This is a genomic window from Streptomyces alboniger, assembly GCF_008704395.1.
Classification (GTDB): Bacteria; Actinomycetota; Actinomycetes; order Streptomycetales; family Streptomycetaceae; genus Streptomyces; species Streptomyces alboniger.
On record NZ_CP023695.1, the window covers coordinates 4,780,058 to 4,836,031 of the forward strand.

Sequence of the window (55,974 nt, forward strand, 5' to 3'; positions counted from 1 at the left end):
CGTCACGCCGAGCTACGTGCCGACGTACGACTCGGTCGCCTCGTACACCCCGTACGGCGTCTGATCGCTGCCCCGTACAGCGCCCGCTCGCTGGAGCAACGGGAGCAAACGGGCGGCCTCTGGTGTGACAGGGGCCGCCCGTCGGCGTTTCGCGGCCGCGATCTGTGACCGTCATCACCGCCCAAATGTGATCTGCGATTTAGGGACCCACGTCCCACGGCGATAACCTGCGAGACGGACATGCCGCGTACTGGACTCCGTCCTACGCCTCCCTTGTGACAGCGCAGTCACGTTGCCCTCCGCGGCACGCCCACGCAGACAGCTGACACCAAAGCAGCGAGATCGCAGCGAGATCACGGATTAGGGACGGACGCGCGTGGACCTGTTCGAGTACCAGGCGAGGGACCTCTTCGCCAAGCACGGTGTACCGGTGCTGGCCGGTGAAGTCATCGACACGCCTGAGGCGGCGCGCGAGGCCACCGAGCGTCTTGGCGGCAAGTCGGTCGTCAAGGCGCAGGTGAAGGTCGGCGGCCGCGGCAAGGCCGGCGGCGTGAAGCTGGCGGCGGACCCGGACGAGGCCGTCGCTCGTGCGACGGACATCCTCGGCATGGACATCAAGGGCCACACGGTCCACAAGGTGATGATCGCCGAGCTGTCCCCGGAGATCGAGGCGGAGTACTACGTCTCGTACCTCCTCGACCGCACCAACCGCACCTTCCTGGCCATGGCCTCGGTGCAGGGCGGCATGGACATCGAGGAGGTCGCGGAGAAGACCCCCGAGGCCCTCGCGAAGGTCCCGGTCAACGCCGTCGAGGGCGTGAACATCGAGAAGGCCCGCGAGATCGTGGCGCAGGCGAAGTTCCCGGCCGAGGTGGCCGAGAAGGTCGCCGAGGCCATGGTGACCCTGTGGGACACCTTCGTCGCCGAGGACGCGCTCCTCGTCGAGGTCAACCCGCTGGTGAAGACCAAGGACGGCCGGATCCTGGCCCTGGACGGCAAGGTGTCCCTGGACGCCAACGCCGACTTCCGCCAGCCGGAGCACGAGGCTCTTGAGGACAAGGACGCAGCCAACCCGCTCGAGGCTGCTGCCAAGGCCAAGGGCCTCAACTACGTCAAGCTCGACGGCGAGGTCGGCATCATCGGCAACGGCGCGGGTCTCGTCATGAGCACCCTCGACGTCGTCGCGTACGCCGGTGAGGCGCACGGCGGCGTGAAGCCCGCCAACTTCCTCGACATCGGTGGCGGCGCCTCCGCCGAGGTCATGGCGAACGGCCTGGAGATCATCCTCGGCGACCCGGACGTCAAGTCCGTCTTCGTCAACGTCTTCGGTGGCATCACCGCGTGCGACGAGGTCGCCAACGGCATCGTGCAGGCCCTGGAACTGCTCGCCTCCAAGGGCGAGAAGGTCGAGAAGCCGCTGGTCGTGCGCCTCGACGGCAACAACGCGGAGCTGGGTCGCAAGATCCTGAGCGACGCCAACCACCCGCTCGTACAGCGCGTGGACACCATGGACGGCGCGGCCGACAAGGCCGCCGAGCTCGCGGCTGCGAAGTAAGGGAAGAGGTTAAGACACCACCATGGCTATCTTCCTCAACAAGGACAGCAAGGTCATCGTCCAGGGCATGACCGGTGCCACGGGCATGAAGCACACCAAGCTCATGCTGGGTGACGGCACCAACATCGTCGGCGGCGTGAACCCGCGCAAGGCGGGCACGAAGGTCGACTTCGACGGCACCGAGGTGCCGGTCTTCGGCACGGTCAAGGAGGCCATGGAGGCGACGGGCGCCAACGTCTCCGTCCTCTTCGTGCCGCCGGCCTTCTCCAAGGCCGCCGTCGTCGAGGCGATCGACGCCGAGATCCCCCTCGCCGTCGTCATCACCGAGGGCATCGCCGTCCACGACTCCGCCGCCTTCTGGGCGTACGCGAAGTCGAAGGGCAACAAGACCCGCATCATCGGCCCGAACTGCCCCGGTCTCATCACCCCGGGCCAATCGAACGCCGGCATCATCCCGGGCGACATCACGAAGCCGGGCCGCATCGGCCTGGTCTCGAAGTCCGGCACGCTGACGTACCAGATGATGTACGAGCTGCGTGACATCGGCTTCTCGTCGGCCGTCGGCATCGGTGGCGACCCGGTCATCGGTACGACGCACATCGACGCCCTGGAGGCGTTCGAGGCCGACCCCGACACCGACCTGATCGTCATGATCGGTGAGATCGGCGGCGACGCCGAGGAGCGTGCGGCGGACTACATCAAGGCCAACGTGACGAAGCCGGTCGTCGGCTACGTCGCCGGCTTCACGGCGCCCGAGGGCAAGACCATGGGCCACGCCGGCGCCATCGTCTCCGGCTCCTCCGGCACCGCGCAGGCCAAGAAGGAGGCCCTTGAGGCCGCCGGCGTCAAGGTCGGCAAGACGCCGACCGAGACGGCGAAGCTGGCGAGGGCCATCCTCGCGGGCTGACCCTCTCCGCCCTGCTCGTCCTGCTGTTCGAAAGCGGGCCCGCACCTCTGTTGAGGCGCGGGCCCGCTTTCTATTGGGTGGGCCGGAGGGAGGCTATTTCGGCTCCGGGAGCAGACGGTGGGGGCCGTTCGGCACGTAGGAGCGGAGCTTCTCGCGGAGTTCCTCGTCCTCGTACGAGAGAGGGCCCGGCCCCATGCGGGGCGGAACTCCGCTGATGGCCCTGCCCGGGGCCTGCGGCGGCTCGTAGTGGGTCGGGGCCGTCCTCAGGGTCAGGGCGGTGGCGCCGATGATCAGGGTCGTGAGGGCGATGGCCGCGCGGGTCCAGACGCGGGCGCGGTGCTCGCCGGTGATCCTGACCCGCTCCGGCGTCGGCGGCCGGAGCTTCTCCGCGCCGCCCAGTTCGGCGAGGCGCCGGTGCAGCGTCCCGGGGTCCGCCAGATCGGGCAGCCGCTCGGCGACCACCTCGCGCGCGTGCAGCAGGCGGTACGCGGCGGCGGGCGTGCTCGCCTCCGTCTCGGCCGCGGTCTCGGGCAGGTCGAGGCCGATGCCGTCGTAGAGCAGCAGCGTGCGGCGCTGGGCGGGCGGCAGGCTCAGCAGTACGTCGAGGAAGGCGCGGTCGGCCGGTTCCGCGGGCGGGGCGTCCGAGTGCCGCAGGGAGGGGCGGAAACGGTGCCAGGGCGACATTGCGTACTCGTGTACGACGGCACGGACCCAGCCCGCCGGGTCGCGGTCCACGGCCACCTCGGGCCAGCGGAACCACGCCTGCTGGAAGGCGCGCTCCACGGCTTCCTGGGCCAGCGTCCGACGCCCCGTGAGCACGTAGGCCTGGCGTACCAGGGTGGGGGCGGTGTGGGCGCAGAGGGCGTCGAAGGCGTGGGCCGGGGTGCGGGGCCGGGAGGGTGCGGGATCGGGGGCGGGCGCGGCGGTGGGATCGGCCGAAGATTCCGGCTCGGGCTCGGGCTTGGGCTCGGGGCCGGAGCCGGGTTCGTGGTCGGGGCCGCACTCGGGCTCAGCCTCGGGTTCGGGGTCGGGCAGGGGCGGCGGCGGTGACGGTGACGGGTGGTGGGCGTGGCCGCTCACCGCGGCCGGGCTCGACGCCACCGCCGTCGGGGTCTGCGGCTTCGCCGCGCGCTTGACCGGGGGCTCGGGTCTCGTCGTAGAGCGGGCGCCGTCCGTGGGCGGCGCCTGCGCGTGCCGCCGCGCGGGCCGCTCCTGGGGGCGCTCCTCGGTCTTGGCGAGGGAGTTCAGGAGCTTCGCGTACGCCTCATGGGAGCGCCCCCGGGGGTGCGTGCGGCCCTTCTCCCACAGACGGACCGTTTCGCGTGTGACGCCCAGCTTCGCGGCGACATCGGCATGGCTCAGCGACTTCGCCTCGCGCAGCCTGCGGCGTTCCTTGGGGGACGGCAGAGACGTGGCAGGGCTCTGGGGCATGTCGGACTCTCCGCAGCGTGGGCCGACGTGCGGCGGGCGGCCGGGCGCAGCCGATCCGCCGTACGAAAAAGTACATAAACGTATATTGAGCGACACATCCGATATTCGCCTGTTACGGGAAGAAAGCGCGTGTCGTTGGCAGCATGGCCGGGTGACCCAGACGACCGATCACAGCGCCTCGCCGCCGCCGTTGCTGTCGCGTGAACGCACCCGTGAACGTTCTCCCGGCCTCGCCACCTGCCTGGCGGGCGGGGCCGTGGCGGCGGGCCTCGGCCTCGGCTCGCTCGCCGTCCTGGTGATCGTCCTGTGGATCAGCTCGCCGTACCCGGACAGCGGTCCCGACGGGGCGCTGCACGTCGCGGCGGCGCTGTGGCTGCTCGCGCACGGCACGGACCTGATCAGGACGGACACGCTCGCGGGGCCGCCCGCGCCGGTCGGGGTGACGCCGCTGCTCCTCACCCTCCTGCCCGGCTGGCTCGTGTACCGCGCGGCGCGGGACGCGACGGCTCCCGAGGAGCGGGGGCTTCCGGCACGGACCGTCTGGTGCGGGGTGGTGAGCGGTTATCTGCTGGTCGGCACCGCGGCGGCGCTGTACGCGACGGGCGGCGAACTGCGCCCCGACCTGCTCGGCGCGGCGATCCACGTGCCGGCGCTGGCGGCCGGGGCGGCGGCGCTCGGGGTGTGGGCGGCGTACGGCCACCCGCGCGGGCCGCTCCCGCACTTCCTGCGGCCCGCGCTCGCCGTGCTGCCCCGAGGGGTACGGGCTCACTGCGTACGAGGAGCATTCGTGCGAGGCAGGACTCTGGCCGTCGCGCGGGCGGGGGTGAGCGGGGCGGCGGTGCTCGTCGTGGGCGGCGCGCTGCTGGTCGCGGTGTCGCTCGTGCTGCACATGGGGCCCGTACGGGAGTCGTTCGCTCAGGTCACCGACGTGTGGTCGGGGCGGTTCGCGGTGCTGCTGCTGACGCTCGCGCTGATGCCGAACGCGGGGGTGTGGGGCGCGGCGTACGGCCTCGGCCCCGGCTTCGTACTCGGCACGGGAAGCGTGGTGAGCCCCCTCGCGGCGGACGCGGTACCGCTGCTTCCGCCGTTCCCGCTGTTCGCGGCGGTGCCATCGGCGGGGCCGGGTTCGCCGCTCACGTGGGCGGCCGGGGCGGTGCCGGTCGCCGCGGGCCTCGCGGTGGCCTGGCGCACGGTCCAACTGGCGGCACCCGCCTTCGGGGAACGGGAGGATGCCTGGTCACCGGGGAGGACCGCCGCGGGCGCGGCGGTGGCGGCGGTGCTGTGCGGGGCGACGACGGCGGCCCTCGCGGCACTGGCGGGCGGCCCGATGGGCGCGGCGGTACTGGCCGACTTCGGCCCCGTGTGGTGGCAGACGGGCGCGGCGGCACTGGCATGGACCGCGGTGGTGGGCGTGCCGGGGGCGTTGGCGATGCGGGGGTGGCGGGTGCGTTCACGGGCGGGGTCGCGGTTCCTGGCGAGGGCGCGGTGCCTGGCAGGGACGCCCCAGGCGGGGGTGCCTGGCCCCGCGTCCGGGCCGCCCGACGCGGGGAACGTCTCCGGACGTGCGGGGGCCGGGGCGCGGGGGGCGTTGGGCCTGCGGGGCTGGCGGTTGCGGGCGGGGACGCCCGGGGTGGTGGACGGTCCTGGGGCCGAGGCGGGGGCGCCTCCCGGGGGTACGGGCCGAGTCCCGGGTGAGCACGGGCCCGTGGACGGGTTGCGTGAGGTGGGGTTGTTCCCCGGGGCTGCTGCCGGCCGAGACGCGGGCCGGGGTGGGGCTGAGGCTGGGTTGCCTGATGTGGGGGCGTCTCTTGGGGGTGTGTACGGAGGTTCGGGTGAGTTCGGGTCTGTGGTCGGGCCGTCTGATGCGGGTGGGTCTTCGCGTGTGGGGCGTCGGGGGTCGGGTGGGTTTGACTCCGAGGCGGGGCTGTTTGGCGTGAGTGAGTCGCCCGGCGGTGGCGGCCGAGCTTTGGGTGGGTCGGGGGCTGAGGCTGGGTTGTCCGAGGTGGGGTTGTTCCCTGGGGCTGCTGCCGGCCTAGTCGCGGGCCGGGGTGGGGCTGAAGCTGAGGCTGAGGTGTCTGATGTGGGGGCGTCTTTTGGGGGTGTGTACGGAGCTTCGGGTGAGGTCGGGTCCGTGGGCGGGCCGTCTGATGCCGATGTGTCCCCTCGCGCCGGGCGTAGGGCCTCGGATGGGGCTGAGACCGAGGCCGGGGTACCCGACGCGGAGGCGGCCGCCGGTGCCGCGTCACTGTCTCCGCGGCGAGGGCTGCTGCCGCGGCCCGGAGCGGCGAGCGGCGAGCGGCCGCGCCGAGGACTGCCCCGCGTCAGGCTCCCCTGGCGAGCCTCGGATCCCGCGGACACTCCGCCGTCCCCGGAGCCCCCCGCGGATACCCCGCCGTCCCCGGAGACCCCCGCGGTGTCACTGCCCCCGGAACCCTCCGCGAAGTCACTGCCCCCGGAACCCTCCGCCGAGTCACCGTCCCTGGAACCCCCCGCCACCTCACCATCCCCAAAACCTCCTGCGGAGCCGACCGCCTCGCCGTTCCCTGAACCGCCCGAACCCCCCCTAGCGCCTGGCGCACGCCTCGCCCCGGAACCCCCCGCGGCCGGAGCGGCATCGCCACCTTCAGACGCCCCGACAGCCCCGACAGCCCCGACCCCCGACCCCACCCCACCCGACTTCGAGCCGTACGCCTTCCTCCCGGAGAAGCCGAAGCCCCCGCGCGCCAAGCGTTCCGACACTCCGTACGACGACGAGACCCCCTGGCACGACGACGCGTTCCGCGAGGCCCGCTGGCGTGCCCTGAAGGAGGCGGGGGAGCGGCCGCCCGAGTCGCCCTGAAGGCCCGGCGGGTTGGCAGACAGGCAGACAGCCAGGCTCGCCCCGCTCAAGCCGAGCGGCCGCCCGCCCGGACGCACCCCACCCCCCCAACGCAAAAGACCCGCCCCCCCCCGCGTCGCGGAGTGGGGCGGGCCCGAGTCGAAGGGGCCGGAGGGCGCGCTAGTCCTCTTCGCCCAGAAGTGGACGCAACTGCTTCGGCAGCAGTTCCTCGCACGACTGCTTCGACGTGCTGGTGAGCGCGTCGTCCACGCACGTGTAGTAATCCCGGTACACCAGCTGCGCCGTGAACGTCCCCGCCACCATCAGCAGCGCCAGCGCCCCCGTGACCAGGCCACTGATCGCGGCCGTCGTCTGCGGCCGAGTGGTCGCGGGCGCCTGCGGCGCGCCGCCCGGGGCGGTGGCGGCCGGGGCGGTGGCGGCCGGGGCGGTGGCGGCCGGGGCGGTGGCGGCCGGTGCCGTCGGGTCCGGCGTACGCGGCTTCGCGCGCAGCGACTGGATGGCCCAGTTCAGCGCGAGCGCGCCGAGCAGCAGTGCGACGTACCGCCAGCCGAACAGCGCGAAGAAGAAGGCCCACATGCCCGAGAGCAGGGCGTAGCGCGCACGGCGCTGGGCCGGGTCCGTCGGGTCCCAGCGCAGGCCACCGCCGGAACCGGAGGGGCCGTCCTGGCCGGGGCCGCCCTGCTGGCGCGGCCGCTCGCCGAAACCGCCCGGGGAACGGCCGGGCTGCCGGTCGCTCCACTGGCTGCCCCAGGGGGAACCGTGGCCCTCACCGGAGCCGTCGGGCGCGGGCGAGGAGCCGTCCGAGGGGCGCGGCTGCCACGGCCGGTCCGGCGTCCCCTCCGGCGGCGGCGCGAAGGGGTTGTCGTCGTCCTTGCCCGTTCCCTGGGAGCCCGCGCCCCGGGACTCCGGTCCCTGGGAGTCGGAGTCCTGCGGTGGAGACGAAGGGCGGCTACGGTCCGGCATCAGGTGTGCGTCTTCCCCTTGGTAGGGCCGTGGAGGAGCCGTCGCGCGGCTCGGCAACTCGGCGTGCTTCGGTATTCAGGGCGCCTTCTCCACCAGACGCTACCTCTAGGCCGCGCCCCCGTCCCGTGAGGGGCGGTTCCGGGTGCCGGTATCGTTGCTGGCGGTCGGCCGCTTCGTAGAGTTCCCCGTATCGCGGGGCACGAAGCCTTCGTACGACCGTACAAAGACGCACCTTCCGAGAAAGGGCCCCAGCCGTGGCCGAAAGCTCTGTGGCCGAGAGCGCTGTGGTCGCGCGCCCCAAGCGACTCGTCGTACTGGTCTCCGGGTCGGGCACGAACCTCCAGGCCCTGATCGACACCATCCGCGCCGAGGGGCCGCGGGCCTACGGGGCCGAGATCGTCGCCGTCGGCGCCGACCGCGACGGCATCGCCGGTCTGGAGCGCGCCGAGCGCGCCGGGATCCCGACCTTTGTCTGCCGGGTGAAGGGCCACGAGACCCGTGACGAGTGGGACGCGGCCCTCGCGGCCGCGACCGTCGCCTACGAGCCCGACCTGGTGGTCTCCGCCGGGTTCATGAAGATCGTGGGGAAGGAGTTCCTCGCGCGCTTCGGCGGGCGGTTCGTGAACACGCACCCCGCGCTGCTGCCCAGTTTTCCGGGGGCCCACGGCGCGCGCGACGCACTCGCGTACGGCGTGAAGGTCACCGGCTGCACCGTCCACTTCGTCGACGACGGCGTCGACACCGGCCCGATCATCGCCCAGGGCGTGGTCGAGGTCCGGGACGAGGACGACGAGAGCGCTCTGCACGAGCGCATCAAGGAAGTCGAGCGCACGCTGCTCGTCGATGTCGTGGGGCGTCTGGCCCGGCACGGCTACCGCATTGAGGGACGAAAGGTTCTTATCCCGTGACCGCCGAAGCTAGGAACGCCGAAGCTATGAACGCTGACCACTCGAACGGCACGCAGCGCCCCGTCAAGCGCGCGCTCGTCAGCGTCTACGACAAGACCGGCCTGGAAGAGCTCGCGCGCGGGCTGCACGAGGCGGGTGTCGAGCTGGTCTCCACCGGCTCGACCGCCGCGCGGATCGCCGCCGCCGGGGTGCCCGTCACCAAGGTCGAGGAGCTGACCGGCTTCCCCGAGTGCCTCGACGGCCGGGTCAAGACCCTGCACCCGAAGGTCCACGCGGGCATCCTCGCCGACCTGCGCCTGGCGGACCACCGCGACCAGCTCGCCGAGCTGGGCGTGGAGCCCTTCCAGCTCGTCGTCGTGAACCTCTACCCCTTCAAGGAGACCGTCGCCTCGGGCGCCACTCCCGACGAGTGCGTCGAGCAGATCGACATCGGCGGCCCCTCCATGGTCCGCGCCGCCGCCAAGAACCACCCCTCCGTCGCGGTCGTCACCGACCCGAAGCGGTACGCCGACGTCCTCACGGCGGTCAAGGCGGGCGGCTTCGACCTGACCGCGCGCAAGCGGCTCGCGGGAGAAGCGTTCCAGCACACGGCCGCGTACGACGTTGCGGTGGCGAGCTGGTTCGCGGATGCCCGCGGCGGAGCCGCTGATGAACACAGCGCCGCCGACGACGACAGCGGCCTCCCCGGCTTCCTCGGCGCGACGTACGAGCGCAAGAACGTCCTCCGTTACGGCGAGAACCCGCACCAGGGTGCCGCCCTGTACGTCGACGGCACGGGCGGCCTGGCGGAGGCCGAGCAGCTGCACGGCAAGGAGATGTCGTACAACAACTTCACGGACACGGACGCCGCGCGCCGTGCCGCGTACGACCACGACGAGCCCTGTGTCGCGATCATCAAGCACGCCAACCCGTGCGGCATCGCGATCGGCGCGACCGTCGCCGAGGCGCACCGCAAGGCGCACGCCTGCGACCCGCTCTCCGCGTTCGGCGGCGTCATCGCGGTGAACCGCCCGGTCAGCAAGGAGATGGCGGAGCAGGTCGCCGACATCTTCACCGAGGTCATCGTGGCGCCGGAGTTCGAGGACGGGGCTCTCGACGTCCTCACCAAGAAGAAGAACATCCGTGTGCTGCGCGCCCACCGGGCGCCGTCGAACCCCGTCGAGGTCAAGCAGATCGACGGCGGCGCCCTGCTCCAGGTCACCGACCGCCTCCAGGCCGACGGCGACAACCCGGCCAACTGGACGCTGGCCACGGGCGACGCGCTCAACCCGGGCGAGCTGGCCGAGCTGGCCTTCGCCTGGAAGGCGTGCCGCGCGGTGAAGTCCAACGCCATCCTGCTCGCCAAGGACGGCGCCTCGGTCGGCGTCGGCATGGGCCAGGTCAACCGCGTCGACTCCGCGAAGCTCGCCGTCGAGCGGGCCGGCGAGGAGCGGGCGCACGGCTCCTACGCCGCTTCCGACGCGTTCTTCCCCTTCCCCGACGGCCTGGAGATCCTGACCGCCGCGGGCGTCAAGGCCGTGGTCCAGCCGGGCGGTTCGGTCCGCGACGAGCTGGTCGTCGAGGCCGCGAAGAAGGCGGGCGTCACGATGTACTTCACGGGGACGCGCCACTTCTTCCACTGAGCGGCCCCGAGGTACGGATGAGCGGTACCTGACGTACGTACGACAGTGGCCGCGTCCTTCCTCCGGGAAGGGCGCGGCCACCGTCAGTGCCCCCGGGCGGGGCCAAGTCGCTCAGTAGCGCGGGCGGTTGAACCACGCGGTGCCGCTGGGGACGACCGGGGCCATCGTGATGATGACGGCGAAGACGACCCAGATCAGCGGGCCGATGACCGCGGTGGCCAGACCGGAGTCCAGGCCGATGAAGAGGTAGATGAGGCCGAAGACGCCGCCGAGCGCGCCGTAGATCACCGTGGTGATGCGCACGCCCTGGCCGCCCCGGCTGAACTTCACGCCGAGCGTGATCGACAGCGTGGCGAGGGCCGCGCAGATGAGCGCGAAGACCACGAAGATGCCGGCGGCCGCGTCACCGAAGTCGCCCGCGCTGTTGAACCCGAACTCGTCGGCGCTGTCCGAGACGTCGTTCGCGACAGCGGCGCCGTAAAGGAAGCCGATCGCGCTCAGGATCTGCACCGCCGAGATCAGGAACAGGAAGACACGCGCGGTGACCAGGAGACCCGGCATCGACTGCTGCATCATGTTGCCGCCCGGGTAGCCGGGGTAGGCCGGCTGCTGCGGGTAGCCGTAGCCCTGCTGCGGCGGGACGCCGGGCGGGGCCTGCTGGGGGTAGCCGTAACCGGGAGCGGGCGGCGGCTGCTGGGGCGGCTGCCCGTAGGGGTTGTTCGGGTCGCCGTAACTCATGGCGGTCTTCCTCCGTCGGATAGTGCGGGGACGACGCGGCACATCACGGAGGAATGTTCTACAGATGCGGTCCGTCCCCCCGACACTGCCCGCGGCACTGTGCGCTTATCGTTCTTTAGCTGTGGCTTATTTGTCCAGCCGCATTCCGTATGTGTTGTGCAAGTGCAACCTCGCTGATCAGCGGGCGGACCGCCGGGGCGCCCTGATTGGTACCGGGCGGGCCTCATCCGGGAAGATGGAGTCATGACCGCCCAGATTCTCGATGGCAAGGCCACCGCAGCCGCGATCAAGTCCGAACTGACCGCCCGCGTGGCGGCCCTGAAGGAGAAGGGCGTCACGCCCGGACTCGGTACCGTCCTGGTCGGCGACGACCCGGGCAGCCAGAAGTACGTCGCGGGCAAGCACCGCGACTGCGCGCAGGTCGGCATCGCCTCCATCCAGCGCGAACTGCCCGCCACCGCCTCGCAGGAGGAGATCGAGGCCGTCGTCCGCGAGCTGAACGACGACCCGTCCTGCACCGGCTACATCGTCCAGCTCCCGCTGCCCAAGGGCATCGACGAGAACCGCGTCCTGGAACTCATGGACCCGGACAAGGACGCCGACGGCCTGCACCCGATGAACCTCGGCCGCCTCGTCCTCAACGAGCCGGCGCCGCTGCCCTGCACCCCCTACGGCATCATCCGGCTGCTGCGGCAGCACGACGTGGAGATCAAGGGTGCCGAGGTCGTGGTCGTGGGCCGCGGCGTGACCATCGGCCGGCCCATGCCGCTCCTGCTCACCCGCAAGTCCGAGAACGCGACCGTCACGCAGTGCCACACCGGCACCCGTGACCTGGCCGCGCACCTGAAGCGGGCCGACATCATCGTGGCCGCCGCGGGCGTCCCGCACCTCATCAAGCCCGAGGACGTGAAGCCCGGCGCCGCCGTCCTGGACGTCGGTGTCTCGCGCGACGAGAGCGGCAAGATCGTCGGAGACGTCCACCCCGGCGTCGCCGAGGTCGCCGGATGGATCTCCCCGAACCCGGGCGGTGTCGGCCCGATGACCCGCGCCCAGCTCCTGGTGAACGTCGTCGAGGCCGCCGAGCGCATCGCCGCCGCGAGCTGACCCGGAGCGGGCCGATGGGAGAGGGGCGAGCAGCTCATGAACGCAGAACCTGAGCCGGGGGCCGAGCCGGTCGCGGAGGGGGCGGGGGTCGCGGGGGCGGTGGGGTCCTCCCCCGGGCCCTCGGGGTCCTCGGGGTCCTCCGGGTCTACGGAGGTCCAGGAGGCCCCGCAGACCCCGGAGACCTTGGAGACCGTGGAGGCCAAGGGCGCGGTCAGCGCGCCGGGCCCGGACGGGCAGCCGCGGAAGGTCTCGCGCCGCTTCCCGCTGTTCACCCGGGACACGGCACGCCCCGAGGGCGGCGGCCGCGCGGCCTCCGGTGACGCGCCCGCGCCCGCCAGGCAGTGGCCGCTGCTGAGCGTCGCCTCCGTGGTCGGGCTCGGCCTGCTGCTCACCGCGCTCGACGTGTTCCGTGTCGGCACGATGCTGGTCGGCATCGCGCTCGTCGGCGGCGCCGTGCTGCGGTGGGCGCTGCCGGACGTGGGCATGCTGGCGGTGCGCTCGCGCTTCACGGACATGGTCACGTATGGAGCGCTCGGCCTCGCCATCGTGCTCCTGGCGATGATGGCGCAGCCGAATCCGTGGCTGGAGATCCCGTTCCTCGACGACACGCTGCACTTCACGATCGACAGCTAGGGCCTGTCCGGCGGGCCGCGGCACGACCCGCCGGGCCGCCGGTGGCAGGTGGCCCGCCCTCCCCCGAAGGGACGGGCCACCGCTGGTCGACGACGCTACGCGGCGCCCCGCCGGGTGGTCGTCCCCCGACCGGATGGCATCCGGCTGCTCCCGCGGTGGTAGTCGCGCGGTTCCTGCAACTTCCGCGGTACTTCGGATGGTTGACGTTCCCTCGCTCGCGCTAGGGCTACGCTGCGGCGATGCGGATCCGCCCCCTCGTCGTCGACGCGCTCATCGCGGTCGCCCTCACCGCGGTGGCCGTGCTCCTCGGCCAGGAATCCGCACAACAGGGCTGGCCCGAACTCGACGCCGCCGGATATGCGCTGGTGGCGCTGGTCAATCTGCCCGCGGTGCTGCGCGGCAAGGCGCCGTTCGCCGTATTCCTCTTCGTCCACAGCGTGTGGATCGTCTACGTCACGGCCGGCTACTGGCCCGTCCTCAACACCTTCGCGCCCATGCTCGCCGTCTACACGGTCGCGTCGCTGCGGCCCACCCGCGTCTCCCTGCCCTGCGCGGCACTGATGGGCGCCGTGTGGATCTACGCGGGTCTGCTCACGGAGGGCGCGGGCATGGCGGCCGTCGTCGCGCAGGCCACCGGCTTCCCGCTGGTGCTGTGGCGTTTCGGGTACGCGGCCCGCCGGACGGCCGAACTGGCCCGCCAGCTCAAGCGGGAGCAGGACGAGCGGGCCCGGCGTGAGGTCGCCGAGGAGCGCGGCAGGATCGCGCGAGAGCTGCACGACGTGGTCGCCCACCACATGTCGGTGATATCCGTGCAGGCGGGCCTCGCCACGTTCGTCTTCGGCTCGGACCCCGCCACCGCGCGCGCCGCGCTCGGCACCATCGCGGGGACCAGCGGCGAGGCCCTCGAAGAACTGCGCCGCATGCTGCGGGTGCTGCGGGCGGAGGAGACCGAAGGGGAGGGGGCGGGCGGGGTAGGAGGGGACGGGCCGGAGGCGCCCATGCCGGGGCTTGCCCGCCTGGAGGAGATGGTCGACCGGGTGCGCGCCGGCGGCGTCCCCGTCGAGCTGCGCGTCACCGGGACCCCGCGTCCGCTCGCCCCCGGTATCGAACTGTGCGCGTACCGCGTGGTGCAGGAGGCCCTGACGAACGTACTGAAACACGCCCACGGCGCCTCGTCGGCCGTCGAACTCGCCTACCGGGAACGGCACATCGAGGTTTCGGTCAGCAACGACGGACAGGGAGCCATTCAGGACAGAGTGCGAACCGGCAGCGGCCACGGCTTGATTGGGATGCGGGAGCGGGCCAAGCTCTACGGCGGGACGATCAGCATCGGCCCGCTGAGCGAGGGGGGATTCGCCGTGCGTCTCACCCTGCCGACCTCGGCGCAGGCCGCGGCTCGGGGGGATGACGGGGCGGAATGACCGGATGACCGGATCCATCAGGGTACTTGTCGTCGACGATCAGTTCCTCATCCGCGCGGGGCTGGTCGGGCTGCTGCGCGCCGCGCCCGGCATCGAGGTCGTCGGCGAGGCGGGAGACGGGGACGAGGCCGTCGAACTCGCCGCCCGCACCCGGCCCGACGTCATCCTCATGGACATCCGGATGCCGGGCATGAACGGCATCGCGGCCACCACGGAGATCCTCGCCCACGCGCCCGAACCGGCGCCGCGCGTTCTGGTGCTGACCACCTTCGACCTCGACGAGTACGTGTACGGGGCGCTGCGCGCGGGCGCCTCCGGGTTCCTGCTCAAGGACTCCGGGCCCGAGCGGCTGCTGGCCGCGGTGGCGGCCGTCGGCTGCGGCGACGCGCTCTTCGCGCCCAGCGTGACGCGCCGCCTCGTCGAGGCGTTCGCGCGACAGACGGCGGGACCCGGCGGGTGCGACGATGAACCGCTGCCCGATCTCGCCGCGCTGACCCTGCGCGAGGTCGAGGTCCTGAAGCTGATCGCCCGCGGTCTGACCAACGCGGACATCGCCGAGCGGCTCTACATCAGCGAGGCCACCGTGAAGACGCACCTCAACCGCACGATGAGCAAGCTCGGCCTGGACAGCAGGGCGCAGGCGGTCGTGGTGGCGTACGAGACGGGTCTCGTCAGGCCGGGGGCCCCGGGCTGATCGTGCCGGGAGGCGTGGGAGGCGTGGGAGACGGCGCCCGTCCTCTCCCCCGTGGGAGGACGGGCGCCGCCGTTCAGGAGGGTGTTTCCTGCTGGAATCTCCCGATGTAAGCGGTCCGTTCCGCTTGGGATCCAGAGTCATGGACGCGCCAATCACGTTCAAGGGATGGCCGGTCCCTGTGGCACGGAGGTGACCATTCCGCAACGGTGTTCGTGCCCTGCAACGAGCCTGGTCCGATGTCTGTGACGGAGCGTGCGCGGCGGTGGGACACTGTTGCCCGGACCGTGTCCCCACTCCGGGAACTGACATCCTGGCTCCGCGCATCCCTGTGGGTGGGCAGGACAGGCACGTACGGCGGAAATAGGGGGAATGATGCCTCGTTGGAAGGCGCTGCCGGACGAGCTCGACCCGGAGGTCAAGGAGTTCGCCGGTCAGTTGCGCAGGCTCGTGGACCACAGTGGTCTGAGCATCGCGGCGGTCTCGGACCGGACCGGCTACAGCAAGACGTCGTGGGAGCGCTATCTGAACGGGCGGCTCCTCGCCCCGAAGGGCGCGGTCGTCGCGCTGGCCGAGGTCACGGGCACGCAGCCGGTGCATCTCATCACCATGTGGGAGCTGGCTGAGCGGGCCTGGAGCCGGTCCGAGATGCGGCACGACATGACCATGCAGGCGATACGGATCTCGCAGGCCCGTGCGGCACTGGGAGAACTGGGCACCTCCCCCTCCTCTCCGCCCCCCGCTTCCGCTTCCGCTTCCTCTTCGTCTTCCCTCGCTTCTTCGCCTCCTTCGGCTTCCCCGGCCGCTCCGCCGTCCTCCGGGCCGAAGTCGAAGTCGAAGGTGAAGGCGAAGGCGCGCAACGGCTCCGGGGGTGTCGGCAGCCTGACGGGCGTGGCGGGGCCCGCAGGCGTCTCGCCCACCGTGCCGCCGCAGGCCCCGCAGGCCCCGCAGGCCCCGCCGTCCTACGGGACGGCGGCTTCCTCTCCGTACGGCGACGCGTCCGGGGCGCCGCCGGCCGGCTCGCCCGACAGGCAGCGGCGACGGCGGAAGCTGACGATGTTCCTCGCGGGTGTGGTCGGGGCGCTCGTCGTCATCGCGGCGGCGGTCTTCCTCACCGACCTGGGCGGCGGTGGCAAGGAGAAGGACGAGACCAAGCCGACCGTGGCGCCGTCCACGAGCGAGACGGACCTGCCCGCCGGGGTGGAGTGCAGCGGCGCGGACTGCGCGGGCAAGGACCCCGAGAACATGGGGTGCGGCGGGGAGCTGGCGAAGACGGCCTCGCGGGCCACGGTCGGCAGGACGCTGATCGAGGTGCGCTACAGCAAGACGTGCGGGGCCGCGTGGGCGCGCATCACCCAGGCGACGCCGGGTGACAAGGTCACGATCACGGGGTCGGGCAAGGGCGCATCGGCCAAGCAGAACGGCACGGTGAACGAGGACTTCGACGCGTATACGCCGATGGTGGCGGTCAAGGCGGGGACCACGGCCAAGGCCTGTGCGGCGCTGGTCTCGGGCGAGACGGGCTGTACGGAGTAGGCGCGGCGCGGCTGAAAAAAGTGGGCGTCGGGAGTGCATGACCCCGTCAGGGCAGGGCAGGCGCACCGTACCCCCACGGGAGTGGTCACACCCCCACGGCGGCCGTCACTCTCCTCTCCCGAGGTGACGGCCGCCCCCCTATGGCAGGTGGGGGAGGGCTGTGGGCCGGGCCACAGCAGACCCGGCGCTCAAGGTCGGCCGGGGCGCGATAGCCTGACGGCGGATCTCTCTTGATGCCAAGAGATCGATCATCGAGAGGCGATCGAGGACTCGAAGAGGCGTCGGCGGGGATCCAGGAAAAAGGGGATCCAGTACACCAGTACGAGGGACAGGGAACCCCACCGCCAGCTGTCTTACGGAGATCGCCATGACCCGCACTCCCGTGAATGTCACCGTCACCGGCGCGGCCGGCCAGATCGGCTACGCGCTGCTCTTCCGCATCGCCTCGGGCCACCTGCTCGGCGCTGACGTGCCGGTCAACCTGCGCCTTCTTGAGATCACGCCGGCGCTGAAGGCCGCCGAGGGCACCGCCATGGAGCTCGACGACTGTGCCTTCCCGCTGCTGAACTCGATCGAGATCAGCGACGACCCGAACGTCGCCTTCGACGGCGCCAACGTCGCCCTCCTCGTCGGCGCCCGCCCCCGCACCAAGGGCATGGAGCGCGGCGACCTCCTGGAGGCCAACGGCGGCATCTTCAAGCCGCAGGGCAAGGCCATCAACGACAACGCCGCGGACGACATCAAGGTCCTCGTCGTCGGCAACCCCGCCAACACCAACGCGCTCATCGCGCAGGCCGCCGCCCCGGACGTACCGGCCGAGCGCTTCACCGCGATGACCCGTCTGGACCACAACCGCGCCCTGTCGCAGCTGGCGAAGAAGACCGGCTCGTCGGTCTCCGACATCAAGCGTCTGACCATCTGGGGCAACCACTCGGCCACCCAGTACCCGGACATCTTCCACGCGGAGATCGCCGGCAAGAACGCCGCCGACGTCGTGAGCGACCAGACCTGGCTCGCCGACGAGTTCATCCCGACCGTCGCCAAGCGCGGCGCCGCGATCATCGAGGCCCGTGGCGCCTCGTCGGCCGCCTCCGCCGCCAACGCCGCCATCGACCACGTCCACACGTGGGTGAACGGCACGGCCGCGGGCGACTGGACCTCCATGGGCATCCCGTCGGACGGTTCGTACGGCGTTCCGGAGGGGCTCATCTCCTCCTTCCCCGTCACCACCAAGGACGGCAAGTACGAGATCGTCCAGGGCCTGGAGATCAACGAGTTCTCGCGTGCGCGCATCGACGCCTCCGTCAAGGAGCTGGCCGAGGAGCGCGAGGCCGTGCGCGGTCTCGGCCTCATCTGAGATCAGGCCTGATCCGAGACCGGGCCTGATCCGAGACCGGTCGTACCCCTCGCGGGGTGTTCCGCCCCCGGCAGCCGCTCACCGCGGCCGCCGGGGGCGGTTCTGTCTTCACCGGCCCTTGCCGTAGCCCGCCGTGACCAGCGCCGCCGCGGCGACCACCACCAGCGCCACCACGCGCAGCGCCGTCGCCATGCCGTCCGTGAAGCCCGCCGAGGTGTGCGAGGCCAGCGTCGTCCCGGTGACGGCCACGCCGAGCGCGGCGCCCACCTCGCGTGCCGAGGTGCTGAGTCCGGAGCCGAGTCCCGCCTGGCGTGCCGGGAGCGAGCCGACGACGCTGAGCGTGAGCACGGGCATGCACAGGCCGGTGCCCGCCGAGATGACCAGCAGCCAGCACGCGTACACCGCGTAGGGCGTCGACGCCCCCGCCGTGGACGCGCCGAGCAGGCCGAGGCCGATCAGGAGCAGCCCGCCGCCCGCCAAGGGCCGGGGCCGGCCCGACCAGCGCGCGGCGAGCCGGGGGACCAGCGCCATGCCGACCGTGAGCGGGATGATGGCGAGGCCCGCGCGGGCGGCGCCGTACCCCTTCACGTACTGGAGGTACTGCGAGTTGACGTAGAAGAGCGAGAAGAGCCCGAAGAAGCTCGCGGCCGTTCCGAGGGTCGCCGCGCGCAGCCGCCGGGAGGCGAAGACCCGCGGGTCGAAGAGCGGGGCGCGCGAGCGCAGCGCGTGGACGACGAAGAGTGCGACGAGTGCGGCGCCCGCGGCGAAGGCGGCCAGGATCCGGGCGGACGTCCAGCCGTACAGCGGGCTCTCGATGATGCCGAAGAGCAGCGCGAAGAGGCCGCCGGTCAGCAGGAGCGTGCCGACGGGGTCCAGGGCGGGGGCCTGGGCGGCCTTGTCCGTCCGCGGAGTCGTGCGGGCCACCGCCAGCGCGAGGAGCGCGGTGAGCGGGACCACCGCCCAGAACAGCGCGTGCCAGGACAGGTACTGGCCGACGAGACCGCCGCCCACGTTGCCCGCGAGCCCGCCGAGGCCCGCGGCGAGCGTCCAGGAGGCGAGCGCGCGCGGCCGGTGTTCCGGTGGTGCGACGCGCATCAGGATGGACAGGGTCGCGGGCATGATCAGCGCGGCTCCCGCACCGGAGACGCCCCGCCCCGCGATCAGCACCGCGGGAGAGGCGGCGAGGGCGCTGAGCGTGGCCCCGGCGGCGAACAGCCCGAGGCCGCAGAGCAGCGCGCCCTTGCGGCCGTACCGGTCGCCGAGCGCGCCGGCCGGGATGAGGAGCCCCGCGAAGACGATGACGTACGCGTCGACCGTCCACAGGATTTCGCTGGCAGAGGGCTGGAGCGAGGACGAAGTCAGCTGTGGGACAAGGAGGTTGATGGCGGCGACCATGCCCTGCGCGACGAGGACGCAGGCGCAGAGGGCCAGCAGGGTCGAACGCCTGAGGGGCGGTGGGGCCGCCGGGGTGGTGGCCGGTCGGGTCGGTGTGCGGGCAGGCGAGAGCAAGGCTCCTCCTGGGGAGCGTCGTGGTTGGGATGTGCTGCCACCGTAGGCTCGGTTCCGACTTGCTTTCCAGTGCAACTTTCGCAAGGGATGAATGCGTGTGACGCAATCGCAAAGGCCGGCAGGGGGAGAGGCGGGGGCCCCGGTGCCCGGCGGGACGGGCCTCGACCTCAATCTGCTGCTCGCCCTCGACGTGCTCCTCGACGAGCAGAGCGTGTCCGGCGCCGCCCGCCGCCTGCACCTCTCGGAGCCCGCGATGAGCCGTACGCTCGGCCGCATCCGCAAGGCCCTGGGTGATCCGATCCTCGTACGGGCCGGGCGGCGGATGGTGCCGACGCCGCACGCGCTTGCGGTGCGGGCGGAGGTCGGCGCGGTCGTGGAGAGGGCCCGCGCGCTCTTCGCCGGGCCCGGCGCCGTCGACCTGCGCACGGTCTCCCGCACCCTGACGATCCTCGGCAACGACGCGCTCGCCGCCGCCTACGGCCCCGCCCTCTTCGCCCGCGCCGCCGAGGAGGCGCCGGGCGTACGGCTCCGCTTCCTCGGCGAGAGCCACCTGGACGCGCCTTTGCTGCGGCAGGGCACCGCCGACCTGGAACTCGGCGTCATCGACACGACCTCGCCCGAGGTGCACGTGGAGCACTTCCGCGACGACCGGATGCTGGGTGTCGTACGGCCCGGACACCCGCTCCTCCAGGGCGAGCTGACGCCGCGTCGGCTGGCCGCGGCCGACCACCTGACCGTCTCGCGCCGGGGGCGGCTCAGTGGTCCGCTGGACGCCGCGCTCGCCGAACTCGGCCTGAGCCGACGGGTGGTGGCCGGCGTCGGGACGTTCGCCGCCTCCCTCTTCATCCTGCTGCGCACGGACCTGGTGGGTCTGGTCACGTCCTGGGCCCGCCCGCCGGCGGACAGGCTCGGCCTGGTCACCTTCGAGATCCCCCTGGACCTGCCGCCGCTGCCGCTGGGCATGGCCTGGCACCCCCGGCACGACGCGGATCCGGCGCACGCGTGGCTGCGGGGGTGTGCGCGGGACCTGCTGGCGGGGGGCGAGCCGGGCGCACCGCCCGCCTGAGCGGCCCCCGGCCCGGCCTCCGGGCACTGTTGCTTACGTACGTATGAATGTAGTACTTCTTATACATGAGCGAGCAAGTGCACAACAGGTTGGCGATGGTGCGCGCCGAGCGGAAGGTGTCGCGTCAGAGCCTGGCCGAGGCAGTGGGGGCCCACTACCAGACCATCGGCTACATCGAGCGGGGGCAGTACAACCCGAGCCTCGACCTCGCGCTGAAGATCGCCAAGTTCTTCGAGCTGCCGGTCGAGGCCGTGTTCTCCCTCGAGCCGTTTCGCCCGCTCACGGATCAGGTTTACGGGAGGAACCAGTGATGACGACCGCCGACCGGCGCCCCATGACAAGCTACGACCGGTGGATGTACCGGCTGATGAACCGCCGCGAGGCCGCGCCGTTCCACGCCACCGCCGCGCGCAGGCGCGCCGTGGTCTGCGCGCACATCGCCCTGACCGCGGCGGGCGTGGCGGTCTGGCTGCTCGCCGTCGTGGGGGACCAGCGCTGGGCGCTGTGGACCATGCTCGGCCTGCTCCTGCCGTGGTGCTTCTCGACCGGTGTCATCAACAGCTCGACGCGCGGCCTGCTCGAACTGCGCGTCCGCGCGCTCGACGAGCGCCAGCGCGCCGAGAAGAACAGGGTGGCCGCCCTCGCCCACCGGGCGATGCTCTGGGTGCTCCTCGCGGCCACTGTCGGCTCGGGTGCCGCCGCTCTCGCCGGGGTGAAGATCGAGGGGCTCGTCTTCTCCGTCCTGTTCACCGTCTTCGTCGTGCACTGGCTGACGCCGCTGTGGGTGGCCGGGCTCACCGTGCGGGACGAGCCGGAGTTCGACGACGACCCCGTCGAGGTCGCGGCGGGCACCGGGGCCGCGTGAGTCGCTCCGGCGACGGCGTCTTGACGGGCACCTGCTCGCCGTAGCGGGAGAAGGCGGTCGTCGTCACCTCGTCGCTGTCGCCGTCGCCGACGCGATCGTCCTCGCCCTTCTCCACCGCCCGGCATCGTCATGGTGCCGGGCGGTTCCCGTCCGCGAGCAGCCCCTCCCGCCCCGTCCTTCTCGTCGCCGTCCGACGAACACGCGGGTACGGTCAGGAGGGCGACGGCACACCAGCACAGCGCGTACGTTTTCACCCCGTGTGCCCGCACGCACAGTGACACAGCGCACTTTCAGCCACCGGATGCGCATGCTTTTCCCGCCTGCGGGCAGGTGCACCCGGCTACCGCGAGTGACAGGCGGGGCATATGACAGGAACGGAAGGCAAACGGGACGTGTCCGCACAACAGACCATCCATGTGGGCGGAGAGTGGCTGAGCGCCGCCTCCGGCGCCACCCGCGAGATCCTCGACCCCGCGGACGCCAAGCCGTTCGCGCTGATCGCCGAGGGCGGGACCGAGGACGCGGACGCGGCCATCGCCGCCGCCCGCAAGGCCTTCGACGAAGGACCGTGGCCGCACACGCCCGTCGCCGAGCGTGCCGCACTGCTGCGCAGGGTCGCCGACCTCCTCGTGCGCGACCGCGAGGAGATCGGCCTGCTGGAGAGCCGCGACGCGGGCAAGACCCTCGAAGAGGGCCGCGTCGACGTGGACTGCGTCGTCGATGCCTTCCGTTACTTCGCCGACCTGGCCATCGGCGAGGGCGCCGGGCGCGTCGTCGACGCCGGCTCCGACGACATCCACAGCGTCGTCGTGCACGAGCCCGTCGGCGTCTGCTCGATGATCACGCCCTGGAACTACCCCCTCCTCCAGGCCAGCTGGAAGATCGCCCCCGCGCTCGCCGCCGGCAACACCTTCGTCATCAAGCCCAGCGAGGTCACCCCGCTGACGACGGTCGCGCTCATCGACCTCCTCGTCGAGGCCGGTCTGCCCGCCGGTGTCGCCAACATCGTCACCGGCCCCGGGCACACCGTCGGCGCCCGCCTCGCCGACCACCCCGACGTCGACCTGGTCTCCTTCACCGGCGGCCTCGTCTCCGGCACCAAGGTCGCCCAGGCCGCCGCGCTCGGCGTGAAGAAGGTCGCCCTGGAGCTGGGAGGCAAGAACCCGAACGTCGTCTTCGCCGACGCCTGCGCCACCGAAGAGGGCTTCGACACCGCCGTCGACCAGGCGCTCAACGCCGCCTTCATCCACAGCGGGCAGGTCTGCTCCGCCGGTGGCCGCCTCATCATCGAGGAGTCCGTGCGGGAACGTTTCGTCGCCGAACTGGCCCGCAGGGCCCAGAAGATCAAGCTCGGTCGCGGCACCGAGGACGGTGTCGAGTGCGGGCCGCTCGTCTCGGCGCAGCAGCGCGAGAAGACCGAGATGTACGTCGCCTCGGCCCTGGAGGAGGGCGCCGTGCTCCGCTGCGGCGGCAAGCGCCCCGAGCCGACCGACGCCAGGCCCGCCACCGGCTACTTCTACGAGCCCACCGTGCTCGACCAGTGCCACCGCGAGATGAAGGTCGTCCGCGAGGAGGTCTTCGGACCCGTCCTGACCGTCGAGACCTTCCGCACCGAGGACGAGGCCGTCGCGCTCGCCAACGACACCGAGTACGGCCTCGCGGGCGGCGTGTGGACCAGCGACGCGGGACGCGGCCGCCGCATGGCCCGCCGCATGCGCCACGGCACCGTCTGGATCAACGACTTCCACCCCTACCTTCCGCAGGCGGAGTGGGGCGGCTTCGGCAAGAGCGGCGTGGGACGCGAGCTGGGCCCCGCGGGCCTCGCCGAGTACCGCGAGTCCAAGCACATCTACCAGAACCTCGCGCCGCAGCCGGTCCGCTGGTTCGCGGGCTGACGCCCGCCGGCCCCTTACGCGCAAGCACCTTGCACGACCTCGCAGGAAGAGGAGTAGCTACCCCATGGCTGAAACCCCCCAGGCCGCAACCGAGTACGACTACGTCATCGTCGGCGGCGGCACGGCGGGCTCGGTGATCGCATCCCGCCTCACCGAGAACCCTGACATCACCGTCGCCGTCATCGAGGGCGGTCCCAGCGACATCGACCGCGAGGACGTCCTCACGCTCCGCCGCTGGCTCGGCCTGCTCGGCGGTGACCTCGACTACGGCTACACCACCACGGAGCAGCCGCGCGGCAACTCCCACATCCTGCACAGCCGTGCCAAGGTGCTCGGCGGCTGCTCGTCGCACAACACCCTGATCTCCTTCAAGCCGCTGCCGTCCGACTGGGACGAGTGGGAGGAGGCCGGGGCCACCGGCTGGAACGCCAAGGCCATGGACCCCTACTTCGGCAAGCTGCGCAACAACATCGTGCGCGTCGCCAAGAAGGACCAGAACCAGATCGCCACCGACTGGGTCGAGGCGACGAAGACCGCCCTCGGCGTCCCGGAGATCGTCGGCTTCAACGACCAGCCCTTCGACGAGGGCGTCGGCTTCTTCGACCTCGCCTACCACCCGGAGAACAACAAGCGCTCCTCCGCGTCGGTCGCCTACCTCCACCCCCACATGGAGGCCGGCGACCGCCCGAACCTCCACCTGTTCCTGGAGACCTGGGCCACCAGGCTGGAGCTGGAAGGCAAGACCGCGCGCGGTGTCCACGTGCGGATGAAGGACAGCGAGGAGTCGCTGCTGACCGCCCGCCGCGAGGTGCTCGTCTGCGCCGGCGCCGTCGACACGCCGCGGCTGCTCATGCACTCGGGCATCGGCCCGAAGAAGGACCTCGAAGCGCTCGGCATCCCCGTCGTGCACGACCTGCCGGGCGTCGGTGAGAACCTCATCGACCACCCGGAGTCGGTCATCGTCTGGGAGACCGACGGGCCGATCCCCGGCAACTCCGCGATGGACTCGGACGCCGGTCTGTTCGTGAAGCGGGACCCGGACCACAAGGGCCCGGACCTGATGTTCCACTTCTACCAGATCCCGTTCACGGACAACCCGGAGCGCCTCGGATACGAACGTCCCGAGCACGGTGTGTCGATGACGCCGAACATCCCCAAGTCCCGTGCGCGCGGTCGCCTCTACCTCACGTCGGCCGACCCCGAGGTCAAGCCGGCGCTGGACTTCAAGTACTTCGAGGATGAGGGCGACTACGACGGGCAGACCCTCGTCGACGGCATCAAGCTGGCCCGCAAGGTCGCGCAGGCCGAGCCGTTCAAGAAGTGGCTCAAGCGCGAGGTCTTCCCCGGCCCCGAGGTCACCGACGACGCCGAGATCAGCGAGCTGGTGCGCAAGGCCGCCCACACCGTGTACCACCCGGCGGGGACCTGCCGAATGGGCGCTTCCCATGATGAACTCGCCGTGGTCGACCCGGAGTTGAAGATCCGGGGCATGGCAGGAATCCGTATCGCGGACGCATCCGTCTTCCCGACGATGCCCGCCGTGAACCCGATGATCGGAGTACTCATGGTCGGGGAGAAATGTGCCGAGATCCTTGGTGGTGACGGCCGATGAGCGAAGCCACCATGACGACCGAGGACCAGGCCGCGGCGCCCGCCGACGGGCCCGTGTTCGCCGTCAAGAACCTCTGGAAGGTCTTCGGCCCCCGGGCCGAGCGAATACCGCACGACACCTCGCTGCACGGCCTGAGCCCCGCCGAACTGCGTGAGCAGACCGGCTGCACGGCCGCCGTGCGGGATGTGTCCTTCGAGGTCAACAAGGGCGAGGTCTTCGTCGTCATGGGCCTGTCGGGGTCCGGCAAGTCCACCCTCGTACGCTGTCTGACCCGGCTCATCGAGCCGACCTCCGGCGCCATCGCCATCGACGGCGAGGACGTCCTCGCCATGGACAGGGCCCGCCTGCGCGAACTGCGCCGCCACCGCGCCTCCATGGTCTTCCAGCACTTCGGCCTGCTGCCGCACCGCTCCGTCCTCGACAACGTCGCGTACGGCCTGGAGATCCAGGGCGTCGGCAAGGCCGAGCGGCGCGCCAAGGCCCTCGAAGTCGTCAAGAAGGTCGGCCTCGAAGGCCTTGAGCAGCGCAAGCCGGGACAGCTCTCCGGTGGTCAGCAGCAGCGCGTGGGCCTGGCCCGCGCCCTCGCCGTCGACCCCGAAGTCCTGTTGTTCGACGAGCCGTTCAGCGCGCTCGACCCGCTGATCCGCCGTGACATGCAGGAGGAGGTCGTCCGCCTGCACCGTGAAGAGGGCCGCACGATGGTCTTCATCACCCACGACCTCAGCGAGGCCCTCAAGCTCGGCGACCGCATCGCCCTGATGCGCGACGGCCGCGTCGTCCAGTGCGGCACCCCCGAGGAGATCGTCGGCTCCCCGGCCGACGAGTACGTCCGCGACTTCGTACGCGATGTCGCGCGCGCCGACGTGATGAGCGTGCGCAGCGCCATGCGCCCCGCCGAGGCCGACGAGGAGAGCCGCGGCGCGGCCCTCGCGCCCGACGCCAAGGTCTCCGAGGCCATCGAGGCCGTCGCCCGCACCGGTTTCCCCGTGCGCGTCATGGACGGCAAGCGGTGCCTCGGCGTGGTCGACCACGCCGGGCTGCTCGGTGTCGTCGCCGGCACCGCCGCAACGCCAACCGTCCCCGGCCAGGGCGGGGTGGTCGCCTGATGGCCACAGCCACCGCATCGAGTCCCGTACGGGACACCGGAATCGGCGCGCTCCTGCGTCACCGCGCCATCGGCAAGCTCCTGCTGCTCGCCGTCGCCGCGGCGGTTCTCGTGCCGATCGTCAACGCCAAGTGGGCCTCCGGCGCCTGGCCGGACGCGCTCACCGTCGACCTGACCGAACCGCTGGGCAGGACCAGCGACTGGATCATCGACAACCGCGACAGCCACCCGCTGTTCATCTACTTCTTCGGGCACGTCAGCAACGCCATCGTGCTCTCCGTGCGCGGCGTCTACCTCGTGCTGCTCGCCGCCGGCTGGGCCGGCGTGACCGTCGCCGCCGGGCTCGTCGCCTGGCGCGTGGCGGGCGTCAAGCTCGCCGTCACCGCGTCCGCCGCGTTCGCCGTGTGCGGGCTCCTCGGCATGTGGGTGCCGACCATGCAGACGCTCGCCCTGATGATCGTCGCGGTTATCGCCTCGGTCGTGCTCGGTCTGCTCCTCGGCCTCGCGGGCGGCCTCAACGACCGCGTCTTCCGCATCCTGCGCCCGGTCCTCGACACCATGCAGGTGCTGCCCGCCTACGCCTACCTGCTGCCGTTCGCGCTCGTCTTCGGCATGGGCGTCCCCGCGGCCATCATCGCCACGGTCGTGTACGCCGCCCCGCCCATGGCCCGCCTCACGGCGCTCGGCCTGCGCGGCGCCGACGGCGGCGTCATGGAGGCCGTGACCTCGCTCGGCGCGACCGGCCGCCAGCGGCTGTTCTCCGCGCGTCTGCCGCTGGCCCGCAAGGAACTCCTGCTCGGCGTCAACCAGACGATCATGATGGCGCTCTCGATGGCCGTCATCGCCTCGGTGATCGGCGCGGGCGGCCTCGGCGACCGCGTCTACCAGGCGCTCTCGTCCGTCGACGTCGGCCAGGCGCTCGCCGCCGGCATCCCGATCGTGCTGCTCGCCGTGGTCCTGGACCGTGTGACGGGCGCCGCGGGCGAACGCATGGGGGCGCCTGCCGCCGGGTCCGCCTCGCCGCTGCGCGGCTGGCGCGGCTGGTCCCTCGTGGCCGCCGTGACGGTCGTGGCCGCGCTCGCCGCCCGCTTCGCGGACCGCGTCGACTGGCCGACCGGCTGGGTCGTCAACATCGCCCCGCCGGTGAACACCGCCAAGGAGTGGATGGTCGACCACATCTACACCGGTGTGCCCGTCGTCGGCGGCACCGCCGACTGGGCGTCGCACTTCACCACGTGGATCCTCAACCCCGCCCGCGACGGCCTCCAGGGCCTTCCCTGGTGGTCGGTCCTGCTGATCGTCGCCGCGCTCGCCTGGCTGATCGGCACCTGGCAGACCGCGCTGACCGCCGTCGCCGCGATGGGCGCGATCGGTGTCCTCGGCGTGTGGAACAAGTCCCTCGACACGCTCGCGCAGGTCATCGCCGGTGTCGCCGTGACGCTCGTCCTCGGCTTCGCGGTCGGCATCGCGGCCTCACGCAGCAAGCGCTTCGAGCGGATGCTCCGCCCGGTGCTCGACGTCTTCCAGACGATGCCGCAGTTCGTCTACCTCATCCCGGTCGTCGCCCTCTTCGGCGTCGGCCGCGCCCCCGCGGTCGCCGCCGCCGTCGTCTACGCGCTGCCCGCCGTCGTCCGCATCACGACGCAGGGCCTGCGCCAGGTCGACGCCGCCGCGATGGAGTCCTCCCGTTCGCTGGGCGCCACCGGCTGGCAGCAGCTGCGCAAGGTCCAGCTGCCACTGGCCCGCCCGGCCCTCATGCTCGCCCTCAACCAGGGCGTCGTCCTGGTGCTCGCCGTCGTCGTCATCGGCGGCCTGGTCGGCGGTGGCGCGCTCGGCTACGACGTCGTGTTCGGCATCGCGCAGGGCGACCTGGCGACGGGTCTGGTGGCCGGTGTGGCAATCGTCTGCCTCGGCCTGATGCTCGACCGGGTCACGCAGCCCACGGAGCGCCGCACGAAGAAGGGTGCGTGACATGCGAGTTCGTACGCGTGTGATCAGCGCCGTCACGGCGGGCGGCGCGCTCCTCGCGCTGTCCGGCTGTGGCGCCGCCGACATGACCAAGCAGTCCTCGCCGTACGCGAACGCCGCGGGGGCCAGGACGGTGACCCTCTCGGTCCAGTCCTGGGTCGGCGCGCAGGCGGACGTCGCCGTCGCCGAGTACCTGCTCAAGAACGAGCTGGGCTACCGCGTCGACAAGGTCCAGATCGACGAGGTGCCCGCCTGGGACGCCCTCAGCCAGGGCCGCGTCGACGCGATCATGGAGGACTGGGGCCACCCCGAGCAGGAGCAGCGGTACGTCAAGGACAAGAAGACGATCGTCTCCGGCGGCGACGTCGGCGTGACCGGGCACATCGGCTGGTACGTCCCCACGTACTTCGCCAAGAAGCACCCGGACGTCACCGACTGGAAGAACCTCAACAAGTACGCCGACCGGTTCCGCACCTCCGAGAGCGGCGGCAAGGGCCAGCTCATGGACGGCTCCCCGTCGTACGTGACGAACGACAAGGCCCTGGTGCAGAACCTGGACCTGGACTACGAGGTCGTCTTCGCGGGGTCCGAGGCGGCGCAGATCACCCAGATCGAGCAGTTCGCCAAGCAGCAGAAGCCCTTCCTCACCTACTGGTACAAGCCGCAGTGGCTGTTCAAGAAGGTGCCGATGACGGAGGTGAAGCTGCCCGAGTACAAGGAGGGCTGCGACGCCGACCCGGCCAAGATCAAGTGCGCGTATCCGCACACGCCGCTCAAGAAGTACCTCAACGCGGACTTCGCCAAGAAGGGCGGCGACGCCGCGAAGTTCCTGAAGAACTTCACGTGGTCGGAGGAGGACCAGAACGAGGTCTCCCTCATGATCGCGGACAAGAAGATGTCCCCCGAGGACGCGGCGAAGGCGTGGGTGGACAAGAACGAATCGAAGTGGAAGGGCTGGCTTCCCAAGTAGCCGCTCCTCCCGTTGTGGGCAGGCGTGCCCCAGGGCGATGGGGGTCTCCCCTGGTCGAGCGGAGCCGAGAGCTTGGGGAAGGGTGGGCACAACGCACCGGTGCCGGGCGCCTTTTGAAGGGGCGCCCGGCACGGTTCAGACCAGCTCGTCGGCGATGTCCCGCAGGGCGCCCAGGCTCCGGTGGAGCAGACCGGGCCCGAAGGTGACCCGGGTCGCACCGAGCTTCCCCAGCTCCTGAGGCGAGGGCCCGCCCGCCCGGACGACCGCGTTGAGCGGCCCGTCGATGCCCGCCCGCAGCGCGGGAAGCTGCTCGGGCGGCGCCAGGATCGGGTAGACGCAGTCCGCGCCCGCCGCCATGTACAGGCGGGCCCGCTCGATCGCCGCCCCCGGCTCCGGGACGCCCGCGAGGAACGTATCCACACGCGCGTTGACGAAGAGGCTCCCACCCGCGGCGCCCCGCACCTCCGCGAGGAAGTCGGCCTGCTCGGCGGGGTCCCTGAGCGTGTGCGGGCCACCCGGCCCCTTGTAGGAGTCCTCCAGGTTGCAGCCGACCGCGCCGGTCTCCAGGAGCCGCTCCACCAGCTCCTTCGGGGCGAGGCCGTAACCGGCCTCGATGTCCGCGCTCACGGGCACCGAGACGGACCGGACGATCCGCGCGACCGCCGCGAACATCTCCGTGGGCGGCACCTGCTCGTCCTCGTACCCGAGGGAGAGCGCGATCCCCGCGCTCGGCGTGGCCAGCGCGGGGCTCCCCGCCTCCTCGAACACCCGCGCGCTCGCCGCGTCCCACGGCCCCGGCAGGATCAGCGGGTCACCGGGCGCGCGGCCGTGGTGCAGGGCGCGCAGGGTGCCGACGGGGCTCACCACGCCTGAGCGCCCGGCTCGACGCGGCGGCTCACCATCAGCCGGTTCCAGCTGTTGATGACGGCGATCAGACCGATGAGATGGGCGAGTTCGGCCTCGTCGAAGTGCGCGGCGGCCGCCTCGTACACGTCGTCCGGTACGAAGTCGTCGGTCAGCACGGTGACGGCCTCGGTCAGGGCGAGCGCGGCACGCTCGCGCTCGCTGAAGAGCGGCCCGGCCTCCTGCCAGGCGTTGAGGAGCGTCACACGCTTCGGGGTCTCCCCGTTCTTGAGGGCGATCTCCACATGCATGTCGAGACAGAACGCGCACGCGTTGATCTGCGAGGCCCGCATCATCACCAGCTCGGCGAGGACCGGATCGCCGAGCCCCTTCTTGGCGGCGGCGCTCAGCGCGGCCATCGCGCCGCCGACGGCCTTGTCCAAGTACTGCGTACGAGCGCTCACTTGAGGTCCCCGGCCTTGTAGTGGCCCGGCACCTGGCGGGTCGTGACGCCGAAGCGGTTCCACGCGTTGATGACGGTGATCGCGGCGATCAGCTGGGTCAGCTCAGCCTCGTCGAAGTGCGCGGCCGCCCGCTCGTACACGTCGTCCGGCACGAAGCCCTCGGTGAGGACGGTGACCGCCTCGGTCAGTTCGATCGCGGCGACCTCCTGGGCCGTGTAGAAGTGCCGCGACTCCTCCCACGCGCTGAGCTGGACGATCCGCTCGACGCTCTCGCCCGCGGCGAGCGCGTCCTTGGTGTGCATGTCCAGGCAGAGGGCGCAGCGGTTGATCTGCGAGGCGCGGATCTTCACCAGCTCGTAGATCACCGGGTCGAGACCCTTACGGGCCGCCGCGTCGAGTCTGATCATGGCCTTGAAGACCTCGGGGGCGTGCGTCGCCCAGGCGAGGCGGGGCGTGTGCTCGTGGACGTACTCCTTGGCGGGGGCGTTTTCGGATGTGTTCTCAGGGGCGGTCTCGTTCGTCGTCATGCCATCGACCCTACGGACGGAGTAGCCCACGGGTATGGTCCATTTCCATGGCGGAATCCTGGGCCACTCTGGGCGTCGACCTTCATCTGGAGACCGGCGGCGAGGCGACCCGCAACGGCGTGCGCAAGGGCCTGACGGACGCCCTGCGCGCGGCGGTGCGCGGCGGCCGTCTCGCCCCCGGCACCCGGCTGCCCTCCTCCCGCTCCCTCGCCGTCGACCTCGGCATCGCGCGGAACACCGTCGCCGACGCGTACGCCGACCTGGTCGCCGAGGGCTGGCTCACCGCCCGGCAGGGCTCGGGCACCCGGGTCGCGGAGCGCGTGATCACGCCCCCGGCGCGGCCCGCGCCGACCCGCAGGCCCGCGGGCGCGCCGGCCTACGACCTCACTCCCGGCACCCCCGACCTGGCGTCCTTCCCGCGCGCGGAGTGGCTCAAGGCGGCCAGGCGGGCCCTGTCGGCGGCGCCCAACGCCGCGCTCGGATACGGCGATCCGCGCGGCCGCGTCGAACTCCGCGAGGCCCTGGCCGGGTACCTCGCGCGGGCCCGCGGCGTGCACGCCGACCCCGACCGCATCGTCATCACCGCCGGGTTCGTGCACGGCCTCTCGATCCTGGGCCGCGTGCTGCGGGCGCGCGGTCTGCGGGAGGTGACCGTGGAGTCGTACGGCCTGGACATCCACTGGAACCTGCTGCACCGCGCGGGCCTGCGCACGACCCCGCTCGACCTCGACGACCTGGGCACCCGCACCGCGGGGCTGGACACGGGCGCCTCGAAGGCGGTGCTGCTGACCCCCGCCCACCAGTTCCCGATGGGCGTACCGCTGCACCCCGACCGGCGCGCGGCGGCCGTCGACTGGGCGCGGCGCGAGGGCGGGCTGATCCTGGAGGACGACTACGACGGCGAGTTCCGCTACGACCGCCAGCCCGTCGGCGCGCTCCAGGGCCTCGACCCCGAGCGCGTGGTCTACCTCGGCACGGCCAGCAAGTCCCTCGCCCCCGGTCTGCGCCTGGGCTGGATGGTGCTCCCGTCGGGGCTGCGCGACGAGGTCCTCGGCGAGAAGGAGGCCGCCGGGTGGTCCTGCGGCACGCCCGACCAGCTGACGCTCGCGGACTTCCTCACGTCGGGTGCGTACGACCGTCATGTGCGCGGCGCCCGCCTGCGCTACCGCCGCCGCCGCGACCAGCTCGTGGCCGCCCTCGCCGAACGGTCCCCCGGGACCCGCGCCACGGGCATCGCGGCCGGCCTCCACGCGGTCCTCGAACTCCCGCCGGACACCGAGCGGTCCGTGGTCCAGGCCGCCAACTGGGAGCGCCTCGCGGTGCAGGGCCTGTCCCGCTTCCGCCATCCTCTCGCGGGGGAGCGGCAGCGGGACGCGCTGGTGGTGGGGTACGGGACGCCGCCGGAGCACGCGTGGGCGGGGGCGCTGGACGCGCTGTGCCGGGTGCTTCCGTGACCGGGCGCGCTCGCCCTCGCGGTCCTCTGGGCCTGCGCCCAAAGCCGTAACCGGCCTCGGTCGACGGACCGATCCGATCGCGCCACACCCCCAACTACCGTCCCAGCCATGACGAAGAAGACACAGACAACTGACGGTGCGGCCGGCCGGGTCACCGTGCTCGGCCTGGGCGACATGGGCTCGGCGATCGCAAGGACCTTCGTAGAGCACGGCTTTGACACCACGGTCTGGAACAGAACCGCATCCAAGAGCGCGCCACTGGTCGACGCGGGGGCGACGGCGGCGGAGACGGCCGCGGAAGCGGTGGCGGCGAGTCCGCTCGTCGTGATCTGCCTGCTCGACGGCACGGCGGTGGACGAGGTTCTGGCGGCCGTGGAGGGAGCGATCGCGGGCAAGGTGCTGGTGAACGTCACGAGCGGCTCGCCCGCTCAGGCGCGGGCCTGCGAACGCTGGGCGAACGAGCGCGGCGCCCAGTACATCGACGGCAAGGTCATGGGGGACCCGCCGGATGTGGGCAAGCCGCACGTCATGTTCCCGTTCAGCGGCTCCCGCGCCGCCTACGAGGCCCACGAGCCGGTACTGAAGGTCCTGGGCGGCATCGCGTACCACGGGGAGGACGCCGGTGCGGCCGCCGTGGAGTTCATGGCCCAGGTCGCGATGGGCTTCGAACTGCTCATCGGCTTCCTGCACACGCTCAAGCTGGTGCGGGCGGAGGGCGTCGACGTCACCGAGTTCACCGACCGCCTCGCGGGTACGTTGACCGCCTACCCGCCGCTGCTGACCTCGATGGCCGAGGCGGTCAAGAGCGGCAAGTACGGCCCCGACCTCGGTTCGCTCGACGTACAGGCCGCACTGATGGACGACCTGATCGGCCACCGGGAGTCCCTCGGTGTGGAGACGGTGCGGATGCGGGAGGTCAAGCGCCTGATGACCCGCCGCATCGCGGACGGCCACGGCGACCAGGGCTTCTCCAGCCTGTTCGAGCTGCTGGGGAAGTAGGGGCTGGTCCCCCGGGCAGCTCAACACGCTTGGGTAGGCTGCCCGTTGAAAACGCGCTGTCGCGTGCCGCCCCCCCCGGCCCCCAGGAGCCCACCGTGCCCGAGACCGAGCCCGAGACCGACATCAGCAGGGTCGACACCGCCCGGCCCCACACGGCCCGGATCTGGAACTACTGGCTCGGCGGCAAGGACAACTACGAGGTGGACCAGGAGGCGGGCGACCGCATCCGCGAACTGCACCCCGGCATCGGCGAGTACGCCCGCGCCGACCGCCTCTTCCTCGGCCGCGCGGTGCGTCACCTGGTGACGAACGAAGGCATCCGGCAGTTCCTCGACGTCGGCACCGGCCTGCCGACCGCCGACAACACCCACGAGGTCGCCCAGCGCCTCGCCCCCGAGTCCCGCGTCGTCTACGTCGACAACGACCCGCTGGTGCTCGCCCACGCCCGCGCCCTGCTCACCAGCTCCCCCGAGGGCCGCACCGACTACCTCGACGCGGACATGCGCGACGTCGACACCATCCTCGAACACGCCGCCCGCACCCTCGACTTCAGCGAGCCCGTCGCCCTGATGCTGCTCGGGGTCGTCATCTTCATCGACGACGACGCCGAGGCGTACGACGTCGTACGGCGGCTCCTCGACGGCCTGCCCACCGGCAGCCACCTAGTGCTCAGCCACACCGTCACCAGCCCGGCGATGCCGGACGTGGACGCGGCCGTGGCGTTCTGGAACGAACACGGCACACCGAAGCTCACCCAGCGCAGCCCGGCCCAAGTGGCCCGGTTCTTCGACGGGTTGGAGCTGCTGGAGCCGGGCGTGGTGTCGTGCAACCGCTGGCGTGCGCAGACGGCCGACCTGCCGGACGAGGTGGCGATGTTCGCCGGGGTGGGCCGCAAGTCCTAGCTCAGCACCGCCCGCAGCTGGTCAAGGCCCCAGTCAAGGTCCTCCTTGCTGATCACCAGCGGGGGAGCGATGCGGATCGTCGCCCCGTGCGTGTCCTTGACCAGCACCCCCCGCTCCATCAGCTTCTCGGAGACCTGCCGGCCCGTGCCGTGCGACGGGGCGATGTCGACGCCCGCCCACAGCCCGCGCCCACGCACCTGCGTCACCTTGCCGGTGCCGGTCAGCAGCCCCAGCTCGGCATGCAGATGCTCACCCAGCTCCGTGGCCCGCTCCTGGAACTCGCCCGTCGACAGCATGGCGATCACCTCAAGACCCACGGCACAGGCGAGGGGGTTGCCGCCGAACGTCGACCCGTGCTCGCCCGGCTGGAACACCCCGAGCACATCGGCGTCCGCGACCACCGCCGACACCGGCACGACCCCGCCGCCGAGCGCCTTGCCCAGCACATACACGTCCGGCACCACACCCTCGTGCTCACACGCGAACGTACGTCCCGTCCGGCCGAGCCCCGACTGGATCTCGTCCGCCATGAAGAGGATCCCGCGCTCCCGGGTCAGCTCCCTGACCCCCGCCAGATACCCGGCGGGCGGCACCAGCACCCCGGCCTCGCCCTGGATCGGTTCGAGCAGCACCGCCACCGTGTCGTCGGTGACCGCGGCCCGCAGCGCCTCCGGATCCCCGTACGGCACGACGTCGAACCCCGGCGTGTACGGCCCGAAGTCCGCCCGCGCCTCGGGGTCCGTGGAGAAGCTGACGATGGTCGTGGTCCGGCCGTGGAAGTTGCCGGCCGCGACCACGATCCTCGCGCGCCCGTCCGGCACGCCCTTGACCTTGTAACCCCACTTCCGCGCGGTCTTCACGGCCGTCTCGACGGCCTCCGCGCCCGTGTTCATCGGCAGCACCATCTCCTTGCCGCACAGCTCGGCCAGGCGCGTGCAGAACTCGGCGAACCGGTCGTGGTGGAAGGCCCGCGAGGTCAGCGTGACGCGGTCCAGCTGCGCCTTGGCCGCGTCGAGCAGACGGCGGTTGCCGTGCCCGAAGTTGAGCGCGGAGTACCCGGCGAGCATGTCGAGGTAGCGACGCCCCTCGACATCGGTCATCCACGCGCCCTCGGCCGAGGTGATCACGAGGGGCAGCGGGTGGTAGTTGTGCGCGCTGTGCGCCCCGGCCGAGGCGATGTACTGCTCGCTGGCCGTGCGGGGAGAAGGCGTACTCGACACGGGGTCTCCGTTCGTCCTGCGGCGTGAAGCGGTGGTGGGCCAGTAGGCCAATTTCTATCGTCGCTCGCATCGCGGACGAAGAAACCTGCCACAACGGCGTGCCAGCTATGGTGGCCCCAACAGCACGGCGACTGGCGCACGGGGAACCGACCCCGAGGAAGCCGTGCGAAGGCAGAACCTTCGAGGTGCCGAACGCCTGGGCACCCCGGGACCACGACCGGACACACACCGCTCGCCCCCGGAGGACGCCATGACCCACCCTTCCTCTCCCTCTCCTTCCGAGCACCACCCCGCCCTCGCCGCCGAGGACCCCGAACTCGCCGCCCTGATCGGCGCCGAGGAGCGGCTCCAGGCCGGCACCCTGCGGCTGATCCCCAGCGAGAACTACGTCTCCGCCGCGGTCCTCGAAGCCTCCGGCACCGTCCTTCAGAACAAGTACAGCGAGGGCTACCCGGGCCGCCGCTACTACGAGGGCCAGCAGAACATCGACCCCGTCGAGCGCCTGGCCGTGGCCCGGGCCAAGGCGGTCTTCGGCGTGGAGCACGCCAACGTCCAGCCCTACTCCGGCTCCCCGGCCAACCTCGCCGTCTACCTCGCCTTCGCCGAGCCCGGCGACACCGTGATGGGCATGGCCCTGCCCATGGGCGGCCACCTCACCCACGGCTGGGGCGTCTCCGCCACCGGCAAGTGGTTCCGCGGCGTGCAGTACGGCGTACGACAGGACACCGGGCTCGTCGACCTCGACGAGGTCCGCGACCTCGCCCTGAAGGAACGCCCCAAGCTGATCTTCTGCGGCGGCACCGCCCTGCCCCGCACCATCGACTTCGCCGCCTTCGCGGAGATCGCCCACGAGGCCGGCGCCGTCCTGGTCGCCGACATCGCGCACATCGCCGGACTGATCGCGGGCGGCGCCCACCCCTCGCCGGTGCCGCACGCCGACGTGATCTCCACCACCACGCACAAGACCCTGCGCGGCCCGCGCGGCGCGATGCTCATGGCCCGCGAGGAGCACGCCAAGGCCATCGACAAGGCGGTCTTCCCCGGCCTCCAGGGCGGCCCCCACAACCAGACCACCGCGGCCATAGCGGTCGCCCTCCACGAGGCGTCCCGGCCCTCCTTCCGCGACTACGCCCACGCGGTCGTCGCCAACGCGAAGGCCCTCGCCGACGCGCTGCTCGCCCGCGGCTTCGACCTGGTCTCCGGCGGCACCGACAACCACCTGATCCTGATGGACCTCACCCCCAAGGACGTACCGGGCAAGGTCGCGGCGAAGGCCCTGGACCGGGCCGGGATCGTCGTGAACTACAACACCGTGCCGTTCGACCCGCGGAAGCCGTTCGACCCCTCGGGCGTACGCATCGGCACCCCCTCCCTCACCTCCCGCGGCCTCGGCGCGGAGCACATGGCGACCGTCGCCGACTGGATCGACCGCGGTGTCGCCGCCGCGCGCGCCGAGGACGAGGACGCCCTGACGAAGATCAGGGCCGAGGTCGCCGACCTGATGTCCGCCCACCCGGCCCCGGGCCTGCCGACGGACTGACGCCCGCCCGGCCGCCCGCGGGTCCGACCCTCCGCCTCAAGCCTGTTTCCGAGCTATGAGAGTCACCTGAGAGAATGGGGCCCATGGCCTCTGAACGACCTCGTGTGCTCTCCGGAATCCAGCCCACCGCCGGCTCGTTCCACCTCGGCAACTACCTCGGCGCGGTCCGCCAGTGGGTGGCCCTCCAGGACTCCCACGACGCCTTCTACATGGTGGTGGACCTGCACGCGATCACGGTCCCGCAGGACCCCGCCGATCTGCGGGCCAACACCCGGCTCGCCGCCGCCCAGCTGCTCGCCGCCGGTCTCGACCCCGAGCGCTGCACGCTCTTCGTCCAGAGCCACGTCCCCGAGCACGCCCAGCTCGGCTGGGTCATGAACTGCCTCACCGGCTTCGGCGAGGCGTCCCGCATGACCCAGTTCAAGGACAAGTCCGCCAAGCAGGGCGCCGACCGCGCCTCGGTCGGCCTCTTCACGTACCCCGTCCTCCAGGTCGCGGACATCCTGCTGTACCAGGCCAACGAGGTGCCGGTCGGCGAGGACCAGCGCCAGCACATCGAGCTGACCCGTGACCTCGCCGAGCGCTTCAACGGCCGCTTCGGTGAGACGTTCACGGTCCCTTCGGCGTACATCCTCAAGGAGACGGCGAAGATCTACGACCTTCAGGACCCGTCGATCAAGATGAGCAAGTCGGCGTCCACGCCGAAGGGCCTGATCAACCTCCTCGACGAGCCCAAGGCCACCGCCAAAAAGGTCAAGAGCGCCGTCACCGACACCGACACGGTGATCCGCTACGACGTGGCCGAGAAGCCGGGTGTCAGCAACCTCCTCAGCATCTACTCCACGCTCACCGGCACCGGTATCGCCGAACTGGAGCAGAAGTACACCGGCAAGGGCTACGGTGCGCTGAAGACCGACCTCGCCGAGGTCATGGTCGAGTTCGTGACCCCCTTCCGGGACCGCACCCAGCAGTACCTGGACGACCCGGAGACGCTCGACTCGATCCTGGCCAAGGGCGCGGAGAAGGCCCGTGCCGTCGCCGCCGAGACCCTCGCGCAGGCGTACGACAAGGTGGGCTTCCTGCCCGCCAAGCACTGAGCCCGGAGCACGACCACAGCACGACCACAGCACGGCGCTGCTCGCCGAGCAGCGCCCCCTGCCCAACGACACGACGACAGGAGTACGACGTGGGGACCGTAACGATCGGCGTCTCGATCGCGGTCCCGGAGCCACACGGCAGCCTGCTCCAGGAGCGGCGCGCGGGCTTCGGTGACCCCGCCGCGCACGGCATCCCCACGCACGTGACCCTGCTCCCTCCTACCGAAGTGGACGCCTCCGCGCTGCCCGCGGTTGAGGCGCACCTCCTGTCGGTCGCGGCGGCCGGACGCCCCTTCCCGATGCGCCTCTCGGGGACGGGCACCTTCCGTCCGCTGTCGCCCGTCGTCTTCGTGCGGGTGGTGTCGGGTGCCGCGGCCTGCTCCTGGCTCCAGGAGCGGGTGCGGGACGCCTCGGGCCCGATGGCACGGGAACTACAGTTCCCGTACCACCCGCACGTCACCGTGGCGCACGGCATCTCCGAAGAGGCCATGGACCGGGCGTACGAGGAGCTTTCGGAGTACGAGGCCGAGTGGCCCTGCACCGGCTTCGCCCTCTACGAGCAGGGTTCCGACGGCGTCTGGCGCAAGCTGCGCGAGTTCGCCTTCGGCGGCCCCGTGGTGCCCCCTCAGGCGCCTTCGCCGGCGGCCCGGGGTACGCTGCCCGCTCGCTGACCGGGGACGCCCCCGGCCGACGTGCTGGGGGGACCATGCGCAGATCAGCGGCCGCCGCTGCCGTGCTCGCCACCGTGTTCGCCGTCGTGGTGGCCGGATGCGGGGCGAAGGAGTCCGGCGGTGGCGCCCGCACCGAGTCGGGCGAGCCGCGGGCGGCCGGGCTCTCCTGGGCGTACGAGCGCGTCGACGCCGTGGACGGCGAGCTGATCGACGGGGCCGCCATGGCGCCGGACGACATCTGGGCCCTCGGCAGCGACCGCGCCGCCACGGACGGGCGGCTCGCGCGGGGGCACCTGCTGCACTTCGACGGCCAGAAGTGGGCGCGCGAGCCGATGCCGGTCGAGGGCGTCCCCGCCCTCTCGCGGATGGAGTCCCTGGGGTCGGCGGGCATCTGGCTGAGCACCGTCGGCGGGACCGCGTCGGCTCCGGAGGACCCGCGCTACGCCCTCTGGGACGGCACCCGCTGGGGCCCCGTGAAGAACGCCCCGGCCGGTCCGCTCACCGACGTCGAGGTCATCGCACCCGACGACGTGTGGGTGCTCCGCGGCGACGGGAAGGTCACGCACTGGGACGGCGACCGCTGGACGGTGACGCCGATGCCCGCGGAGAAGGTCGCCGCCCTCGCGGGATCGGCCCCGGACGACGTCTGGGCGGTCGGCTCCCGCACCACGGGACCTGGCGTGGGCGGCGCGGGAGGCCAGGTGTCGCAGCCCGCCGCGATGCGGTTCGACGGCGAGAAGTGGCAGCTCACCAAGACCGCGACGATGCGCTTCCCCGCCCCCGTGCCGCCCGAGCCCTACGCCCGGTTCACGACGGTCGACGTCGCCTCCAGGACACACGCCCTGGTCACCGGAGAGCACTCCTTCAAGGGGTACGACGCGGAGGAGAACCCCGACCCGCGGCCCTCGTCCTTCACACTGCGCTGGGACGGCTCCCGCTGGACGGAGGCCGAGCCGTTCCCCGGAGCGTGCGCGTACCGGCGCCCGGTGGCCCGGGACGGCGACGGCGGCTTCTTCATGGACGGCAACTGGCACCTGACCGCCGACGGCATCTGCACCAAGATCAGGAAACCGCGGCTGCCCGGCACCGGAGGCGTGCGCCCCGAGTCGCAGCAGCAGCTCTGGCTCAAGCGGCTCGTTCCGGTCCCCGGCACGGACGAGGTGCTCGGTTTCGGCACCGTCGCCGTCCTCCAGAGCGGGCCGCCCGTGTCCAAGGCCGTCGTCGTCACCCTCGACCGCTAGCGGACTCCCCTCGCGGCGCTCAGAGCGGCAGCCGCCGGAACACCGGCCGTGGCACGTGCCGCAGCGCCGACATCACCACCCGCAGCACCCCGGGCACCCACACCGTCTCCGAGCGGCGTCGCAGGCCGGTCTCGATGGCCTCGGCCACCGCCTCCGGAGTGGTCGCCATGGGAGCCTCCTCCAGGCCCGCCGTCATCTTCGTACGGACGAAGCCGGGGCGGACCACCATCACGTGCACCCCGGTGCCGTACAGCGCGTCGCCGAGCCCCTGGGCGAACGCGTCGAGGCCCGCCTTGCTGGAGCCGTAGATGAAGTTCGAACGGCGGGCCCGCTCGCCCGCCACCGAGGAGAGCACCACCAAGGAGCCGTGCCCCTGGGACTGGAGTGCCCGCGCGCAGACCAGGCCCGCCGAGACCGCCCCGGTGTAGTTGGTCTGGGCGACGCGCGCCGCGGAGAGAGGCTCGTCCTCGTCGCGCGCCTGGTCGCCGAGGACGCCGAAGGCGAGCAGCACCATGTCGATGTCGCCCTCGGTGAAGATCTTGCCGAGGTTCTCCTCGTGGGACTCGGGGTCGAGCGCGTCGAAGGCGACGGTGCGCACGTCCGCTCCCAGGTCGCGCAGTCCGGACGCGGCCTTCTCCAGGGCCGGCGAGGGGCGGCCGGCCAGCCACACCGTGCGGGTGCGGCGGGCGACGAGGCGACGCGCGGTGGCGAGTGCGATCTCGGAGGTGCCGCCGAGGACGAGCAGGGACTGGGGGGTGCCGAAGGCGTCTTTCATCAGAACCGATCTCCTAGAGGGCGAGGCGGCGCGAGAGGTCCGAGCGGAACACGCCGCGCGGGTCGAGACCGGCCCGCAGGGCACGGAAGTCGTCGAGCCGGGGGTACATCGCGGCGAGCATCTCGGGCCGCAGCCGCGAGTCCTTGGCGAGGTAGACGCGCCCGTCCGCGGCGGCCACCTCCTCGTCGAGTTCGTCGAGGAAGGCGCCGAGCCCCGGCAGGTTCGCGGGGATGTCGAGCGCGAGCGTCCAGCCGGGCATGGGGAACGACAGCCAGCCCGGATCGCCCTCTCCGAAGCGCTTCAGTACGGCGAGGAAGGACGGGCAGCCGCGCTCCGAGATGCGGCGTACGACGCGGCGCAGGGCCTCCTCCTTGCCGTATCCGACGACGAATTGGTACTGCACGAAGCCGCTGCGTCCGTAGACGCGGTTCCAGTGTGGGACGCCGTCCAGCGGGTGGAAGAAGGTCGAGATCTTCTGGAGCTCTCCGGTGCGGCAGCGGGGCGCCTTGCGGTACCAGAGTTCGTTGAAGAGGCCCACCGTGGCCTTGCCGAGCAGCCCGTCCGGTACGAAGGAGGGGGCGGCGGGGAGCTGTCCGGGGCGGAACGCCAGCGGGGCCCTGCGCGCGCGTGCCCGTGCCGGAAGCGCGTCCAGGGGGGCGTGGTCGCCGCGGGTCAGGACCGAGCGGCCCATGGCCGTGCCGCGGGCGAGGAGGTCGATCCAGGCCACCGAGTAGCGGTAGCGGTGGTCGGTGGCGGTGAGGCGGGCCATCAGGTCGTCGAGGTCCGTGGCGCGTTCCGTGTCGACGCTCATCAAGGACGTCTCGACCGGCTGGAGCCGGACCGTCGCCGACAGGATGACGCCGGTCAGGCCCATGCCGCCCGCCGTGGCGTCGAACAGTGGGGTGCCGGGCGTGACGGTGTGGACCGTGCCGTCGGCCGTGAGCAGGTCCATCGCGAGGACGTGCCGCGAGAACGACCCCGAGACGTGGTGGTTCTTGCCGTGGATGTCGGCGCCGATGGCCCCGCCGACCGTCACATAGCGCGTCCCCGGCGTCACCGGCACGAACCAGCCGAGGGGGAGCAGGACTTCCATCAGGCGGTGCAGCGAGACCCCGGAGTCGCACACGACCGTGCCCGCGTCGGCGTCGATGGCGCGCACCCGGTCCAGGCCCGTCATGTCGAAGACGGCACCGCCCGCGTTCTGCGCCGCGTCGCCGTAGGCCCGGCCGAGGCCCCTGGCGATGCCGCCGCGCTCACCACAGTCGCGCACGGCGGCCGCGGCCTCCTCCGGTGTGCGGGGTCTCACCAGCCGGGCGGTGGTCGGAGCCGTGCGGCCCCAGCCGGAGACGGACACGGCTTCGGCGGCGGACGCGGCTTCGGAGGGGGGCAATGCGGGGGAGTCGGCAGGCATGTCACCGACCGTAACGCCCGGTTAAGGGTAGTTCACCATAAATCATCCCTACTCTCACCGAAATGGGTGATTAAGGGAGTGTCATCACAACATTGCCGGAATTATTTGAGGGTTGGCTACAAGAGTCGAGGTGCCCGGTTCCCGGAGAAGAAGAGGCCACATGCACGACATGGACCACAGGTTGCTGTCGGCCCTGCGCGACTGCGGCACCGACCCGCGCGTGGCGACCGTCGCGCGCGCCCTCTCCTGGAGCGGCGAGCACGGCGCCCTCTGGATCGCCGCGGGGCTCCTGGGGGCCGCCGCGGACCGCGAGCGGCGCGGCGCCTGGCTGCGCGGCACGGCGCTGACCGCCGCCGCCCACCTCGCGAGCATGGGCGTCAAGCGGGTCGTCCGCCGCCCTCGCCCCGCCCACAGAGGCGGCGCCGAGCCGCTGGTGCGCACCGCGGGCCGGCACTCCTTCCCCAGCTCGCACGCCACGTCGGCGGCCGCCGCGACCGTCGCGTACGGCGCGCTGCGCCCCGTCGGCGCCCGTCTCGTGCCGCCCGTGGCCGCCGCGATGTGCGTCTCCCGGATGGTCGTCGGCGTCCACTACCCCTCCGACGTGGCCGCGGGCGCGGCGCTCGGCGCGCTCACCGCGCGCGTGGGGGCCGCCTGGATGAACGGGAGCCGCGCCGATGCCTGAACGTATCTCCACCGTCCTGGAGCGCCCCCGCCCGCCCCAGCCCCAGCGCCCGGGCCCCATCAGCCTGCCCCTCGGCCTCCTGAGGACCGCACGGCCCCGCCAGTGGGTGAAGAACGTCCTGGTCGTCGCGGCCCCCGCCGCGGCGGGCGAGCTGTTCACGCACCACGCGCTCGTCCAACTCGCGATCGTCTTCGCGCTGTTCACGGCCGCCGCGTCCGCCGTCTACCTGATCAACGACGCGCGCGACGCGGACGCCGACCGCGCCCACCCCACCAAGTGCCGCAGGCCGGTCGCCGCCGGACAGGTGCCGGTGCCCGTCGCCTACACCGTCGGGGGCCTCCTCGCGGCCCTCGCGCCCGTGGCCGCGTACGTCCTGTGCACCCCGCTGACGGCCGCGCTCCTGGCCGGGTACGTGTGCATGCAACTCGCCTACTGCGTCAGCCTCAAGCACGTGCTCGTCGTCGACCTCACGATCGTCACGACCGGCTTCCTGATGCGCGCCATGATCGGCGGCCTCGCGCTCGACATCCCGCTCTCGCGCTGGTTCCTGATCACCACGGGCTTCGGCGCGCTGTTCATGGTCTCCGCCAAGCGCTACTCCGAGTCCGTCCAGATGTCCGCGACCTCCGGGCAACTGGGCGCCACGCGCGCGCTGCTCACCGAATACACCACCGGTTATCTGCGCTTCGTATGGCAGCTGGCCGCCGGGGTCGCCGTCCTCGCGTACTGCCTGTGGGCCATGGAAGCGGGCGGCACGGCCAACGGCAGCCTGCTGCCCTGGCGCCAGCTGTCCATGGCGGCCTTCATCCTCGCGATCCTGCGCTACGCCGTCTTCGCCGACCGCGGCACCGCGGGCGAGCCGGAGGACGTCGTCCTGCGGGACAGGGCGCTCGCCGTGATCGGTCTGGTGTGGGTCGCGATGTACGGGCTCGCGGTCGCGAACTGGTGAGCTGGGACTCCCTCCGCGGGCGGCTGCGGTCGCTGGGACCCGAACTGCTCGGCTTCGCCGCCGCCGGGATCTGCGCGTACGCCGCCGACCTCGGCCTCTTCATCTGGCTGCGCGGACCGGTGGGCATGGACCCGCTGACCGCCAAGGCGCTCTCCTTCGTGGCGGGCTGCTCCGTGGCCTACGCGGGCAACGCCCTCGGCACCTACCGGCGCGAGGCCGCCGATGCCTCGCGGCTGCGCCAGTACGCGGTGTTCTTCGCCGTCAACATCGCCGGCGCCCTCGTCCAACTCCTGTGCATCGCCGTCTCCCACTACGGGCTCGGCCTCACCTCACAGCGTGCGGACACCGTCTCGGGCGCCGGGATCGGCATGGCCCTCGCCACCGTCCTCAGATTCTGGGGAACCCGGACTCTGGTATTCCGCGTGGCGCGCGGGACTTCGGGCACGACTTCCGGCACGACCCCGGACAGGACGGCAGGCAGGGAGGCAACATGGACTGGCTGAAGAAGCTGCCCGGCATCGGGCCGCTCGTCGAGAAGGGCATGCGCACGCACGCGTGGCGCGCCTACGAACGGCTCGACGCGGTCCACTGGACCCGCCTCGCGGCCGCGATGACGTTCATCAGCTTCCTGGCGCTCTTCCCGCTGCTCACCGTCGCCGCCGCGATCGCCGCGGCGACGCTCACCAAGAAGCAGCAGAACACCCTTGAGGACAAGCTCTCCGACCAGGTCCCCGGCATCTCCGACCAGCTGGACCTCGACGGCCTGGTCGCCAACGCGGGCACCGTCGGACTCGTCGCGGGCGCCCTGCTGCTCTTCACCGGCATCGGCTGGGTCGGCTCGATGCGGGAGTGCCTGCGGGCCGTCTGGGAGCTGCCGGACGAGGAGGAGAACCCCTTCCTCGGCAAGGTCAAGGACGCCGGGGTGCTCATCGGGCTCGGTGGCGCGGGTCTCGCCTCCTTCGCGGCGTCCGCGCTCGCCTCGACCGCCGTCGGCTGGACCGCCGACCTCCTCGGCGTCGACGAGACCGGCTGGGGAACGGTCCTGCTCCAGGCCATCGCGTTCGCCATCGCCGTGCTGGCCGACTTCCTCCTGCTGCTCTACGTCCTGACACTGCTGCCCGGGGTCCAGCCGCACCGGCGCGACCTCATCACCGCGGGACTGATCGGCGCGGCCGGCTTCGAACTGCTCAAACTGCTTCTTGGCGGCTACATGAAGGGCGTAGCCGCCAAGAGCATGTACGGCGCCTTCGGCGTGCCCGTCGCGCTGCTCCTGTGGATCAGCTTCACCGCGAAGCTGCTGCTGTTCTGCGCCGCCTGGACGGCGACGCGGAAGGCCTCACGCGCGACGGACACCTCCTCCGCAAAGGACGAGGAGACGCCCGGCGTCAGTCCTGACCCGGGCGACGGCCGGACTGGCCCGGCAGCGGCATCCGGCGCCTGACGACGAAGACGCCCGCGGCGAGCACCACGACCACGCCGCCCGCCACCGCGAGCGCGACGCCCATGCCGCTCGTCCCGTCGTCGGAGGCGTGCGCCATGTTCGCCGCGGCGCCGTTCTTGCCGTCGCCGACGCCGCCCGGAGCGCCCTTGCCCGCGCCCGTGGCCCCCTTCGGGGCGACCAGCTCACCCACCGGATCGACCTTGCCCGCGGCCTTGAAGCCCCAGTCGAGGAGCCGCGCGGTCTCCTTGTAGACGGCGTGCGCCTCTCCGGAGGCGGGGTTCATGACGGTGACGAGGAGGATTTTGCCGTCACGCTCGGCGACACCGGTGAACGTGTTCCCCGCGTTCGAGGTGTAGCCGTTCTTGACGCCCGCGATGCCCTTGTACGGGGTGACGTCCAGGCCTCCGGTGAGCAGCTTGTTGGTGTTCTGGATCTCGAAGGAGCCGCGCTTCGTCTTGCCCTTGTCCTTGCCCTTGGTGATCTTCTTGGTCTCCCCGGGGAACGTGGCGGTGGCCGTCGAGCAGTACTCCCGGAAGTCCTTCTTCTGCAGCCCCGAGCGCGCGATCAGCGACAGGTCGTACGCGGACGACACCTGCCCCTTGGCGTCGTAACCGTCCGGCGAGACCACGTGGGTGTCCAGGGCCTGGAGGTTCTCGGCGTGCGCCTGCATGTCCTTGACGGTCTTGTCGACGCCGTCGTTCATCGCGGACAGGACGTGCACCGCGTCGTTGCCCGACTTCAGGAAGACACCGAGCCACAGGTCGTGGACGGAGTACGTCTCGTTCTCCTTGATGCCGACCATGCTGCTGCCCGCGCCGATGCCCTCCAGGTCGGAGAGCGCCACCTTGTGCTTCTGCGTCTTGGGGAACTTCGGCAGGACCGTGTCCGCGAAGAGCATCTTCAGGGTGCTCGCGGGGGGCAGCCGCCAGTGGGCGTTGTGCGCGGCGAGGACCTCGCCGGACTCCGCGTCCGAGACGATCCAGGAGCGCGCCGAGAGGTCCTTGGGCAGCACCGGGGCGCCCGGCTTGAGCTTTGCCTGGGTGCCCGGCTTCCCGAGCTGGGCCCCGCCGACGGTCGACATCGAAGCGGGCGGCTTCGGCTTGTCCTTGTCCCCTGGCTCGCCGTCCGCGAAGGCGGGAGCGGTGGTCGACACGGTCAGCAATGTCGCGGAGGCGAGCAGCACGGCGGCTTTTTTGGAGGCAGGCACGGACGAGAACGTACAGGGCGGGATCATGGCGGCCGCCGCCGAGGTGCGCTGTGTCCCGTCGTCCCCACCCCGGCGGCGGTGCGGAAGGAAACCCCGCGATACTGAACGTATGAAGCTCAGCCGCCCTGTCTCCTGGTTCCTGCTCGCCTTCGGGGTGTGGAGCTGGTTCATCTGGATCACTTTCGTCAAGAACCTGTGGAAGGACGGCAGCGGGCTCGCCTTCGATGACGCGGGCGACCCGACCGGGTACTTCTGGGTGCACCTGACGCTCGCCGTTGTCTCCTTTGTCTTGGGGACGGTGGTAGGGACCATCGGGTTCCGTGGACTCCGCGCTCTGCGCCGTACGTCATAGTCGTGGCCGTCCTCGCGGTCCTCGTGGGCCTCGCCGTCCTCGCGGCCTTCGCCGGTCTCCACTGGTACGTGTGGCGCCGCCTGGTGCGGGACACCACGGCCGGACCCGGCTTCGCCCGGCGCGCGGGCACGGTGCTCTTCGTCGCCGCCCCGCTGCTGATGTTCGCCGCGCTCGTGGCGGAGCGGGCGGGAGCGCCCTTCCTGCTCCAGCGGGTGCTCGCCTGGCCCGGCTTCCTCTGGCTGGCCCTCGCCCTGTACCTGCTGCTCGCGGTGCTCGTAGGGGAGTTGGCGCGCCCGCTGGTGCGGCGATGGGCGGAACGCACGCCTTCCGAGGACCCCGTGTCCGAGGCGCCCGCCCCCGCGGAGCCCGCCTCCGTGGAGGCTGCCCCTTCCGACCCCGCCCCCTCCGACCCCGCCCCCTCCCGCCGCCTCTTCGTCTCCCGCGTCGTCGGGGGCGCCGCCGCGGCCGCCGCCGTGGGGACCGTCGGCTACGGCACGTACGGTGTGCTCCGCGGGCCCCAGGTGAAGCGCGTCACCGTGCCGCTGGCCAAACTGCCGCGCGGGGCACACGGGTTCCGGATCGCCGTGGTCAGCGACATCCACCTCGGGCCGATCCTCGGGCGCGGCTTCACTCAGCGCGTCGTCGACACCATCAACGCCACCCAGCCCGATCTGATCGCCGTGGTCGGCGACTTGGTGGACGGCAGCGTCGAGGACCTGGGCCCGGCCGCCGCGCCCCTCGCGGGACTGCGGGCCCGGCACGGCGCGTACTTCGTGACGGGCAACCACGAGTACTTCTCCGGAGCGGAGCAGTGGGTCGACCACGTACGCGAACTCGGTCTGCGCCCGCTGCGCAACGCCCGCGCCGAACTGCCCTGGTTCGACCTCGCGGGAGTCGACGACGTGGCGGGCGAGGACGAGGGCAAGGGCCCCGACTTCGCCAGGGCCCTCGGCGACCGGGACCGCTCACGGGCGTCCGTGCTCCTCGCGCACCAGCCGGTCGTCATCCACGACGCCGTCGAACACGGAGTGGACCTCCAGCTCTCGGGCCACACGCACGGCGGCCAGCTGTGGCCGGGCAACCTCGTGGCGGATCTCGCCAACCCGACCCTCGCGGGTCTGGAGCGGTACGGCGACACGCAACTCTACGTGACGCGGGGCGCGGGCGCGTGGGGCCCGCCGGTGCGCGTGGGGGCGCCGTCGGACATCACGGTGGTGGAGCTGGCGTCGCGACAGGCCTGAGCCCCGCCCGGCGCGGCCCCGCTCACGAACTGCGCGCCAGCTCCGGCCGCTTGAGGTAGTCCGCGAAGCCGATGACGTTGCCCCACGGGTCGGCGATCTCCACGGTCCACCCGGTGGCGACGGAGAACGGCTCGGCGAGCAGTACGACGCCCGCGTCCGCGAGGGCCCGCCCCTTGGCGCGGGCGTCCGGGACCTCAAGCCATACACGGGGCGAGGGCCACGGCGGCGTACGCGGCACGATGCCGTCCTCCACGCGCAGCAGCACGCCCGGCGTCTCCTTGCCCACCTTCAGGATGGCGAGGCCGATCTCGTCGAGCCGGAACGAGACGGGGAACCCGGCCCGCTCGTAGAACGCGACTGCCTCGCCCAGGTCGCCGACGGGAAACAGGACGTTGTCGAAGCCGAGCAGTTCCGCGGCGGGGTCGGCGGTGAGCTGGTCAACGGACAGGCCGACCGACTGGTTGTCTGACATTCCGTCAGCGTAGGGCGGGTCTCGCGGCACGCGCGCAGGCGCGCGAGAACGGTGCCGCGAGCGCCCTCGTTCAGCGGATTCGGCGGATTCGGCGTGCTCAGCGGTTGATCGACTGGATCTCCTGGACGGTGACGTCCTGGGTGCCCTCGAAGGTGCCGTCGGGCAGGTCGCCACCGGCGCCGCCCGTCCCCTCCCAGGTGATCTCCCAGGTGATGGACGCCTTCATCTCGTACGGCTCCCCGCCCGTCGCCCGCAGGTACGTGATGCCGCACGGCGGGTCCTCCTTGGCCGACCCCTTCGTGTACGGCGTCCCGATGCTGCCGTCGTCGCCGACCGGGCACTCGCCGTCGGCGGGGAAGGTCTCGGCGTCCGAGGTGCCGGGCTCCAGGCGCAGGCTGACGGGCTTGGCGGTGGTCTGCGCCCAGATGCCGGTGCCGGGCAGTTCGGCGCGCACCTTGACGGGCTCGAACTTCCCCTTGTCCAGCCACACCCAGGTGGGCAGGTTCACGGTCGACCTGCCCTGGGGCTTCATCTCGACCTTGGTGTCGGGGACCTTGATCCGGTCGTACGCGTACGAGGCGAGGACCTTGGGCGTCGGGGCGTTCTTGATCTTCGGGACGGTGCCGGTGTCCTGCCAGAAGAGGTTCTTCTCGCAGTCGTACGCCTCCGGGTCGTCCTCCCTGTCCGGATTGACGACACCGCGCCAGAACTTGCCGTCCTTGCCGAGGTTGAAGTCCTTGTAGCCCTCGGCGCCGTCGGACTGGGGCTTGCCCTTCTCGTAGTGGTCGACCATCAGGTCCCTGCCCCAGCTGAGCGTGGGGGTGACGTGCACCAGGCCCTTGTTGGGCTCCTTCTTGAGCCGCTCCACGGCGTCCTTCACCTGCTCGGGGGTCGCCACGGGCTCGTACCAGCACGCCGGGGGCCGCCAGTTGGGGTCCACCGGGACGACGGGCCTGTTTGCGGCGCCCTTGCCGCCGCTGACCTGCGTGACCTCGATGCTGGTGGTGCCGGCGCCGGCCATGAGGGTGTTGCCGGTGGCCCCGCCGGAGGGCCCCGAGGGAGCCTGGTTCGCCTTGTCGCCGATGGCGTACGCCGCCGGGGAGAGGCCCACGGTGAGGGCCGCGGCGACGAGGAACGCCCCTGCCCCGGCGGTCGCGCGCGTCACTTGCACCCTCCCGGCACCGTCTCCAGCGCGGCGGTCTGCCATACGCCCTGCGGCGACTTGGTGAGCCGGGCCCGGTACTGAAGGACGGACTCGGGGGAGTCCGGGGTCCGCGTGACCTTCCCGGTCCTGCGGTTCTTCGTGGCCGACTTGCGCTCGTCGACGCAGTAGAACAGCACGCCCGCGCCGTCGTCGGTGACATGGGCCTTGGCGTTGTACGCCTTGATCTCGCCGATCAGGCTGTCATCGGTCTCGACGAAGCTCTTGATCCACTTACGGGCCGTGGCGAGGGAGGCGCCCGTGTCGTAGAACGCCACCGCGTCCGCGTCCGGGTCGGCCTCGATGATCGCCGCGTACTTCGCCCGCAGTTCCTCCCGCCCGTCGTCCAGGATCGCCTGCTTCTTCGGGTCGCCGCTGGTCCAGCCCACGAAGTCCGCCTCGAACCCCGAGGGAAGCTCGACCTCGGGACGCTTCGCTCCGCCGGGCTTCCTGGAGGCCTCGGCCGAAGCCGAAGCCGGCGCCCCGCCTCCGCCATCCGCGCCCTCGATCTTGTCGGAGGAGCCGCCGTCACCCCCTCCCGAACCACATGCGGTCAACAACACGGCCGCGGACACGGTCAGGGCGGCCGTCGTCACGAGACGGGTGGGGCGATGCACTCTCGAACTCCTGTTGCGTATGTGGGGGGATGCGATAGACGAAGTGACGTTTCTGTGGGGGGCGTGGTGTACGCGCATGGGCCCCGCTCCTCGGAAGGAGCGGGGCCCATGCGCGTACAGGCGTGACCAGGGACGGTCAGAAGCGACGCGTGATCAGCGCGCGCTTGACCTCCTGGATCGCCTTCGTGACCTCGATGCCACGCGGGCACGCGTCCGTGCAGTTGAACGTCGTGCGGCAACGCCACACGCCGTCCTTGTCGTTCAGGATCTCCAGACGCTGCTCGCCCGCCTCGTCACGCGAGTCGAAGATGAAGCGGTGCGCGTTGACGATCGCGGCCGGGCCGAAGTACTGGCCGTCGTTCCAGAACACCGGGCACGAGGACGTGCACGCGGCGCACAGGATGCACTTCGTCGTGTCGTCGAAGCGCTCGCGGTCCTCGGCGGACTGGTAGCGCTCGCGCGTGGGCTCGTTGCCCTTGGTCACGAGGAACGGCATCACGTCGCGGTACGCCTGGAAGAACGGGTCCATGTCGACGACCAGGTCCTTCAGGACCGTCAGACCCTTGATCGGCTCGACCGTGATCGGCTTGGCCGGGTTGATGTCCTTGATCAGGGTCTTGCAGGCCAGACGGTTCTTGCCGTTGATCCGCATGGCGTCCGAGCCGCAGATGCCGTGCGCGCAGGAGCGGCGGAACGTCAGCGTGCCGTCCATGTCCCACTTGACCTTGTGGAGGGCGTCGAGGACGCGCTCCTTCGGGTCGATCTCCAGCTGGAAGTCCTGCCACGTGGCGTCCGCCGAGACCTCGGGGTTGAAGCGGCGCACGCGCAGGGTGATCGTGATGTACGGGGAGTCGGCGAAGCCCGCCTCGGGCTTGGCGTCTTCCTTGTCGAGGGTCGGGGTTGCCATCAGTACTTACGCTCCATCGGCTGGTAGCGGGTCTGGACGACCGGCTTGTAGTCGAGACGGATCGTCTCCGTGCCGTCGTCGCCGACCTCGCGGTACGCCATGGTGTGGCGCATGAAGTTGACGTCGTCGCGGTTCGGGAAGTCCTCGCGGTAGTGACCGCCGCGGGACTCCTTGCGGGCGAGCGCGGACTGCGCCATGACCTCGGCCAGGTCGAGCAGGTTGCCCAGCTCGATGGCCTCCAGGAGGTCGGTGTTGAACCGCTTGCCCTTGTCCTGGATCGAGACGTTCCGGTAGCGCTCGCGCAGCTCCGCGATCTTCTCGACCGCCGTCTTGATGGTCTGCTCCGTGCGGAACACCATGACGTTGGCGTCCATGGTCTCCTGGAGCTCCCTGCGCAGGTCGGCGACCCGCTCGTTGCCCGTGGCGTCGCGCAGCTGCTCGACGAGGCCGACGACCAGCTCCTCCGGGTTCTCGGGAAGCTCGACGTAGTCGTTCTTCGCGGAGTACTCGGCGGCGGCGATGCCCGCGCGCTTGCCGAAGACGTTGATGTCCAGGAGCGAGTTCGTGCCGAGGCGGTTGGCGCCGTGGACCGATACGCAGGCCACCTCGCCGGCGGCGTACAGGCCGGGAACGACCGTGGTGTTGTCCGCGAGGACCTCGCCCTCGACGTTCGTCGGGATGCCGCCCATGGCGTAGTGCGCGGTCGGCTGGATCGGGATCGGGTCCGTGTAGGGCTCGATGCCGAGGTAGGTGCGCGCGAACTCCGTGATGTCCGGGAGCTTCGCGTCCAGCTGCTCCGGCGGGAGGTGCGTGAGGTCGAGGTAGACGTGGTCGCCCTCGGGACCGCAGCCGCGGCCCTCACGGATCTCCGTGTAGATGGAGCGGGACACGACGTCACGGGACGCGAGGTCCTTCATGACCGGCGCGTACTTCTCCATGAAGCGCTCGCCGTCCTTGTTGCGCAGGATGCCGCCCTCACCGCGGGCGCCCTCGGTGAGCAGGATGCCCATGCGCCAGATGCCGGTCGGGTGGAACTGGAAGAACTCCATGTCCTCCAGCGGGATCCCGCGCCGGTAGCAGGCCGCCTGGCCGTCGCCGGTGAGCGTGTGCGCGTTCGACGTCACCTTGAAGAACTTGCCGGTGCCGCCGGACGCGTAGATCACGGCCTTGGCCTGGAAGATGTGGATCTCGCCGGTGGCCAGCTCGTACGCGACGACGCCCGCGCTCTTCTTGACCCCGTCCACCTCGACGATGATCTGGTCGAGGACGTAGAACTCGTTGAAGAACTCCACGCCCTCCTTGACGCAGTTCTGGTACAGCGTCTGGAGGATCATGTGGCCGGTGCGGTCGGCCGCGTAGCAGGACCGGCGCACGGCGGCCTCGCCGTGGTTGCGGGTGTGCCCGCCGAAGCGCCGCTGGTCGATGGTGCCGTCCGGCGTGCGGTTGAACGGCAGGCCCATCTTCTCCAGGTCGAGGACCGCGTCGATGGCCTCCTTCGCCAGGATCTCGGCGGCGTCCTGGTCGACCAGGTAGTCGCCGCCCTTGACCGTGTCGAAGGTGTGCCACTCCCAGTTGTCCTCCTCCACGTTGGCGAGCGCGGCGGCCATGCCGCCCTGCGCGGCGCCCGTGTGGGAGCGGGTGGGGTACAGCTTGGTGAGCACGGCGGTGCGGCTGCGCTTCGTCGCCTCGATGGCGGCGCGCATGCCGGCGCCGCCCGCGCCGACGATGACGGTGTCGTACTTGTGAATCTTCACTGGGGTCGCCTCGGCTTTAGCGGATGTTCGGGTCGAAGGTGAAGATCACCAGCGTGCCCAGAAGGATGGTGAACACCGTGGCGGTGTACAGCAGGCCCTTGAGCCACAGACGCGTGTTCGGGCGCTCGGCGTAGTCGTTGATGACCGTGCGCAGGCCGTTGGCGCCGTGCAGCATCGCGAGCCACAGCATCAGCAGGTCCCAGACCTGCCAGAACGGCGAGGCCCAGCGGCCCGCGACGAACGCGAAGCCGATCTTCGAGACGCCGCCGTCGAGCACCAGCTGGATCAGCAGGTGGCCGAGGACGAGGACGACCAGGACGACACCGGACAGGCGCATGAAGAGCCATGCGGCCATCTCGAAGTTGCCGCGGGTCGAGCGCGGGGTCTTGGAGGTGCGCTTGCGCGGCGCCTCGATGACGGGGGCCGGGTGGTCCACGTCGTAGAGCGAGGCGCCCTCGACGGGGCCCACGCCGGACGTGCCGGACTTATCGAGCGTGGTGTCAGCAGACATGTCTGGCGTCAGCTCCCGAAGACTTCGCGGACGGCGTGGCCGAGCACGGGGTAGAGCGCCCCGACCATCAGGACGATCCAGATGCCGACGACGGTCCAGAGCATCTGCTTCTGGTAGCGGGGGCCCTTCGACCAGAAGTCGACGGCGATGACGCGCAGGCCGTTGAGCGCGTGGAAGAGGATGGCGGCGACCAGGCCGTACTCGAGGAGTGCGACGAGGGGCGTCTTGTAGGTGCTGACGACGTCGTCGTACGCCTCCGGGGAGACGCGGACGAGAGCGGTGTCCAGCACATGCACGAACAGGAAGAAGAAGATGAGGACGCCGGTGACTCGATGAGCCACCCAGGACCACATTCCTTCCCGGCCGCGGTACAGCGTTCCAGCCGGCACGGAAGTTCCTCCGGGAGCGGGGGTTGGGGCCGGCCGGCTTCGGTGTCGGACGAGCCCGGCCGGGTACGGTCCACCGGCCGCCCGTCATCGTATCGACGACTTGTCGGTGTCCCTGCGCCGGGTCCGCAGGTGTGATCAAACAGGCAGTCAAACAGGCACGTACGGGCTATCGGGGCGAGAGTGTCCCGCGACGGCCTGAGTGGCGGCTTCCGTGGCGGTTTGGGCGGTGTTTCCGCCGGGGTTACCGGCGGTGGCCCGTGCGGGGCGCAGGGTGAGGCGGGTCAGGCGGCCCCGGGCGAGGCGGCGCAGTTCCTCGGCGGCGACGGCGCGTTCCTCCTCCGGATCGTTGCCGAGGCGTGACCGGAGGGCGGTGAGTCGGTGGTCCAGGGCCTCGTCCGGGGCGACACCGTCGAGGCAGACCACGAACGTGTGACCGAAACGGCTCTCGTACGCGGCGTGTGCGGCGCGCAGGGCGGTGTGGGCGGCGACGTACGTGGCCCGGGGCGCCCCGTGGTGGGTGCCCGGCGGGTCCAGGGGCTCGCGGGCCAGGGCTTCGGCGAGGTCGCCGGGGGAGAGGTCGTACGCGGCTTCGTCGCAGGCGGCGAGCAGCGCGTCGAGGTCGGGGTAGGGCCGGTGGGCGGCGACGCGGCGGGCCCAGCGGCGGCTTCCGCAGCAGGTGAGGAGCGCGGTCTCGGCCTCGCGTGGCGTGGCGGAGTTCAGCTGTTCCGGCGTGGCGACGGGGCCGGCGGCGTGGGCGGCGCCGGGGAGTCGGGGGGAACGGTGCGGGGACAGCGGGCGCTCCTGGGCAGGGGGCGGCTAGACGGACGGTGGGGGGAGGGTCGTGCGGGGCGTACGGGTGGTGCGGGTAGTGCGGGAGGTGCGTGCGCGTGTGGGGTGGCTCGTAACGGTAGCGAGAGTGCGGGGGAAACGTCCGAAGGATGAGCGAATTTCACCTGGATGGGGGAGTTTCGCCTCGCGATGTGAACGGGTGGCCCGCGACGGCGCGTCGTAGCGTGGCTGTATGGCTGTGACTTCTGGTGCGGATCGGCGGCCGTCGAGGAGGCCGCGATGAAGCGCGGGCCCCTCGCCGCCGCGGGGGGCGTCGTCGTCGCGGGGGCCGTCGTGGCGAGCGTAGCCCTGTGGCCGGGCGGGGACGGCCGGACTCCCGCAGAACCGCGCCCCTCGGAGACCCGGACGCGCGAACAGAGCCAGGCTCAGTCGCGGGCACCGACGCGGGCGCCGACGCCCAGCGAGAGCCACCCCCTGTCGAGGGCGCCGGCGGCCATACCCGCCGTGCGGGAGCACACCGCCGCCCGCGGCCCCGGCTGGCGCCCCGCCGAGGGGAAGGCCCGCGTGGTCGTCCGCGACCGGGACCTCGCCGACGAGGGCCGCCTCCTCGCGGGCGAGCTGAGGCTGGAGTACGCCGGCGAGGACGACCCCGGCCGGGGGGACGTGGAGCTGGCCCTCACGGACGGCGAGGGCCAGGGCCCCGAGTCGTACACCCTCTCCGTCAAGGACCGCCGGGTCCGCATAACCGCCCCCGCCGAAGCCGGTGTCTTCTACGGGACCCGCACGCTCAAGCAGGAGGTGAAGGGGGACGGGACGGCCCCCGAGGGCGTCGTGCGGGACCGGCCGGCCAAGCCGCAGCGCGGTTTCATGCTCGACATCGCCCGCAAGCACTTCGACGCCGCGTGGATCGAGGACCGGATCCGCGAGCTGGGCGACCTGAAGTTCAACCAGCTCGGCCTGCACTTCTCCGACGACCAGGCCTTCCGCATCGCGTCCGCCTCGCACCCCGAGATCGTCTCGTCCGACCACCTCACCAAGGACCAGGTCCGCCGCATCCTGAAGCTGGCGGCGAGCCGCCACATCACCGTCGTGCCGGAGATCGACTCCCCGGGCCACCTCGGCGCGGTCATCAGGGCGCACCCCTCGCTCCAGCTCCGCGACGCCCGGGGCGTGGCCGCCCCCGGCGCCGTCGACATCTCCAGACCGGAGGCCGCGAGGATCGTCGACGACCTCCTGAAGGAGTACGCGGAACTCTTCCCGGGCCGCTACTGGCACCTCGGCGCCGACGAATACCGCGCCCTCATGGTCAAGAACCCCGAGGCGTCCTACCCGCGCCTCGCCGCCGCGGCCCGCGAGCGGTACGGGCCGGGCGGCCGGGTGCAGGACCTGGCGACGGGCTGGCTCAACGACCGGGCCGCCACCGTGCGCCCGTACGAGAAGAAGCTGAAGGCGTGGAACGACGGGTTCTTCCGCGGCGGTCGGCTCCGGGCCGCCGACGACATCGAGGTGGCGTACTGGACGGGCAAGGAGATCGGCGCCCGCGACCCCGTGGAGTATCTGGAGGACGGGCGCGAGCTGGTCAACTACAACGACGAGTACCTCTATTACGTCCTCGGCCAGCCC

General features: G+C 71.6%; 53 protein-coding genes and 1 riboswitch (2 of these 54 only partly in view). Of the genes, 34 read left to right on the forward strand and 19 right to left on the reverse strand.

Annotation, left to right across the window (positions count from 1 at the left end; translation table 11 throughout):
- The 3 genes from CP975_RS21450 to sucD all read left to right on the forward strand — a co-directional run.
- Nucleotides 1–64, forward strand: the end of a protein-coding gene (locus CP975_RS21450; RefSeq protein WP_055534519.1) for a hypothetical protein. It extends 923 nt beyond the left edge of the window; 64 of the gene's 987 nt are visible here — the last part of the coding sequence; the start codon falls outside the window, past its left edge; it ends in the stop codon at nucleotides 62–64.
- 312 nt (nucleotides 65–376) lie between these two features.
- Entirely contained in the window at nucleotides 377–1,555 is a 1,179-nt protein-coding gene (gene sucC, locus CP975_RS21455) for an ADP-forming succinate--CoA ligase subunit beta (protein ID WP_055534521.1), read from the forward strand.
- A gap of 22 nt (nucleotides 1,556–1,577) precedes the next feature.
- Nucleotides 1,578–2,462 (forward strand): succinate--CoA ligase subunit alpha, encoded by an 885-nt coding sequence (gene sucD / locus CP975_RS21460; protein ID WP_030779547.1) that lies wholly within the window; start codon nucleotides 1,578–1,580, stop codon nucleotides 2,460–2,462.
- Nucleotides 2,463–2,555: 93 nt separating this feature from the next.
- On the opposite strand, the gene CP975_RS21465 is transcribed toward sucD, so the two are convergent.
- A complete protein-coding gene (locus CP975_RS21465; RefSeq protein WP_150477230.1) occupies nucleotides 2,556–3,893 on the reverse strand; it encodes a helix-turn-helix domain-containing protein in 1,338 nt (445 codons plus the stop codon).
- Between the two features lie 151 nt (nucleotides 3,894–4,044).
- Here CP975_RS21465 and CP975_RS36395 point away from each other — a divergent pair, with 151 nt between their 5' ends.
- Nucleotides 4,045–6,732, forward strand: coding sequence for a cell division protein PerM (locus CP975_RS36395; protein ID WP_150477231.1), 2,688 nt, complete (start codon nucleotides 4,045–4,047; stop codon nucleotides 6,730–6,732).
- Between the two features lie 159 nt (nucleotides 6,733–6,891).
- On the opposite strand, the gene CP975_RS21475 is transcribed toward CP975_RS36395, so the two are convergent.
- Complete coding sequence (locus CP975_RS21475) at nucleotides 6,892–7,695, reverse strand: hypothetical protein (protein WP_246201584.1); 804 nt, start codon at nucleotides 7,693–7,695, stop codon at nucleotides 6,892–6,894.
- 254 nt (nucleotides 7,696–7,949) lie between these two features.
- On the opposite strand from CP975_RS21475, the gene purN reads away from it, so the two are divergent.
- Both purN and purH read left to right on the forward strand, forming a co-directional pair.
- Nucleotides 7,950–8,603, forward strand: a complete 654-nt coding sequence (gene purN / locus CP975_RS21480; protein WP_425474266.1) for a phosphoribosylglycinamide formyltransferase — start codon at nucleotides 7,950–7,952, stop codon at nucleotides 8,601–8,603.
- A 26-nt stretch (nucleotides 8,604–8,629) separates the two neighbouring features.
- Nucleotides 8,630–10,225 carry a bifunctional phosphoribosylaminoimidazolecarboxamide formyltransferase/IMP cyclohydrolase gene (gene purH / locus CP975_RS21485; protein ID WP_055536409.1) on the forward strand — a complete coding sequence of 532 codons (1,596 nt, stop codon included), beginning with the start codon at nucleotides 8,630–8,632 and terminating at the stop codon, nucleotides 10,223–10,225.
- A gap of 111 nt (nucleotides 10,226–10,336) precedes the next feature.
- Here the strand turns inward: purH and CP975_RS21490 are convergent, their stop codons facing one another.
- Entirely contained in the window at nucleotides 10,337–10,963 is a 627-nt protein-coding gene (locus CP975_RS21490; protein ID WP_055536410.1) for a hypothetical protein, read from the reverse strand.
- Between the two features lie 243 nt (nucleotides 10,964–11,206).
- Between CP975_RS21490 and CP975_RS21495 the strand changes: the two genes are divergently transcribed.
- The 6 genes from CP975_RS21495 to CP975_RS21520 all read left to right on the forward strand — a co-directional run bounded on the left by CP975_RS21495 (nucleotide 11,207) and on the right by CP975_RS21520 (nucleotide 17,705).
- Nucleotides 11,207–12,067 (forward strand): bifunctional methylenetetrahydrofolate dehydrogenase/methenyltetrahydrofolate cyclohydrolase, encoded by an 861-nt coding sequence (locus CP975_RS21495; protein WP_055536411.1) that lies wholly within the window; start codon nucleotides 11,207–11,209, stop codon nucleotides 12,065–12,067.
- A gap of 36 nt (nucleotides 12,068–12,103) precedes the next feature.
- Complete coding sequence (locus CP975_RS21500) at nucleotides 12,104–12,700, forward strand: DUF3017 domain-containing protein (protein WP_150477233.1); 597 nt, start codon at nucleotides 12,104–12,106, stop codon at nucleotides 12,698–12,700.
- Nucleotides 12,701–12,939: 239 nt separating this feature from the next.
- Nucleotides 12,940–14,121, forward strand: coding sequence for a sensor histidine kinase (locus tag CP975_RS21505; RefSeq protein ID WP_150477234.1), 1,182 nt, complete (start codon nucleotides 12,940–12,942; stop codon nucleotides 14,119–14,121).
- Complete coding sequence (locus CP975_RS21510) at nucleotides 14,105–14,815, forward strand: response regulator (protein ID WP_150477235.1); 711 nt, start codon at nucleotides 14,105–14,107, stop codon at nucleotides 14,813–14,815. The genes CP975_RS21505 and CP975_RS21510 overlap by 17 nt, the downstream gene beginning before the upstream one ends.
- Nucleotides 14,816–15,187: 372 nt before the next feature.
- The gene (locus CP975_RS21515; protein WP_150477236.1) at nucleotides 15,188–16,348 is read left to right on the forward strand and encodes an XRE family transcriptional regulator; all 1,161 of its coding nucleotides are present in this window, start codon (nucleotides 15,188–15,190) and stop codon (nucleotides 16,346–16,348) included.
- Between the two features lie 367 nt (nucleotides 16,349–16,715).
- The gene (locus CP975_RS21520) at nucleotides 16,716–17,705 is read left to right on the forward strand and encodes a malate dehydrogenase (protein ID WP_055532486.1); all 990 of its coding nucleotides are present in this window, start codon (nucleotides 16,716–16,718) and stop codon (nucleotides 17,703–17,705) included.
- Between the two features lie 108 nt (nucleotides 17,706–17,813).
- Here CP975_RS21520 and CP975_RS21525 read toward each other — a convergent pair whose 3' ends face one another.
- The gene (locus tag CP975_RS21525; RefSeq protein ID WP_055532484.1) at nucleotides 17,814–19,214 is read right to left on the reverse strand and encodes an MFS transporter; all 1,401 of its coding nucleotides are present in this window, start codon (nucleotides 19,212–19,214) and stop codon (nucleotides 17,814–17,816) included.
- Between the two features lie 91 nt (nucleotides 19,215–19,305).
- Here CP975_RS21525 and CP975_RS21530 point away from each other — a divergent pair, with 91 nt between their 5' ends.
- From CP975_RS21530 to CP975_RS21565, 8 genes are all read left to right on the forward strand, one after another.
- Nucleotides 19,306–20,280, forward strand: coding sequence for a LysR family transcriptional regulator (locus tag CP975_RS21530; protein ID WP_150477237.1), 975 nt, complete (start codon nucleotides 19,306–19,308; stop codon nucleotides 20,278–20,280).
- 65 nt (nucleotides 20,281–20,345) lie between these two features.
- Complete coding sequence (locus CP975_RS21535; RefSeq protein ID WP_030779490.1) at nucleotides 20,346–20,591, forward strand: helix-turn-helix transcriptional regulator; 246 nt, start codon at nucleotides 20,346–20,348, stop codon at nucleotides 20,589–20,591.
- A complete protein-coding gene (locus CP975_RS21540) occupies nucleotides 20,591–21,145 on the forward strand; it encodes a hypothetical protein (protein ID WP_055532480.1) in 555 nt (184 codons plus the stop codon). Before CP975_RS21535 ends, CP975_RS21540 begins: the two co-directional genes overlap by 1 nt.
- Before the next feature lie 365 nt (nucleotides 21,146–21,510).
- Complete coding sequence (locus tag CP975_RS21545; RefSeq protein ID WP_150477238.1) at nucleotides 21,511–23,040, forward strand: aldehyde dehydrogenase family protein; 1,530 nt, start codon at nucleotides 21,511–21,513, stop codon at nucleotides 23,038–23,040.
- Between the two features lie 64 nt (nucleotides 23,041–23,104).
- Nucleotides 23,105–24,652: a GMC family oxidoreductase gene (locus CP975_RS21550; RefSeq protein WP_055532478.1), complete on the forward strand. Its 1,548-nt coding sequence runs from the start codon at nucleotides 23,105–23,107 to the stop codon at nucleotides 24,650–24,652.
- Entirely contained in the window at nucleotides 24,649–25,758 is a 1,110-nt protein-coding gene (locus CP975_RS21555) for a quaternary amine ABC transporter ATP-binding protein (protein WP_055532477.1), read from the forward strand. Before CP975_RS21550 ends, CP975_RS21555 begins: the two co-directional genes overlap by 4 nt.
- Nucleotides 25,758–27,728: an ABC transporter permease gene (locus tag CP975_RS21560; protein ID WP_055532476.1), complete on the forward strand. Its 1,971-nt coding sequence runs from the start codon at nucleotides 25,758–25,760 to the stop codon at nucleotides 27,726–27,728. Before CP975_RS21555 ends, CP975_RS21560 begins: the two co-directional genes overlap by 1 nt.
- A gap of 1 nt (nucleotide 27,729) precedes the next feature.
- The gene (locus CP975_RS21565) at nucleotides 27,730–28,695 is read left to right on the forward strand and encodes an ABC transporter substrate-binding protein (RefSeq protein WP_055532475.1); all 966 of its coding nucleotides are present in this window, start codon (nucleotides 27,730–27,732) and stop codon (nucleotides 28,693–28,695) included.
- A gap of 135 nt (nucleotides 28,696–28,830) precedes the next feature.
- On the opposite strand, the gene CP975_RS21570 is transcribed toward CP975_RS21565, so the two are convergent.
- Genes CP975_RS21570 through CP975_RS21580 form a run of 3 tightly spaced genes read right to left on the reverse strand, consistent with a single transcriptional unit; the run spans nucleotide 28,831 to nucleotide 30,529 of the window.
- Nucleotides 28,831–29,559: an isocitrate lyase/PEP mutase family protein gene (locus CP975_RS21570; RefSeq protein ID WP_055532490.1), complete on the reverse strand. Its 729-nt coding sequence runs from the start codon at nucleotides 29,557–29,559 to the stop codon at nucleotides 28,831–28,833.
- On the reverse strand, nucleotides 29,556–30,002 hold the full coding sequence (locus tag CP975_RS21575) for a carboxymuconolactone decarboxylase family protein (protein ID WP_055532474.1): 447 nt from the start codon (nucleotides 30,000–30,002) through the stop codon (nucleotides 29,556–29,558). The genes CP975_RS21570 and CP975_RS21575 overlap by 4 nt, the downstream gene beginning before the upstream one ends.
- Complete coding sequence (locus CP975_RS21580) at nucleotides 29,999–30,529, reverse strand: carboxymuconolactone decarboxylase family protein (RefSeq protein ID WP_055532488.1); 531 nt, start codon at nucleotides 30,527–30,529, stop codon at nucleotides 29,999–30,001. Before CP975_RS21580 ends, CP975_RS21575 begins: the two co-directional genes overlap by 4 nt.
- Nucleotides 30,530–30,576: 47 nt before the next feature.
- Between CP975_RS21580 and pdxR the strand changes: the two genes are divergently transcribed.
- From pdxR to CP975_RS21595, 3 genes are all read left to right on the forward strand, one after another.
- Nucleotides 30,577–31,983 carry a MocR-like pyridoxine biosynthesis transcription factor PdxR gene (pdxR, locus tag CP975_RS21585; protein WP_055532472.1) on the forward strand — a complete coding sequence of 469 codons (1,407 nt, stop codon included), beginning with the start codon at nucleotides 30,577–30,579 and terminating at the stop codon, nucleotides 31,981–31,983.
- A gap of 108 nt (nucleotides 31,984–32,091) precedes the next feature.
- Nucleotides 32,092–32,982 (forward strand): NAD(P)-dependent oxidoreductase, encoded by an 891-nt coding sequence (locus CP975_RS21590; RefSeq protein WP_055532470.1) that lies wholly within the window; start codon nucleotides 32,092–32,094, stop codon nucleotides 32,980–32,982.
- A 95-nt stretch (nucleotides 32,983–33,077) separates the two neighbouring features.
- Nucleotides 33,078–33,884 (forward strand): SAM-dependent methyltransferase, encoded by an 807-nt coding sequence (locus tag CP975_RS21595; RefSeq protein ID WP_055532468.1) that lies wholly within the window; start codon nucleotides 33,078–33,080, stop codon nucleotides 33,882–33,884.
- On the opposite strand, the gene rocD is transcribed toward CP975_RS21595, so the two are convergent.
- A complete protein-coding gene (gene rocD, locus CP975_RS21600) occupies nucleotides 33,881–35,104 on the reverse strand; it encodes an ornithine--oxo-acid transaminase (RefSeq protein ID WP_055532466.1) in 1,224 nt (407 codons plus the stop codon). The genes CP975_RS21595 and rocD overlap by 4 nt on opposite strands.
- A 117-nt stretch (nucleotides 35,105–35,221) precedes the next feature.
- Nucleotides 35,222–35,313: riboswitch (ZMP/ZTP riboswitch) on the forward strand.
- A 41-nt stretch (nucleotides 35,314–35,354) separates the two neighbouring features.
- On the opposite strand from rocD, the gene CP975_RS21605 reads away from it, so the two are divergent.
- From CP975_RS21605 to CP975_RS21620, 4 genes are all read left to right on the forward strand, one after another.
- Nucleotides 35,355–36,644 (forward strand): serine hydroxymethyltransferase, encoded by a 1,290-nt coding sequence (locus CP975_RS21605; protein WP_055532464.1) that lies wholly within the window; start codon nucleotides 35,355–35,357, stop codon nucleotides 36,642–36,644.
- A gap of 83 nt (nucleotides 36,645–36,727) precedes the next feature.
- Complete coding sequence (gene trpS, locus CP975_RS21610) at nucleotides 36,728–37,741, forward strand: tryptophan--tRNA ligase (RefSeq protein ID WP_055532462.1); 1,014 nt, start codon at nucleotides 36,728–36,730, stop codon at nucleotides 37,739–37,741.
- Between the two features lie 89 nt (nucleotides 37,742–37,830).
- Complete coding sequence (locus tag CP975_RS21615; protein WP_055532460.1) at nucleotides 37,831–38,412, forward strand: 2'-5' RNA ligase family protein; 582 nt, start codon at nucleotides 37,831–37,833, stop codon at nucleotides 38,410–38,412.
- Nucleotides 38,413–38,447: 35 nt separating this feature from the next.
- Nucleotides 38,448–39,653 (forward strand): hypothetical protein, encoded by a 1,206-nt coding sequence (locus tag CP975_RS21620; protein ID WP_150477239.1) that lies wholly within the window; start codon nucleotides 38,448–38,450, stop codon nucleotides 39,651–39,653.
- 19 nt (nucleotides 39,654–39,672) lie between these two features.
- Here CP975_RS21620 and dprE2 read toward each other — a convergent pair whose 3' ends face one another.
- Nucleotides 39,673–40,428 carry a decaprenylphospho-beta-D-erythro-pentofuranosid-2-ulose 2-reductase gene (gene dprE2, locus CP975_RS21625; protein ID WP_055532456.1) on the reverse strand — a complete coding sequence of 252 codons (756 nt, stop codon included), beginning with the start codon at nucleotides 40,426–40,428 and terminating at the stop codon, nucleotides 39,673–39,675.
- Nucleotides 40,429–40,441: 13 nt separating this feature from the next.
- Nucleotides 40,442–41,839, reverse strand: a complete 1,398-nt coding sequence (gene dprE1 / locus CP975_RS21630; RefSeq protein WP_055532454.1) for a decaprenylphosphoryl-beta-D-ribose oxidase — start codon at nucleotides 41,837–41,839, stop codon at nucleotides 40,442–40,444.
- 160 nt (nucleotides 41,840–41,999) lie between these two features.
- Here dprE1 and CP975_RS21635 point away from each other — a divergent pair, with 160 nt between their 5' ends.
- Genes CP975_RS21635 through CP975_RS21650 form a run of 4 tightly spaced genes read left to right on the forward strand, consistent with a single transcriptional unit; the run spans nucleotide 42,000 to nucleotide 44,911 of the window.
- On the forward strand, nucleotides 42,000–42,521 hold the full coding sequence (locus CP975_RS21635; RefSeq protein ID WP_055532452.1) for a phosphatase PAP2 family protein: 522 nt from the start codon (nucleotides 42,000–42,002) through the stop codon (nucleotides 42,519–42,521).
- A complete protein-coding gene (locus tag CP975_RS21640) occupies nucleotides 42,514–43,470 on the forward strand; it encodes a decaprenyl-phosphate phosphoribosyltransferase (RefSeq protein WP_150477240.1) in 957 nt (318 codons plus the stop codon). Before CP975_RS21635 ends, CP975_RS21640 begins: the two co-directional genes overlap by 8 nt.
- Nucleotides 43,467–43,973: a GtrA family protein gene (locus CP975_RS21645; RefSeq protein ID WP_055535964.1), complete on the forward strand. Its 507-nt coding sequence runs from the start codon at nucleotides 43,467–43,469 to the stop codon at nucleotides 43,971–43,973. The genes CP975_RS21640 and CP975_RS21645 overlap by 4 nt, the downstream gene beginning before the upstream one ends.
- A complete protein-coding gene (locus tag CP975_RS21650; RefSeq protein WP_055535963.1) occupies nucleotides 43,961–44,911 on the forward strand; it encodes a YihY/virulence factor BrkB family protein in 951 nt (316 codons plus the stop codon). Before CP975_RS21645 ends, CP975_RS21650 begins: the two co-directional genes overlap by 13 nt.
- Here CP975_RS21650 and CP975_RS21655 read toward each other — a convergent pair.
- Complete coding sequence (locus CP975_RS21655; protein WP_055535966.1) at nucleotides 44,856–46,118, reverse strand: D-alanyl-D-alanine carboxypeptidase family protein; 1,263 nt, start codon at nucleotides 46,116–46,118, stop codon at nucleotides 44,856–44,858. The two genes, CP975_RS21650 and CP975_RS21655, sit on opposite strands and share 56 nt — an antisense overlap.
- 109 nt (nucleotides 46,119–46,227) lie before the next feature.
- Between CP975_RS21655 and CP975_RS35885 the strand changes: the two genes are divergently transcribed.
- Nucleotides 46,228–46,470 (forward strand): SCO4848 family membrane protein, encoded by a 243-nt coding sequence (locus CP975_RS35885; protein WP_055535962.1) that lies wholly within the window; start codon nucleotides 46,228–46,230, stop codon nucleotides 46,468–46,470.
- Nucleotides 46,471–46,472: 2 nt separating this feature from the next.
- Entirely contained in the window at nucleotides 46,473–47,711 is a 1,239-nt protein-coding gene (locus CP975_RS21665; protein WP_150477242.1) for a metallophosphoesterase, read from the forward strand.
- Between the two features lie 22 nt (nucleotides 47,712–47,733).
- Here CP975_RS21665 and CP975_RS21670 read toward each other — a convergent pair whose 3' ends face one another.
- The 8 genes from CP975_RS21670 to CP975_RS21705 form a co-directional block, all read right to left on the reverse strand.
- Complete coding sequence (locus tag CP975_RS21670; RefSeq protein ID WP_150477243.1) at nucleotides 47,734–48,183, reverse strand: VOC family protein; 450 nt, start codon at nucleotides 48,181–48,183, stop codon at nucleotides 47,734–47,736.
- 97 nt (nucleotides 48,184–48,280) lie between these two features.
- The gene (locus CP975_RS21675) at nucleotides 48,281–49,348 is read right to left on the reverse strand and encodes a hypothetical protein (protein WP_055532205.1); all 1,068 of its coding nucleotides are present in this window, start codon (nucleotides 49,346–49,348) and stop codon (nucleotides 48,281–48,283) included.
- The gene (locus tag CP975_RS21680) at nucleotides 49,345–50,001 is read right to left on the reverse strand and encodes a hypothetical protein (protein ID WP_055532206.1); all 657 of its coding nucleotides are present in this window, start codon (nucleotides 49,999–50,001) and stop codon (nucleotides 49,345–49,347) included. Before CP975_RS21680 ends, CP975_RS21675 begins: the two co-directional genes overlap by 4 nt.
- 136 nt (nucleotides 50,002–50,137) lie before the next feature.
- Complete coding sequence (locus CP975_RS21685; RefSeq protein ID WP_030779256.1) at nucleotides 50,138–50,908, reverse strand: succinate dehydrogenase iron-sulfur subunit; 771 nt, start codon at nucleotides 50,906–50,908, stop codon at nucleotides 50,138–50,140.
- Entirely contained in the window at nucleotides 50,908–52,662 is a 1,755-nt protein-coding gene (sdhA, locus tag CP975_RS21690; RefSeq protein WP_055532207.1) for a succinate dehydrogenase flavoprotein subunit, read from the reverse strand. The genes CP975_RS21685 and sdhA overlap by 1 nt, the downstream gene beginning before the upstream one ends.
- Nucleotides 52,663–52,678: 16 nt before the next feature.
- A complete protein-coding gene (locus CP975_RS21695) occupies nucleotides 52,679–53,173 on the reverse strand; it encodes a succinate dehydrogenase hydrophobic membrane anchor subunit (protein ID WP_055532208.1) in 495 nt (164 codons plus the stop codon).
- Nucleotides 53,174–53,181: 8 nt separating this feature from the next.
- Complete coding sequence (gene sdhC, locus CP975_RS21700; RefSeq protein WP_078593859.1) at nucleotides 53,182–53,562, reverse strand: succinate dehydrogenase, cytochrome b556 subunit; 381 nt, start codon at nucleotides 53,560–53,562, stop codon at nucleotides 53,182–53,184.
- A gap of 147 nt (nucleotides 53,563–53,709) precedes the next feature.
- Nucleotides 53,710–54,354, reverse strand: coding sequence for a 2-oxo-4-hydroxy-4-carboxy-5-ureidoimidazoline decarboxylase (locus CP975_RS21705; protein WP_150477244.1), 645 nt, complete (start codon nucleotides 54,352–54,354; stop codon nucleotides 53,710–53,712).
- Between the two features lie 276 nt (nucleotides 54,355–54,630).
- Here CP975_RS21705 and CP975_RS21710 point away from each other — a divergent pair, with 276 nt between their 5' ends.
- A protein-coding gene (locus CP975_RS21710; protein WP_055533515.1) for a beta-N-acetylhexosaminidase crosses the window boundary here: on the forward strand, nucleotides 54,631–55,974 show its 5' portion. It continues 273 nt past the right edge of the window; the window shows 1,344 of its 1,617 coding nt (coding positions 1–1,344); the start codon lies at nucleotides 54,631–54,633; the stop codon falls past the right edge of the window.

What these genes read in the sequence shown, in the direction of transcription:
- trpS (WP_055532462.1), top strand. Translation starts at nt 36,728, where the DNA reads ATGGCCTCTGAACGACCTCGTGTGCTCTCCGGAATCCAGCCCACCGCC.
- purH (WP_055536409.1), top strand. Translation starts at nt 8,630, where the DNA reads ATGAACGCTGACCACTCGAACGGCACGCAGCGCCCCGTCAAGCGCGCG.
- dprE1 (WP_055532454.1), bottom strand. Translation starts at nt 41,839, where the DNA reads ATGCCTGCCGACTCCCCCGCATTGCCCCCCTCCGAAGCCGCGTCCGCC.
- CP975_RS21500 (WP_150477233.1), top strand. Translation starts at nt 12,104, where the DNA reads ATGAACGCAGAACCTGAGCCGGGGGCCGAGCCGGTCGCGGAGGGGGCG.
- CP975_RS21540 (WP_055532480.1), top strand. Translation starts at nt 20,591, where the DNA reads ATGACGACCGCCGACCGGCGCCCCATGACAAGCTACGACCGGTGGATG.
- CP975_RS21685 (WP_030779256.1), bottom strand. Translation starts at nt 50,908, where the DNA reads ATGGCAACCCCGACCCTCGACAAGGAAGACGCCAAGCCCGAGGCGGGC.
- CP975_RS21515 (WP_150477236.1), top strand. Translation starts at nt 15,188, where the DNA reads ATGCCTCGTTGGAAGGCGCTGCCGGACGAGCTCGACCCGGAGGTCAAG.
- CP975_RS21605 (WP_055532464.1), top strand. Translation starts at nt 35,355, where the DNA reads ATGACCCACCCTTCCTCTCCCTCTCCTTCCGAGCACCACCCCGCCCTC.
- CP975_RS21640 (WP_150477240.1), top strand. Translation starts at nt 42,514, where the DNA reads ATGCCTGAACGTATCTCCACCGTCCTGGAGCGCCCCCGCCCGCCCCAG.
- CP975_RS21530 (WP_150477237.1), top strand. Translation starts at nt 19,306, where the DNA reads ATGCGTGTGACGCAATCGCAAAGGCCGGCAGGGGGAGAGGCGGGGGCC.
- CP975_RS21550 (WP_055532478.1), top strand. Translation starts at nt 23,105, where the DNA reads ATGGCTGAAACCCCCCAGGCCGCAACCGAGTACGACTACGTCATCGTC.
- sucD (WP_030779547.1), top strand. Translation starts at nt 1,578, where the DNA reads ATGGCTATCTTCCTCAACAAGGACAGCAAGGTCATCGTCCAGGGCATG.
- CP975_RS21465 (WP_150477230.1), bottom strand. Translation starts at nt 3,893, where the DNA reads ATGCCCCAGAGCCCTGCCACGTCTCTGCCGTCCCCCAAGGAACGCCGC.
- CP975_RS35885 (WP_055535962.1), top strand. Translation starts at nt 46,228, where the DNA reads ATGAAGCTCAGCCGCCCTGTCTCCTGGTTCCTGCTCGCCTTCGGGGTG.
- CP975_RS21565 (WP_055532475.1), top strand. Translation starts at nt 27,730, where the DNA reads ATGCGAGTTCGTACGCGTGTGATCAGCGCCGTCACGGCGGGCGGCGCG.
- CP975_RS21590 (WP_055532470.1), top strand. Translation starts at nt 32,092, where the DNA reads ATGACGAAGAAGACACAGACAACTGACGGTGCGGCCGGCCGGGTCACC.
- CP975_RS21580 (WP_055532488.1), bottom strand. Translation starts at nt 30,529, where the DNA reads ATGACGACGAACGAGACCGCCCCTGAGAACACATCCGAAAACGCCCCC.
- CP975_RS21490 (WP_055536410.1), bottom strand. Translation starts at nt 10,963, where the DNA reads ATGAGTTACGGCGACCCGAACAACCCCTACGGGCAGCCGCCCCAGCAG.
- CP975_RS21555 (WP_055532477.1), top strand. Translation starts at nt 24,649, where the DNA reads ATGAGCGAAGCCACCATGACGACCGAGGACCAGGCCGCGGCGCCCGCC.
- CP975_RS21560 (WP_055532476.1), top strand. Translation starts at nt 25,758, where the DNA reads ATGGCCACAGCCACCGCATCGAGTCCCGTACGGGACACCGGAATCGGC.
- CP975_RS21505 (WP_150477234.1), top strand. Translation starts at nt 12,940, where the DNA reads ATGCGGATCCGCCCCCTCGTCGTCGACGCGCTCATCGCGGTCGCCCTC.
- pdxR (WP_055532472.1), top strand. Translation starts at nt 30,577, where the DNA reads ATGGCGGAATCCTGGGCCACTCTGGGCGTCGACCTTCATCTGGAGACC.
- dprE2 (WP_055532456.1), bottom strand. Translation starts at nt 40,428, where the DNA reads ATGAAAGACGCCTTCGGCACCCCCCAGTCCCTGCTCGTCCTCGGCGGC.
- CP975_RS21695 (WP_055532208.1), bottom strand. Translation starts at nt 53,173, where the DNA reads ATGTCTGCTGACACCACGCTCGATAAGTCCGGCACGTCCGGCGTGGGC.
- CP975_RS21650 (WP_055535963.1), top strand. Translation starts at nt 43,961, where the DNA reads ATGGACTGGCTGAAGAAGCTGCCCGGCATCGGGCCGCTCGTCGAGAAG.
- CP975_RS21475 (WP_246201584.1), bottom strand. Translation starts at nt 7,695, where the DNA reads ATGCCGGACCGTAGCCGCCCTTCGTCTCCACCGCAGGACTCCGACTCC.
- CP975_RS21520 (WP_055532486.1), top strand. Translation starts at nt 16,716, where the DNA reads ATGACCCGCACTCCCGTGAATGTCACCGTCACCGGCGCGGCCGGCCAG.
- CP975_RS21620 (WP_150477239.1), top strand. Translation starts at nt 38,448, where the DNA reads ATGCGCAGATCAGCGGCCGCCGCTGCCGTGCTCGCCACCGTGTTCGCC.
- CP975_RS21635 (WP_055532452.1), top strand. Translation starts at nt 42,000, where the DNA reads ATGCACGACATGGACCACAGGTTGCTGTCGGCCCTGCGCGACTGCGGC.
- CP975_RS21495 (WP_055536411.1), top strand. Translation starts at nt 11,207, where the DNA reads ATGACCGCCCAGATTCTCGATGGCAAGGCCACCGCAGCCGCGATCAAG.
- CP975_RS21545 (WP_150477238.1), top strand. Translation starts at nt 21,511, where the DNA reads ATGACAGGAACGGAAGGCAAACGGGACGTGTCCGCACAACAGACCATC.
- CP975_RS21510 (WP_150477235.1), top strand. Translation starts at nt 14,105, where the DNA reads ATGACGGGGCGGAATGACCGGATGACCGGATCCATCAGGGTACTTGTC.
- CP975_RS21535 (WP_030779490.1), top strand. Translation starts at nt 20,346, where the DNA reads ATGAGCGAGCAAGTGCACAACAGGTTGGCGATGGTGCGCGCCGAGCGG.
- CP975_RS21670 (WP_150477243.1), bottom strand. Translation starts at nt 48,183, where the DNA reads ATGTCAGACAACCAGTCGGTCGGCCTGTCCGTTGACCAGCTCACCGCC.